Source organism: Comamonas sp. C24C, assembly GCF_053345995.1.
The window spans coordinates 1-55,682 of the sequence record NZ_JBKFBC010000006.1 but is presented as its reverse complement, the minus strand read 5'-3'; the positions used below and the strand labels follow the sequence as shown (position 1 = coordinate 55,682).

General features: G+C 62.0%; 54 protein-coding genes (1 of these 54 running past the window's edge). 28 read left to right on the top strand and 26 right to left on the bottom strand.

Annotated features, from left to right (window positions below):
• The 6 genes in view from ACLBXN_RS12640 to ACLBXN_RS12615 are tightly spaced (at most 32 nt apart) and all read right to left on the bottom strand, a layout consistent with a single transcriptional unit that may run on beyond the window.
• Positions 1-348, bottom strand: the start of a protein-coding gene (locus ACLBXN_RS12640) for a translocation/assembly module TamB domain-containing protein (protein WP_447612351.1). 3,888 nt of this gene lie to the left of the window's left edge; only the first 348 of its 4,236 coding nucleotides appear in the window; its start codon is at positions 346-348; the stop codon falls past the left edge of the window.
• Between the two features lie 2 nt (positions 349-350).
• Positions 351-2,258, bottom strand: coding sequence for an autotransporter assembly complex protein TamA (locus ACLBXN_RS12635; protein ID WP_447612349.1), 1,908 nt, complete (start codon positions 2,256-2,258; stop codon positions 351-353).
• Positions 2,259-2,262: 4 nt separating this feature from the next.
• Positions 2,263-3,450, bottom strand: coding sequence for a vWA domain-containing protein (locus tag ACLBXN_RS12630; RefSeq protein ID WP_003051754.1), 1,188 nt, complete (start codon positions 3,448-3,450; stop codon positions 2,263-2,265).
• A gap of 18 nt (positions 3,451-3,468) precedes the next feature.
• The gene (locus ACLBXN_RS12625) at positions 3,469-4,071 is read right to left on the bottom strand and encodes a GNAT family N-acetyltransferase (protein WP_447612348.1); all 603 of its coding nucleotides are present in this window, start codon (positions 4,069-4,071) and stop codon (positions 3,469-3,471) included.
• An 11-nt stretch (positions 4,072-4,082) separates the two neighbouring features.
• The gene (locus tag ACLBXN_RS12620; protein ID WP_003051758.1) at positions 4,083-4,304 is read right to left on the bottom strand and encodes a hypothetical protein; all 222 of its coding nucleotides are present in this window, start codon (positions 4,302-4,304) and stop codon (positions 4,083-4,085) included.
• Positions 4,305-4,336: 32 nt separating this feature from the next.
• Positions 4,337-5,179, bottom strand: a complete 843-nt coding sequence (locus ACLBXN_RS12615) for an AAA family ATPase (RefSeq protein WP_003051760.1) — start codon at positions 5,177-5,179, stop codon at positions 4,337-4,339.
• Between the two features lie 116 nt (positions 5,180-5,295).
• On the opposite strand from ACLBXN_RS12615, the gene ACLBXN_RS12610 reads away from it, so the two are divergent.
• Positions 5,296-5,958, top strand: coding sequence for a c-type cytochrome (locus tag ACLBXN_RS12610; RefSeq protein WP_447612347.1), 663 nt, complete (start codon positions 5,296-5,298; stop codon positions 5,956-5,958).
• A 60-nt stretch (positions 5,959-6,018) separates the two neighbouring features.
• On the opposite strand, the gene ACLBXN_RS12605 is transcribed toward ACLBXN_RS12610, so the two are convergent.
• Together ACLBXN_RS12605 and kefC are read right to left on the bottom strand one after the other, a co-directional pair.
• Positions 6,019-6,471 (bottom strand): DUF1841 family protein, encoded by a 453-nt coding sequence (locus ACLBXN_RS12605; protein ID WP_447612346.1) that lies wholly within the window; start codon positions 6,469-6,471, stop codon positions 6,019-6,021.
• 16 nt (positions 6,472-6,487) lie between these two features.
• The gene (kefC, locus tag ACLBXN_RS12600) at positions 6,488-8,380 is read right to left on the bottom strand and encodes a glutathione-regulated potassium-efflux system protein KefC (protein ID WP_447612345.1); all 1,893 of its coding nucleotides are present in this window, start codon (positions 8,378-8,380) and stop codon (positions 6,488-6,490) included.
• 205 nt (positions 8,381-8,585) lie between these two features.
• Here kefC and ACLBXN_RS12595 point away from each other — a divergent pair, with 205 nt between their 5' ends.
• Positions 8,586-9,218, top strand: a complete 633-nt coding sequence (locus ACLBXN_RS12595; protein WP_043003361.1) for a LysE family transporter — start codon at positions 8,586-8,588, stop codon at positions 9,216-9,218.
• Between the two features lie 132 nt (positions 9,219-9,350).
• Positions 9,351-9,815: a MaoC family dehydratase gene (locus tag ACLBXN_RS12590; protein WP_034366233.1), complete on the top strand. Its 465-nt coding sequence runs from the start codon at positions 9,351-9,353 to the stop codon at positions 9,813-9,815.
• 102 nt (positions 9,816-9,917) lie between these two features.
• Here ACLBXN_RS12590 and ACLBXN_RS12585 read toward each other — a convergent pair whose 3' ends face one another.
• The 3 genes from ACLBXN_RS12585 to ACLBXN_RS12575 all read right to left on the bottom strand — a co-directional run bounded on the left by ACLBXN_RS12585 (position 9,918) and on the right by ACLBXN_RS12575 (position 11,684).
• Positions 9,918-10,226: a DUF4148 domain-containing protein gene (locus ACLBXN_RS12585; protein WP_003051774.1), complete on the bottom strand. Its 309-nt coding sequence runs from the start codon at positions 10,224-10,226 to the stop codon at positions 9,918-9,920.
• A gap of 152 nt (positions 10,227-10,378) precedes the next feature.
• Positions 10,379-10,873: a tRNA (uridine(34)/cytosine(34)/5-carboxymethylaminomethyluridine(34)-2'-O)-methyltransferase TrmL gene (gene trmL / locus ACLBXN_RS12580; protein WP_211456907.1), complete on the bottom strand. Its 495-nt coding sequence runs from the start codon at positions 10,871-10,873 to the stop codon at positions 10,379-10,381.
• Positions 10,874-10,943: 70 nt separating this feature from the next.
• Positions 10,944-11,684 (bottom strand): ComF family protein, encoded by a 741-nt coding sequence (locus ACLBXN_RS12575; RefSeq protein ID WP_447612344.1) that lies wholly within the window; start codon positions 11,682-11,684, stop codon positions 10,944-10,946.
• A gap of 90 nt (positions 11,685-11,774) precedes the next feature.
• On the opposite strand from ACLBXN_RS12575, the gene ACLBXN_RS12570 reads away from it, so the two are divergent.
• From ACLBXN_RS12570 to ACLBXN_RS12540, 7 genes are all read left to right on the top strand, one after another.
• On the top strand, positions 11,775-12,683 hold the full coding sequence (locus ACLBXN_RS12570) for a class I SAM-dependent methyltransferase (RefSeq protein WP_043003364.1): 909 nt from the start codon (positions 11,775-11,777) through the stop codon (positions 12,681-12,683).
• Between the two features lie 579 nt (positions 12,684-13,262).
• Positions 13,263-14,837 (top strand): cytochrome c oxidase subunit II, encoded by a 1,575-nt coding sequence (gene coxB, locus ACLBXN_RS12565; RefSeq protein WP_043003365.1) that lies wholly within the window; start codon positions 13,263-13,265, stop codon positions 14,835-14,837.
• 34 nt (positions 14,838-14,871) lie between these two features.
• Entirely contained in the window at positions 14,872-16,515 is a 1,644-nt protein-coding gene (gene ctaD / locus ACLBXN_RS12560) for a cytochrome c oxidase subunit I (RefSeq protein ID WP_003051784.1), read from the top strand.
• Between the two features lie 10 nt (positions 16,516-16,525).
• A complete protein-coding gene (locus ACLBXN_RS12555; RefSeq protein ID WP_003075487.1) occupies positions 16,526-16,636 on the top strand; it encodes a cytochrome oxidase small assembly protein in 111 nt (36 codons plus the stop codon).
• A 35-nt stretch (positions 16,637-16,671) separates the two neighbouring features.
• Entirely contained in the window at positions 16,672-17,286 is a 615-nt protein-coding gene (locus ACLBXN_RS12550; RefSeq protein ID WP_003075489.1) for a cytochrome c oxidase assembly protein, read from the top strand.
• Positions 17,283-17,480: a DUF2970 domain-containing protein gene (locus ACLBXN_RS12545; RefSeq protein ID WP_003051791.1), complete on the top strand. Its 198-nt coding sequence runs from the start codon at positions 17,283-17,285 to the stop codon at positions 17,478-17,480. The genes ACLBXN_RS12550 and ACLBXN_RS12545 overlap by 4 nt, the downstream gene beginning before the upstream one ends.
• Before the next feature lie 88 nt (positions 17,481-17,568).
• Positions 17,569-18,450: a cytochrome c oxidase subunit 3 gene (locus ACLBXN_RS12540; RefSeq protein ID WP_003051795.1), complete on the top strand. Its 882-nt coding sequence runs from the start codon at positions 17,569-17,571 to the stop codon at positions 18,448-18,450.
• 131 nt (positions 18,451-18,581) lie between these two features.
• On the opposite strand, the gene ACLBXN_RS12535 is transcribed toward ACLBXN_RS12540, so the two are convergent.
• Positions 18,582-18,824, bottom strand: a complete 243-nt coding sequence (locus ACLBXN_RS12535; RefSeq protein ID WP_003051797.1) for a twin transmembrane helix small protein — start codon at positions 18,822-18,824, stop codon at positions 18,582-18,584.
• Between the two features lie 14 nt (positions 18,825-18,838).
• Between ACLBXN_RS12535 and ACLBXN_RS12530 the strand changes: the two genes are divergently transcribed.
• The 5 genes from ACLBXN_RS12530 (at position 18,839) to ACLBXN_RS12510 (ending at position 23,952) form a co-directional block, all read left to right on the top strand.
• Positions 18,839-19,651, top strand: coding sequence for an SURF1 family protein (locus ACLBXN_RS12530; RefSeq protein ID WP_447612343.1), 813 nt, complete (start codon positions 18,839-18,841; stop codon positions 19,649-19,651).
• Positions 19,587-20,333: a hypothetical protein gene (locus ACLBXN_RS12525; RefSeq protein ID WP_447612342.1), complete on the top strand. Its 747-nt coding sequence runs from the start codon at positions 19,587-19,589 to the stop codon at positions 20,331-20,333. The genes ACLBXN_RS12530 and ACLBXN_RS12525 overlap by 65 nt, the downstream gene beginning before the upstream one ends.
• 74 nt (positions 20,334-20,407) lie before the next feature.
• A complete protein-coding gene (gene cyoE, locus ACLBXN_RS12520) occupies positions 20,408-21,331 on the top strand; it encodes a heme o synthase (RefSeq protein WP_447612341.1) in 924 nt (307 codons plus the stop codon).
• A gap of 6 nt (positions 21,332-21,337) precedes the next feature.
• Positions 21,338-21,943, top strand: a complete 606-nt coding sequence (locus tag ACLBXN_RS12515) for an SCO family protein (RefSeq protein WP_019044193.1) — start codon at positions 21,338-21,340, stop codon at positions 21,941-21,943.
• 236 nt (positions 21,944-22,179) lie between these two features.
• Positions 22,180-23,952 (top strand): putative bifunctional diguanylate cyclase/phosphodiesterase, encoded by a 1,773-nt coding sequence (locus tag ACLBXN_RS12510; protein ID WP_447612340.1) that lies wholly within the window; start codon positions 22,180-22,182, stop codon positions 23,950-23,952.
• Positions 23,953-23,966: 14 nt separating this feature from the next.
• On the opposite strand, the gene ACLBXN_RS12505 is transcribed toward ACLBXN_RS12510, so the two are convergent.
• From ACLBXN_RS12505 to ACLBXN_RS12455, 11 genes are all read right to left on the bottom strand, one after another.
• Positions 23,967-25,121, bottom strand: coding sequence for a hypothetical protein (locus ACLBXN_RS12505; RefSeq protein WP_447612339.1), 1,155 nt, complete (start codon positions 25,119-25,121; stop codon positions 23,967-23,969).
• Positions 25,122-25,150: 29 nt separating this feature from the next.
• The gene (locus ACLBXN_RS12500; RefSeq protein WP_447612338.1) at positions 25,151-25,741 is read right to left on the bottom strand and encodes an immunity 22 family protein; all 591 of its coding nucleotides are present in this window, start codon (positions 25,739-25,741) and stop codon (positions 25,151-25,153) included.
• On the bottom strand, positions 25,738-26,379 hold the full coding sequence (locus ACLBXN_RS12495) for a DMP19 family protein (RefSeq protein WP_447612337.1): 642 nt from the start codon (positions 26,377-26,379) through the stop codon (positions 25,738-25,740). Before ACLBXN_RS12495 ends, ACLBXN_RS12500 begins: the two co-directional genes overlap by 4 nt.
• Before the next feature lie 3 nt (positions 26,380-26,382).
• On the bottom strand, positions 26,383-27,321 hold the full coding sequence (locus tag ACLBXN_RS12490) for a DUF6999 family protein (protein ID WP_447612336.1): 939 nt from the start codon (positions 27,319-27,321) through the stop codon (positions 26,383-26,385).
• Positions 27,322-27,352: 31 nt separating this feature from the next.
• On the bottom strand, positions 27,353-29,287 hold the full coding sequence (locus tag ACLBXN_RS12485; RefSeq protein WP_447612335.1) for an iron-containing redox enzyme family protein: 1,935 nt from the start codon (positions 29,285-29,287) through the stop codon (positions 27,353-27,355).
• 18 nt (positions 29,288-29,305) lie between these two features.
• The gene (locus ACLBXN_RS12480; protein ID WP_447612334.1) at positions 29,306-30,226 is read right to left on the bottom strand and encodes a fatty acid desaturase; all 921 of its coding nucleotides are present in this window, start codon (positions 30,224-30,226) and stop codon (positions 29,306-29,308) included.
• Positions 30,227-30,970 (bottom strand): sterol desaturase family protein, encoded by a 744-nt coding sequence (locus ACLBXN_RS12475; RefSeq protein WP_447612333.1) that lies wholly within the window; start codon positions 30,968-30,970, stop codon positions 30,227-30,229.
• A gap of 248 nt (positions 30,971-31,218) precedes the next feature.
• Positions 31,219-32,217, bottom strand: coding sequence for a Bug family tripartite tricarboxylate transporter substrate binding protein (locus ACLBXN_RS12470; protein ID WP_211456894.1), 999 nt, complete (start codon positions 32,215-32,217; stop codon positions 31,219-31,221).
• A gap of 142 nt (positions 32,218-32,359) precedes the next feature.
• The gene (gene rpoH, locus ACLBXN_RS12465; RefSeq protein ID WP_034404796.1) at positions 32,360-33,304 is read right to left on the bottom strand and encodes an RNA polymerase sigma factor RpoH; all 945 of its coding nucleotides are present in this window, start codon (positions 33,302-33,304) and stop codon (positions 32,360-32,362) included.
• A gap of 177 nt (positions 33,305-33,481) precedes the next feature.
• A complete protein-coding gene (locus tag ACLBXN_RS12460; RefSeq protein ID WP_447612332.1) occupies positions 33,482-34,402 on the bottom strand; it encodes a LysR family transcriptional regulator in 921 nt (306 codons plus the stop codon).
• A gap of 50 nt (positions 34,403-34,452) precedes the next feature.
• Entirely contained in the window at positions 34,453-35,466 is a 1,014-nt protein-coding gene (locus tag ACLBXN_RS12455; RefSeq protein ID WP_447612331.1) for a tripartite tricarboxylate transporter substrate binding protein, read from the bottom strand.
• A gap of 110 nt (positions 35,467-35,576) precedes the next feature.
• Here ACLBXN_RS12455 and ACLBXN_RS12450 point away from each other — a divergent pair, with 110 nt between their 5' ends.
• Together ACLBXN_RS12450 and ACLBXN_RS12445 are read left to right on the top strand one after the other, a co-directional pair.
• On the top strand, positions 35,577-37,334 hold the full coding sequence (locus ACLBXN_RS12450; protein ID WP_447612330.1) for an IlvD/Edd family dehydratase: 1,758 nt from the start codon (positions 35,577-35,579) through the stop codon (positions 37,332-37,334).
• 6 nt (positions 37,335-37,340) lie between these two features.
• Positions 37,341-38,027 (top strand): GntR family transcriptional regulator, encoded by a 687-nt coding sequence (locus tag ACLBXN_RS12445; protein ID WP_447612329.1) that lies wholly within the window; start codon positions 37,341-37,343, stop codon positions 38,025-38,027.
• A gap of 8 nt (positions 38,028-38,035) precedes the next feature.
• On the opposite strand, the gene ACLBXN_RS12440 is transcribed toward ACLBXN_RS12445, so the two are convergent.
• Both ACLBXN_RS12440 and ACLBXN_RS12435 read right to left on the bottom strand, forming a co-directional pair.
• The gene (locus ACLBXN_RS12440; RefSeq protein ID WP_447612328.1) at positions 38,036-38,851 is read right to left on the bottom strand and encodes a 3-keto-5-aminohexanoate cleavage protein; all 816 of its coding nucleotides are present in this window, start codon (positions 38,849-38,851) and stop codon (positions 38,036-38,038) included.
• The gene (locus ACLBXN_RS12435; RefSeq protein ID WP_447612493.1) at positions 38,851-39,768 is read right to left on the bottom strand and encodes a 3-hydroxyacyl-CoA dehydrogenase family protein; all 918 of its coding nucleotides are present in this window, start codon (positions 39,766-39,768) and stop codon (positions 38,851-38,853) included. The genes ACLBXN_RS12440 and ACLBXN_RS12435 overlap by 1 nt, the downstream gene beginning before the upstream one ends.
• A gap of 442 nt (positions 39,769-40,210) precedes the next feature.
• Between ACLBXN_RS12435 and ACLBXN_RS12430 the strand changes: the two genes are divergently transcribed.
• The 6 genes from ACLBXN_RS12430 to ACLBXN_RS12405 all read left to right on the top strand — a co-directional run bounded on the left by ACLBXN_RS12430 (position 40,211) and on the right by ACLBXN_RS12405 (position 49,487).
• A complete protein-coding gene (locus tag ACLBXN_RS12430; protein WP_343678382.1) occupies positions 40,211-40,732 on the top strand; it encodes an RNA polymerase sigma factor in 522 nt (173 codons plus the stop codon).
• A gap of 119 nt (positions 40,733-40,851) precedes the next feature.
• Entirely contained in the window at positions 40,852-41,874 is a 1,023-nt protein-coding gene (locus tag ACLBXN_RS12425; RefSeq protein WP_447612327.1) for a FecR family protein, read from the top strand.
• Between the two features lie 136 nt (positions 41,875-42,010).
• On the top strand, positions 42,011-44,863 hold the full coding sequence (locus ACLBXN_RS12420) for a TonB-dependent receptor domain-containing protein (protein ID WP_447612326.1): 2,853 nt from the start codon (positions 42,011-42,013) through the stop codon (positions 44,861-44,863).
• A gap of 83 nt (positions 44,864-44,946) precedes the next feature.
• Complete coding sequence (locus tag ACLBXN_RS12415; RefSeq protein ID WP_447612325.1) at positions 44,947-47,460, top strand: PKD domain-containing protein; 2,514 nt, start codon at positions 44,947-44,949, stop codon at positions 47,458-47,460.
• 70 nt (positions 47,461-47,530) lie between these two features.
• Complete coding sequence (locus tag ACLBXN_RS12410; protein WP_447612324.1) at positions 47,531-48,136, top strand: biliverdin-producing heme oxygenase; 606 nt, start codon at positions 47,531-47,533, stop codon at positions 48,134-48,136.
• Positions 48,129-49,487, top strand: a complete 1,359-nt coding sequence (locus tag ACLBXN_RS12405; RefSeq protein WP_447612323.1) for a tetratricopeptide repeat protein — start codon at positions 48,129-48,131, stop codon at positions 49,485-49,487. The genes ACLBXN_RS12410 and ACLBXN_RS12405 overlap by 8 nt, the downstream gene beginning before the upstream one ends.
• Positions 49,488-49,531: 44 nt before the next feature.
• Here the strand turns inward: ACLBXN_RS12405 and ACLBXN_RS12400 are convergent, their stop codons facing one another.
• Positions 49,532-50,476, bottom strand: a complete 945-nt coding sequence (locus ACLBXN_RS12400) for a LysR family transcriptional regulator (RefSeq protein WP_043008695.1) — start codon at positions 50,474-50,476, stop codon at positions 49,532-49,534.
• Between the two features lie 115 nt (positions 50,477-50,591).
• Between ACLBXN_RS12400 and ACLBXN_RS12395 the strand changes: the two genes are divergently transcribed.
• From ACLBXN_RS12395 to ACLBXN_RS12375, 5 genes are all read left to right on the top strand, one after another.
• A complete protein-coding gene (locus ACLBXN_RS12395; protein ID WP_447612321.1) occupies positions 50,592-51,569 on the top strand; it encodes a Bug family tripartite tricarboxylate transporter substrate binding protein in 978 nt (325 codons plus the stop codon).
• 2 nt (positions 51,570-51,571) lie between these two features.
• Complete coding sequence (locus ACLBXN_RS12390) at positions 51,572-52,621, top strand: 4-hydroxythreonine-4-phosphate dehydrogenase PdxA (protein ID WP_447612320.1); 1,050 nt, start codon at positions 51,572-51,574, stop codon at positions 52,619-52,621.
• Between the two features lie 60 nt (positions 52,622-52,681).
• The gene (locus tag ACLBXN_RS12385; RefSeq protein WP_294258336.1) at positions 52,682-53,854 is read left to right on the top strand and encodes an L-rhamnonate dehydratase; all 1,173 of its coding nucleotides are present in this window, start codon (positions 52,682-52,684) and stop codon (positions 53,852-53,854) included.
• 11 nt (positions 53,855-53,865) lie between these two features.
• A complete protein-coding gene (locus tag ACLBXN_RS12380; RefSeq protein ID WP_447612319.1) occupies positions 53,866-54,795 on the top strand; it encodes a dihydrodipicolinate synthase family protein in 930 nt (309 codons plus the stop codon).
• Positions 54,796-54,909: 114 nt separating this feature from the next.
• Positions 54,910-55,682 (top strand): aldehyde dehydrogenase family protein (locus tag ACLBXN_RS12375; RefSeq protein WP_447612318.1); only part of this gene is annotated, 773 nt, incomplete at its 3' end.

Sequence of the window (55,682 nt, the reverse complement as noted above, 5' to 3'; positions counted from 1 at the left end):
GCGCGACAGCAGTAAAGGCCTGAACTGCCAGCCGATCTGTGCTTCATTGACCTCGACCTGCATGGTCGGGCTTTGCCATTTCAGCCAGCCGATACGGCCGCCGTTCTTGACGCTGCCCGTGACCTCCTTGGCCACCAGGCTCTGGTCTGCGGGCAGCCAGCCCGCCACGCGCTGCAGCGTCTGGTTGAGCGAGTCATCCCTGCCAATCCACCACAGCAGGCTGCCAAGTGCCAGCGCCAGGGCGAGCAGGGCCGCTGCAATAGTCCAGCCCAGCGCGCGCAGCCAGCGGCGGCGTCTGGGGGCTGGGGAGGAGGCCTTGGCGCTAGGGGTTGTGTCTTTTTCTGCCATGCTTAAAACGTGAAGCCCAGGCGCAGGTGCAGGCGCAGTTGCTGCTCCTGAGCGCCCCAGGCGAGATCTGCTTGAATCGGGCCGACCGGGCTTTTCCAGCGTATGCCGGTGCCAAAGCCGACGCGGGTGTAGAGCCGGTTGATATCGTCGCCGACCGTACCTGCATCGATAAAGACGGCGTGCTCGAAGTCCTGCGTATTGCCTTTGATGGTGATGGGCCGCTGCCACTCCACGCTGCCCATGGCCAGATAGCGGCCGGCAATCACGCGGCCGTTGTCGGTGCGTGCGCCAATCGATTGGTAGCCGTAGCCGCGCACCGTGTTGTCGCCACCGGTCAGAAACATGATGGTGGTGGGCAGATCCACATCTTTCTTGGCCATGACGGCGCCGACTCCGGCCTTGATCTGCAGACGACTACGGCGTCTGGTTTCCTCGTCACGCTCGCCCAGCGGTATCAGGCTCAGCCAGCGGCCCGTGAGGCGCCCGAACGGCGAGCGCTGCGGCGTCAGCGTGGTGCCTGCACCGGCTTCCAGGGCCAGACCAAAGCCCGAGGTGGGAAGCAGATTGTTGTCGAAATAGCGGGCCGTCCAGCCGTAGTTCGCCAGCAACGAGGAGGCACCGGGCGGAGCACCTGCACCCTGGGTCTTGGCATAGTCGTACTGCAGGTACATATTGCGTTCTATGCGGTCTTCGGCCTTGGAGCGGCCGAAGCGCATTTGCGCACTGTTGGTGTAGAAGTCGCCCGCAGGTGCGCGCTCTAGCTTGCCGCTGGCAAACCAGCGCCAGAGATCCTCGCCGGGAAGGCCGACCAGCTGGGTGGAGATCAGCGGGTTCTTCCTGTCCAACTGCAGCTTGCTGACGGCACGCCAGTTCAGACCGGGCACCTTGTTGTAAGTGTGATCGATGGACAGGCGCGGTCCGGTGTCCGTGCTCAGGCCCACACCGAACACCCATTTCTGCAGCTTGGCTTCGCGCACCTTGGCAATCACGGGCGAGGTGATGGCTGCGCCCTGGCTCTTGCGCTGCTCGTCACGTTCAGCCTCGGTGGCGGTCTGTTGTGGGGAGTCGGCCAGAGAAAGAAATACCGAGTCGTAATAGCCGCTGCTGACCAGACGCTGCTGCGCATCGAGCATGCTTTGCAGATCGTATTCTTGGCCCTCGGGCAGGCGCGCGATACGGGCCGTGCGCACCGGGTCGTAGCGCTCGGCGCCATCAATCTGCAGCGGACCGAAGGTATAGGCAGGGCCGGGGGCATAGCTCACGCTGACCTGTGCCTTGTTGGTATCGGCATCCACATCGGCCAGGCTGGTATCTATGCGTGCCAGTGGGTAGCGGCGTTTTTGCAGTTCCTTGAGACCGCCGCTCTTGGCGCTGCTCCAGGCCGATTGCGAGAATTGCTCGCCAGCCTGCAGCGGCCAGGTTTCCTCGATCTGCAGGCGCTGCGAGGTTCCCAGCTCATCGTTGGCATTGATGCCGGTAAAGCGCACATCGGATTTTTCAATGATGGTGGGCGGGCCTGGATCGACCTTGACCACCACTTTGCGTGGTGTTTCCTCATCAGGGGTATCGGTCAGCTCGACAGTCACCGTGGGACTGAAATAGCCCAGGGTGCCTATCAACTCGCGCACGTTGGCATCGGTCGCACCCAGCAGGCGTGTCAGCTCGCGGCGCTGCAGATCGGGCTGGTGGCGAAAGCGCTTGAGTTCCAGATGCTGCTCCAGCAGCGCACGGATTTGCTTGGGGGCATCGACTTCCAGCGTGAAGGCCGGCGGGCCGCTGGTGTCGATGCCCATGGCTTCGGCTTCTTTGTCTTTGGGGGAAAGCAGGCTGCAGCCGCTGAGGAGCAAGGCGGCTCCCAAAAGCAAAGCCGGCCTCAAGGCCGGCTTTTTCAAGGGCAAGGTCTGGGGCATGGCCCTATTTTGACAGCATGCGCATGGCGTCTTCCAAGCCTTTGAGCGACAAAGGGTACATGCGGTCACCCATCAACTGCTGGATGATGCTGATGCTCTGGCGATACTGCCATACGCCCTGGGGCTCCGGATTGATCCAGGCAAAGTGCGGGAAGGCATTCGTCAGGCGCTGCAGCCATTCGGCACCGGGCTCCTCGTTCATGTACTCGACCGAGCCGCCGGGCTGCAGGATCTCGTAGGGGCTCATGGTCGCATCGCCGACAAAGATCAGCTTGTAGTCCTTGTTGTACTTGCGAATGATGTCCCAGGTCGGAAACTTCTCGGCAAATCGGCGGCGGTTGTTCTTCCACATGAAGTCGTAGACACAGTTGTGGAAGTAATAGAACTCCAGGTGCTTGAGTTCGCTCTTCACGGCCGAGAAAAGCTCCTCCACACGCTGGATATGCTCGTCCATGGTGCCGCCCACGTCCATGAGCAGCAGCACTTTCACATTGTTGTGCCGCTCGGGAATCATCTTGATGTCGAGATAGCCCGCATTGGCTGCCGTGGAACGGATGGTGTCCGGCAGATCCAGCTCCAGCTCGCTGCCCTGGCGCGCAAACTTGCGCAGGCGGCGCAGCGCGACCTTGATATTGCGCGTGCCCAGTTCCTGGGTGTCGTCATAGTCGCGGTAGGCGCGCTGCTCCCAGACCTTGACGGCACTCTTGTTGCGGCCCGGCCCGCCAATGCGGATGCCTGCCGGGTTGTAGCCGCCGTGGCCGAAGGGGCTGGTGCCGCCTGTCCCGATCCATTTGTTGCCGCCCTCGTGGCGCTCCTTCTGCTCCTCCAGGCGTTTCTTGAGCGTTTCCATCAGCTCGTCCCAGCCCATGGCTTCGATCTTGGCCTTGTCCTCGGGGCTGAGTTCGCGCTCCAGCAGCTTTTGCAACCAGTCCTGCGGAATTTCCTTGGTCAGGTCGGCCAGCATCTCCACGCCCTTGAAATAGGCGGAAAAAGCGCGGTCGTACTTGTCGTAGTGCTTCTCGTCCTTGACCAGAATGGTTCGGCCCAGGTGGTAGAAGTCGTCCAGGCTCCAGCGATCCTCGCTCTTGGGGCCGATCAGGCCTGCGTCCAGCGCTTCCAGCAGGGCCAGAAACTCCTTGACCGACACAGGCAGCTTGGCAGCACGCAGGGTATAGAAAAAATCGATCAGCATGAAAAATGCCTCCAGCGCTTATGCAGCGGGTGCATGTTGCTCCAGAAGATAGAGCAGTTGTGCACGGGCTTCAGGCCATTCGCCACTGCGCATGCTGTACATCACGGTGTCGCGAATCGTGCCGTCGCGGCGCAGCGCATGGCCGCGGATCACACCATCTTTCTTGGCACCCAGGCGCTCGATGGCGCGCTGGCTGGCGAAGTTGAAGTTGTCCGTGCGCCAGCCCACCACATGGCAGCCCAGCGTACCGAAAGCATGGGCCAGCAGCAGCAGCTTGGCCGAGGTGTTCACATGGGTGCGCTGCACGCTTTTGGCATACCAGGTGTAGCCAATCTCCACGCGGCGAATGGCCGGCACGATGTCGTGATAGCTGGTCGTGCCCAGCACTTTGCCACTGGCATCGTCAAGAACGGCGAATGCAAAGCGGTGGCCCTGGTCACGGCCCAGCAACGCGGCCTCGATATAGCTGCGCACCTCGGCAGGCTCGGGCACGGAAGTCACGCGAATCTTCCACAGCTCGCCATCGGCAGCGGCTGCGGCCAGACCTGCCTCATGGCTCAGGGCCAGCGGCTCCAGTCGCACGCCGCGATCGCGCAGGGTTACGGTTTCTACAAAAGTCATGGCTTGCTCACTCAAAGAGATTTGCGCTTGCTGCGCCAGAATCGGGCCAGCTTGAGACCCAGACCTCCACCCAGGCCCACCATGGCGATGGCAGCAATGCTGCCGGCGCCATAACCCTGGGCGAACAGATCCAGGCCCAGTACATGGGATAGGCCCCAGCCCAGCAGGGCGCCGCCCACAAAGCCGACGGCGTCGGAGCCGCCTTCCAGCAGCAGTTGTTGTGCGGTGCTCATGGGCTGTGTCTCCTCGGTTTTTTGATGTCGGCTCAGCGATTGCGCTGGTTCATGAAGACCAGCTTTTCAAACAGGCTCATATCCTGTTCGTTCTTCAGCAATGCGCCAACCAGGGGGGGCACGCTGACCTTGCCTTCCTCGGATTGCAGGGCCGATGCGGGAATCTCCTCGGCGACCAGCAGTTTGAGCCAGTCGATCAGCTCGCTGGTCGAAGGCTTTTTCTTGAGGCCGGGCAGATTGCGCACGTCGTAGAAGACCTTCATCGCGGCGCTCAGCAGCTCGCCCTGCAGCTTGGGGAAATGCACGGCCACGATCTGGCGCATGGTGTCGGCATCGGGGAACTTGATGTAGTGGAAAAAGCAGCGGCGCAAGAACGCGTCGGGCAGTTCCTTTTCGTTGTTCGAGGTGATAAAGACCAGCGGGCGGTGCTTGGCGCGGATCATCTCGTGGGTCTCGTAGCAATAGAACTCCATGCGATCGATTTCGCGCAGCAAGTCGTTGGGGAACTCGATGTCGGCCTTGTCGATCTCGTCGATCAGCAGGGCCACGGGGCGCTCCGCCGTGAACGCCTGCCAGAGCACGCCCTTGACGATGTAGTTGTGAATGTCCTTGACGCGCTCGTCACCCAGTTGCGAATCGCGCAGGCGGCTCACGGCGTCGTACTCATACAGGCCTTGCTGGGCCTTGGTGGTGGACTTGATGTGCCACTGCAGCAGCGGCATGTCCAGCGCCTGCGCGACCTCCTCGGCCAGCATGGTCTTGCCCGTGCCGGGCTCGCCCTTGATGAGCAGAGGGCGCTGCAGGGTAGCGGCAGCGTTGACGGCCAGCATCAGATCTTGCGTGGCCACGTATTTGTCGGAACCTTGAAACTTCATGGGCGGTATCAGCGTAAGTATTGATAAGCGTGCGAAATTCTCACTGCCATAATCGTTTGCACTGCAGCAAGGCATTTGAGCACCCGTCTGAACTCTTGAAGGATTGTGCGCGCAAAATGATAAAAACTTGGACCACGGTATTGGCAGTAGTTGTCGCATCAGTGACCGGCGCGGCGAACGCCCAGGCTGTCAAGGGCGATGCAAAGGCTGGCGCAGGCAAGATCGCCATGTGCATAGGCTGTCATGGCATCACCGGTTATCAGGCCAGCTTCCCTGAGGTATACAAGGTACCCATGATCGGTGGGCAGAACGAGGCCTATATCGTCTCGGCCCTGAACGCCTACAAGAAAGGTGAACGCAAACACCCCACCATGCGCGGCATTGCCGACTCGCTGAGCGAGCAGGACATGGCCGATGTGGCGGCCTACTATGCGGGGCATGCCAAGGCCAAGGACGGCAAGCCCAAGGAAGCCAACCCAGCCGTCACGGCCCTGTTGCAAAAGGGCGCCTGCTTCTCCTGCCATGGCGAAGGCTTTTCCAAGCCCATCGATCCGTCCTATCCCAAGGTGGCAGGGCAGTATTCGGACTATGTGTTCCGGGCTTTGCAGGCCTACAGGACCGAGGGCAATCCAATCATCGGGCGCAGCAATGGTGTGATGGCCGGCATTGCCAAACAGTTCAAGAACGAAGAGTTGCAGCAGCTGGCCCGATACATAGGCAGTCTGGACAGCGAGATGCAGGTGGTGGCGCAACCGCATTTCCGTCTGGGCCAGAAATAAATCGAGCTTCGGCAAACACAAAGCCCGCCAAGGCGGGCTTTGTGTTTTTCAGAGGGCACCTCAGAGGCTGCTTTTGAAACTGCCGTCGGTGGTCGCCAGGCGCTGCACTCCGGCAACATAGGCCTCGCCATCGGGCGGGCGTTCCGAGCGCTGGCTTTCCCAGAGCATCTGGCCCAGGCATTCCATGGCGGCGTGATGGGCGTCATGCAGGTCACGCTTTCTGGTCAGCAGTTCCACGGCCTGGCGTATGCCGCGTGGCGAGTCCACGCTGCACTGCTCGCTGATGGACAGATGCATGGACAGGTGTAGAAACGGGTTGGTGCGCTCGGTCTCCGCATCGTAGTTGCGCGCCACTGCGGCATCCACGTCGGAGAGCTCGTCGAAATACTCGGGGTGCTCGTCTATCCACAGGCTGGCCAGCGTCTCGATGGCCTCCATGGGCGCGCCGCTGATCATCTTGGCGCGCACACCGCAAAAAAATCGCCGTACGTCGGCTTGACTGGGGTTGAACATGATGGCGCGCAGCGTATCACGGCTGCCGGGCGTCGGCTGGACTATGGTCTTGCTCGCTGGCCAGGGGCGTATCGGGTACATCTGCGTTGTCGGCCAGCAGATCGGCACGCTCCTTGGCCATCTGCTCCACCAGTTGCTGGCGGCCCTGCTTGGCCACTGCAATCAGCTGGTTCTTGTCCTTGTAGTGCGGGTACATGCGCTCGGCCAGCGCCAGATTGTGCTCCCTGAATCGTGCCGTGATGCGTTTGGCTTCGGCCGGACTCTGACCCAGCAGTTCCAGCACTGACTGGGCCGAGATCAGGCTGGATTCGAAGACTTCGCGCTGGGCATGCTCGACTCCGAGATCGCGCAGGCGGAACCAGTGATCCAGGTCTCGGGTACGGGCCACGATCTCGAGGTTGGGGAAATGCTTGCGCACCTGACTGGCTATCTTGAGGGACTGCTCGGTGGTGTCGACGGCAATCACCAGCACATGGGCCTGGGCCGCGCCTGCGATGCGCAGCAGGTCCATGCGTGTGGCATCGCCGTAGAACACGCGGTGGCCGTAGATCTGCGCGGCCTCCAGCATTTCCACGCTATGGTCCAGGATGGTCGGGCGTATGCCCTGGGCCAGCAACACGCGAGCCACGATCTGGCCGTAGCGGCCGAAGCCGGCAATGATGATGGGCGAGTCCTGAGGCTCGGAGATTTCTTGGGCCTTTTCCATGCCGCATTCCTCGTCACTGATGGTGGAGAAGCGGCGCAGCAGCAGTTTGTCCAGCAGCACCAGCAGCAGCGGGCCCAGCAGCATGGACAGGGCCACGGCCGCGACCAGCATGGACGAGACGCTGTGGCGAAACACCTTGTACTGCGCCGCCGTCTGAAACACCACAAAGGCGAATTCCCCGCCTTGCGCCAGCATCAGCGTGAACACCGGGCGCTCGCGCCAGGGAATCTGCATGAATCTGGCCAGACCAAAGATCATCACTGCCTTCAGCGCAATAAAGCCCGTCACCATGGCGGCCATGGTCCAGGGGGACTGGAGGATGACGCCAAAGTCGATGCTCATGCCCACGGCCATGAAAAACAGGCCCAGCAGCAGGCCTTTGAACGGCTCGATATTGGTTTCCAGCTCGCTGCGGTATTCGCTGTCGGCCAGCAGCACGCCGGCCAGGAAGGCGCCCAGCGCCATGGACAGGCCCACCTGTGTCATCAGCATGGCAATGCCCACGACCAGCAGCAGAGAGGTGGCGGTGAAGATCTCGGGGGTCTTGCTGCGCGCAATCCAGCGCAGCAGCGGCTGCAGCAGCAATCGGCCGCCGATGATGACGGCGCCAATCGTGCCCACGGTCTTCAGAATGGCCAGCCAGACATGGCTGTCGCCGTGGCTGGCATGGGCGGCCTTGTAGGCGCCCAGAATCGGAATCAGCGCCAGGATGGGGATGGCCGCCACGTCCTGGAACAGCAGGATGGAAAAGGCGGCCTGTCCGCTGGGAGTGCGCATCAGATTGCGTTCGGCCATGATCTGCAGGCAGACGGCAGTGGATGACAGTGCCAGGCCCATGCCTGCGATCAGGCTGACGCGCCAGGACAGACCGAAGGCCCAGGCGGCCAGGAACAGAATGCCGGTGCAGACCACCATCTGGGCCATGCCCCAGCCGAAGATGGGGCGCCGCAGCTCCCAAAGGCGCTTGGGCTGCAGCTCAAGTCCGATCACGAACAGCATCAGCACCACGCCAAACTCGGCAAAGTGCAGGATGTCGTCCACATTGCGGACCAGGCCAAAGCCCCAGGGGCCCATGGCAATGCCGGCACCCAGGTAGCCAATGATGGCTCCCAGGCCCAGGGCTCTGGCGATGGGGACGGCCAGAACTGCTGCCGTAAGATAAATGAAGCCGTAAGTCAGCCAGATGGGAGAGCCGTGTTCCATGGGAATGTTATGTGGTGTTAACCCTAGAGAGATTCCATTTTGGCACCCGCAGCCAAGCGTCAGATTTTTGACAGAAAGAAAAAAGCAGATGAATGTTTACCTGATGCTTATAGCGCCTGGTCAACCATGCGTCTGCAAGTTGACAGCGCAACTTTTAAGATAAGCGCTTTGTGACTGGCGCTTTAGATCGGCGTTTGGAGTGAGTATGGACCTGCACACCTGGTTTGCTTTTTTTGTGGCCTCCTGGATCATCGCGGTCTCGCCGGGGTCGGGGGCTGTGCTGTCCATGAGTCATGGCCTGTCTTATGGCGTGCGCAAGACCAGCGCCACCATCATGGGTCTGCAGCTCGGGCTGCTGCTCATCTTGTTGATAGCAGGTGCCGGCGTGGGCTCGCTGCTCATGGCGTCCGAGTGGGCCTTCAATGCCGTCAAGATCGTGGGCGCCGGCTATCTCATCTATCTGGGCATCAGCCAGTGGCGTTCGGGCGGCTCGCCGCTGGCAGCGCAAGAGGCCGCGCCCGAGGCCAGTCTCAAAAAGCGCGTGCTGACGGGCTTTCTGACCAATGCCACCAATCCCAAGGGCATCATCTTCATGGTTGCCGTGCTGCCCCAGTTCATGACCACCAGCCGTCCCCTGGCTCCGCAGTTGGCGATTCTGGCCGTGACCATGCTGGCCGTGGACACCACGGTGATGCACAGCTACGCAGCAGGTGCCAGCGCCTTGCGCGGCCTGATGCGCAGCGCACGCGCCATGCGCAATCAGAACCGCGTGTTCGGCGGCCTGCTGATGGCCGTGGGTACAGGCCTGTTCTTTGTTCAGCGCTCCAGTGAAGCCTGATATGCTTCAAAAAGCATAGCTTTTAACGCTTGAATATATTGGGTTTTCGGCATATTTGATTAAATAATCTAGGGTAAGCCCCTTGTCCCGCGTCAGACATGACATGGGGCAGGGGGCTTCTACATTGGGGGCATGAAAACCTTTCGCTCCTACTCCGAAGTGCTGGCCTCGATTGGGCAGGAAGTCGCCGTCAGCGACTGGATCACCATCACCCAGGCCCAGATTCAAATGTTTGCCGACGCCACGGGCGATCAGCAGTGGATTCATACCGATCCCGAGCGAGCTGCCCAGGGGCCGTTCGGCGCGCCGATTGCCCATGGCTTTCTCACGCTGTCCCTGCTGCCGAAGTTCTTCGAAGGCACTTTCAAGATCGAAGGAGCCAAGATGGGGGTGAACTATGGGCTCAACCGTGTGCGCTTCATGGCTCCCGTACCTGTCAACAGCCGCTTGCGGGCGCGCATGACCTTGCAGGCGGCGGAACGCATCGAGCCTGAGGGCATTCAGATGACCTGGCTGGTGACGGTGGAGCGCGAAGGCAGCGACAAGCCTGTGTGCGTGGCCGAGTCGCTGGCGCGCAGCTTTGGTGCGGCGGCCTGATTCGCGGCGTAATTTCAAGCCATGAAAAAAGCCCCTTGGCTTGTGCCTTGGGGCTTTGTTATTGAGCCGCACCTCGCAAAGCAGGGTGCTGCGCAGAGTCCGTCATTCGCCATAGTTGTCCAGCAAACCGGCCTTGCCTGCGGCAATGGTCTCCTGGCGCACTTGCTCACGGCTGAGGTTGCTGGATTGCTGTTGCTGGGACAGGGGCAGATAGGCATCGCCAACGAGTTGCAGTTGGCCCTTGGCCATGGCGTCCTGCACCTGGGCATTGACCTGAGCACGGGTCAGGGTGGATTGACCTGCAACTTCGGGAGGGTAGTGATCGCCGGTGAAGTCAAAGCTTGCAGCCTGTGCAGCGGCGGCGGACATGGCCAGGGCGGCAACGATGGCAAAGCGGTTGGCGTATTTCATGATTCGTCCTTTGGTACGTCGGGCCTGCAGTCCTGGCGGATATCGTCGGTCGGCTGCAAGTCCATGAGTCGTACTTTAGGACGATCTAATCAGGAGAAAAACCCCCTGTTGCGCAACTTATTGTTCCGAAATTAGAGACAATAAGCGGGAACTTAAAGCGCAGTCTTGGGCTCTGCAAGGGCAGCACCTGCGAAACCCTGCTGGCGCCAGGCTTCAAACACCGTCACGGCCACGGCATTGGACAGGTTCAGGCTGCGTTGAGAGGCCAGCATGGGCAGGCGCAGTCGCTGCTCGTTGGGGAACTGGGCGCGCACCTCGGGCGGCAGGCCCTTGCTTTCAGAGCCAAAGACCAGCCAGTCGCCCGCCTTGAATTCCATGGCATGGGCCGGACTGCTGCTGTGCGTGGTCATGGCAAACATGCGCTCGCGCTGGGGCTGGCAGCTTGCGAGGAAGGCTTCCCAGCTGGCGTGGCGGGCCACATTGGCGTACTCGTGATAGTCCAGTCCGGCACGGCGCATATGCCGGTCTTCCATGGAAAAACCCAGTGGCTCGATCAGATGCAGGCTGCAACCCGTGTTGGCGGCCAGACGGATGACATTGCCCGTGTTGGGGGGAATCTCGGGCGCCACAAGAACGATATGAAACATGGGGCGCTATTGTGCCGCCCGGCTTTTACCTGCGCTGCGGGCCCCGCAGTTCCAGACTGGCAGATATGGGTCAAGGCGTGCGCGTCAGCACGACGGCACTGACCGAGGCGGCGCCCGCCGAAAGCAGGCAGCGGGCTAGTGCATCCAGCGTGGCGCCGGTCGTCATCACGTCGTCCAGCAGCAAAATCGCTTGCCCTTCGATGAGGGCCTTCCGGGCAGGGTCGAGGCTGAAGACATTGCGCAGCTGGCGCAGCCGTTGCTCACGGCTGGAGGCGTGCTGGGGCAGCTCCAGATGTCTGCGCCGCACCACCCCGCTCAGCAAGGGCAAGCAGGTGTCGTACTGCGCGCAGAGGGCGCGTGCCAGCAGCAGGCAGTGATCGAAGCCGCGCTCGCGCACGCGCTCATCGGAGGCAGGCATGGGCAGCAAGGCAGCGCAGGCCCTCAACTGCTCTCTGACTTCGGGATGGCCGGCCATCAGCCTGCCCAGACTGCGCGCCAACCCCAGATCGGCCTGAAATTTGTAGCGCGTGATGAGGTCCTGCCAGGGATAGGCATAGTCCAGCACGGAGGTGCAGCGTTTTAGCCGGGGCGGCTGCTTGAGGCAGCTGCCGCAGAGGCTGACCAGGGAGGGCAGCGGCAGGGCGCAGCTTTGGCAGCGGTGCTTTTGCCGAGCCCAGCGCGTCTGGCAGTCGTGGCAGATGCGTGGTCCGGGCCAGCGTCCGCAGACTGCGCACTGGCTGGGCAGAGCATCCAGCCAGCGCTGCTGCTGGCGTTGCAGGTGCGAAAGCCATGTCGCATGAAGGTCGGGCATGGAATCAATATACTCGCGCCGCATTGATCTTCTTTCCGGCAGTTGGTGAGCTGAACGCTTATTCGGCCAGCTGCCCGTTTCTGTCTGCCCATGTCCCACGCCCTGCCACCCACCATTGATTCCATCGCTGCAAACCATTGGCAAATGGCCGCTCCGGCCGAATCCCCCTGGTTGCACGAGGAGGTGGCCAGCCGCATGCAGCAGCGCCTGGACTGGATCGTGAAGCCGCCCGAGACCTGGTGCCACTGGGAGCCGGTGCGAGGTGGCATGCAGGCACACCAACTGCTGCGCGAGCGCTATCCGCAGGCCGAATGCACGATCCATGAACCCGTGGCCCGCCGCGAGGCAGTGGCGCAGGACAAGCTCGGCAGCCGCTGGTGGCAGCTCTCGCGCTGGAAGGGGGCGGCTGTACACATGGCCGAGCCTGCGGACGGCAGCATGGACATGCTCTGGGCCAATATGCTGCTGCATACGGCGGCCGACCCGCAGACCCTGATCGAGCGCTGGCACAAGGCGCTCAAGGTCGATGGCTATGTCATGTTCTCCTGTCTCGGTCCGGATACCGTGCAGCAGCTGCACAGGCTCTACGCCGAACTCGGCTGGGGGCCGGCAGGTCATACGTTTACCGATATGCATGACTGGGGCGACATGCTGGTGCATTCCGGCTTTGCCGAACCCGTGATGGACATGGAGCGCATCACCCTGACCTTTGCCACGCCGCAGCGTCTGCTGCAGGAGCTGCGCGAACTGGGCCGCAATTTCCACCCCGGGCGTTTTGCCGGCCTGCGCGGTCGCGGCTGGAAGGCCGGGCTGCTGCAGAAAATTGAGGAGCGCTGGGCCGACAAGCAGCCCGATGGCCAGCTCTCGCTGACCTTCGAGATCGTCTATGGCCACGCCTACAAACCGCAGCCCAAGCTGCGTCTGGAGGCCAATAGCGCCGTGTCGCTGGAAGACATGAAGGCCATGCTCAAGCAGCCGCGCAACACGGGTTTGCGATAGCACATCTGTCGTTTTCCGGTCATTGATTCGACACAAAGCTGCCTACAATTTCCCCTAGTCACTTCATGGATAGCAGCAATCCTTCGGGCTTCTCTCCTGCCTGAAGGACAACAGACAGTGCGGCCCAAGCCGCCAGGGGAGATATCGGGTGTTTCGCTTTGCCAAGGGGACTGGCCAGCGGGTTCGACAGCGGCCGGTTTTCGCATTTCATCATCACCACAAGCCAGCCTCTTGCTGCGCTGACGCATCCCTGTGCCCGGCGGTGACCGCGGTACAGCAGCGTCCCATCTCCCCGCTTTCTGTTCTGGCTGCCAGGCCAGTTCCAGCCATGTCCGGCGTTTGCCGTGAGATGCGCTTGCCAGTACGAGTTTCAAGTCCGGCGAGGCTTGCCTGCGCAAGCCCGGTTGGCATGGGTTTCCGGTACATGCATTAGTGAATGCGCGCAGACAGTGCTATCAAATTCTGGGGCATGCTGCGTTGAAGTTCGCGAGGTAGTGTGAGTGTCACAGCCTTCTGGCCAGCAGCGGCGGAAGCGGTGTGAGCGAGTGGACAACTGAGGCTTTGAGGTAAGTGAAAACGATGAAAAACATTTCCACCAAGCTGGTTCCCTGGAGTTTGGCCTTGGCGGCGTGGGGCAGTTCCATGGCCTATGCGGCGCAGGATCTGCCGGGAGGTCCTGCCGTCAACCAACTCAATCTGCATCCGCCTGTGACACGCATTGCCGTGGAGCAGCACTGGCTGCACTGGATGATGCTCATCATCTGCACGGTGATCTTCATCGCGGTGTTCGGGGTGATGTTCTATTCCATCTGGAAGCACCGCAAATCTCAGGGAGCCAAGGCCGCGAACTTCCACGAATCGGTCAAGGTGGAAGTGGCCTGGACGGTGGCTCCCTTCATCATCGTGATTCTGATGGCACTGCCTGCCACCAAGGTGCTGGTGGCACAGAAAGACACGACCAATGCCGACCTCACGATCAAGGCCACCGGCTACCAGTGGAAATGGGGCTATGACTATCTGAGCGGCGAGGGCGAAGGCCTGGGCTTTGTGTCCACGCTGGATAACGCACAGCGCCAGATGTCCAACAGCGGCGATGTGAGCAACGCGCCCAGCGACTATCTGCTGAGAGTCGACAACCCGCTGGTCGTGCCCGTGGGCAAGAAGGTGCGCATCATCACCACGGCCAACGATGTGATCCACTCCTTCATGGTGCCGGCCTTTGGCATCAAGCAGGACGCGATTCCCGGCTTTGTGCGCGACACCTGGTTCAAGGCCGAGAAGACCGGCGACTACTACGGTCAGTGTGCCGAGCTGTGCGGCAAGGAGCATGCCTACATGCCCATCCACGTGAAGGTGCTGTCTGCGGAGGCTTACAGCGCCTGGGTGGCCGAGGAAAAGAAGAAGCTGGCCGCCAAGGCCGATGATCCGAACAAGGTCTGGGTGCTGGCCGATCTGGTGGCACGTGGCGAAAAAGTCTATGCCGCCAACTGCGCTGCCTGCCACCAGGCCAATGGCAAGGGCGCCGGTCCCATCAAGCCGCTGGACGGCAGTCCCGTGGTGCTGGGTCCCACGGCCGACATGATGCATGCCGTGCTCGAAGGCCGCGCCAACGGTGCCATGCCGGCCTGGAAGCAGCTGAGCGACACCGAGCTGGCTGCGGTGGTGACCTTTGCCAAGAACCACTGGAGCAACCAGACCGGCCAGCTGGTGCAGCCCGCCCAGTTTGTGGCTGCGCGCGGCGGCAAGTTTCCTGAAGGCGGCGGCAGTGCGGCACCCGCAGCTCCGGCTGCCGACTCAGCCGCTCCTGCGCAAGGTGCAGCCGCTGCCGCCAGCGACGCCGGCCCTTATCAGGTCTTTTTCGAGACCGGCAAGAGCGCGCTGGACGATCAGGCTCAGGCTGCGGTGAAGAAGGCGGCCGAGTATTGGAAGGCACACAAGGACGGCAAGATTGCCCTGTCGGGCTTTGTGGACTCCACCGGCAACGCCGACAAGAACGCGGAACTGGCCAAGGAGCGAGCCAAGGCCGTGGCCAAGCTGCTGGAGGACAGCGGCATTGCGGGTGACCGCATCGAGCTGCGCAAGCCCGAGACCATCACGGCTGCAGCAGGCGCGGACCAGCAGGCACGCCGTGTTGACATCACGGCCGCGAAGTAAGCCCCGGGTATAGAGACCGATTGGAGAAAAGAATATGAGCGCCGTAGTTCCTCCCGTCCACACCCATGAGGGCCATGGTCACGACCATGGGCATGACGACCATCACCACGCCATGCCCTCGGGCTGGCGTCGCTGGCTGTTTGCCACCAATCACAAGGACATCGGCACGATGTACCTGCTGTTCTCCTTCACCATGCTGATGGTGGGAGGCATTCTGGCCATGCTGATCCGTGCCGAGCTGTTCGAGCCCGGCCTGCAGATCGTCAACCCCGAGCTGTTCAACCAGCTGACCACCATGCACGGCCTGATCATGGTGTTCGGCGCCATCATGCCGGCCTTCGTGGGCTTCGCGAACTGGATGCTGCCGCTGCAGATCGGTGCTTCAGACATGGCGTTTGCGCGCATGAACAACTTCAGCTTCTGGCTGCTGATTCCTGCTGGCATCATGCTGGTGGGCTCGTTCTTCATGCCCGGTGGTGCGCCTGCTGCCGGCTGGACGCTATATGCGCCGCTGACGCTGCAGATGGGGCCGTCCATGGACACCAGCATCTTTGCCATGCACATCATGGGCGCCAGCTCCATCATGGGCGCGATCAACATCATCGTTACCATCCTGAACATGCGCGCGCCCGGCATGACGCTGATGAAGATGCCGCTGTTTGCCTGGACCTGGCTGATCACCGCCTATCTGCTGATCGCCGTGATGCCGGTGCTGGCCGGCGCCATCACCATGACGCTGACCGACCGTCACTTCGGCACCAGCTTCTTCAATCCTGCGGGCGGCGGCGATCCGGTGATGTACCAGCACATCTTCTGGTTCTTCGGCCACCCCGAGGTCTACATCATGATCTTGCCGGCCTTCGGCATCGTCAGCCAGATCGTGCCTGCCTTCAGCCGCAAGAGGCTGTTCGGCTACACCTCCATGGTCTATGCCGTGGCGGCGATTGCCATCCTGTCCTTCATCGTCTGGGCGCACCACATGTTCACCACGGGCATGCCGGTCACGGGTCAGCTGTTCTTCATGTACGCGACCATGCTGATCTCCGTGCCCACGGCCGTGAAGGTGTTCAACTGGACGGCCACCATGTGGCGCGGCTCCATGAGCTTTGAAACCCCGATGCTGTTCGCAGTGGGCTTCATCTTCGTGTTCACCATGGGCGGCTTCACGGGACTGATCCTGTCCATGGCGCCCATCGACATCCAGCTGCAGGACACCTATTACGTGGTGGCCCACTTCCACTATGTGCTGGTGGCCGGTTCGCTGTTCTCCATGTTCGCCGGCTATTACTACTGGTCGCCCAAGTGGACGGGCGTGATGTATTCCGAGACGCGCGGCCGCATCCACTTCTGGGGCTCGCTGATCTTCTTCAACATCACCTTCTTCCCCATGCACTTCCTGGGTCTGGCCGGCATGCCGCGTCGCTATGCCGACTACCCCATGCAGTTCGCCGACTTCAACATGATTGCCTCCCTGGGCGGCTTTGGCTTCGGTCTGATGCAGGTGTATTTCTTCCTGTTCGTCGTCTGGCCCGCGATGCGCGGCCATGGAGAAAAGGCGCCGCAAAAGCCCTGGGAAGCGGCAGAAGGACTGGAATGGGAAGTGCCTTCTCCGGCTCCGTTCCACACCTTCGAGACGCCTCCCAAGCTCGATGAAACCGCCACCAAGGTGATCGGTTGAGGAGGCGCACATGACGACACAGGAGCAACGCAAGGCGAACCGGAGGCTGGGGCTGATCCTGGCCTCAACGGCTGCCGTGTTCTTTATCGGCTTTGTGGTGAAGATGGCCTGGCTGCATTGAGGCAGGCCGATGGCAACCGAGTGAAGGAGCTTGAGGTGAGCATAGCCAAGGAAAACGCGAAGATGGTGGGCAAGCTGGCGATCGTTGCCCTGGGCATGTTTGCGTTCGGCTATGTGCTCATTCCCATCTACAAGCATATCTGCGAGCTGACGGGCATCAACATCCTGTCGCTGTCCGAAAAGCAGGTACCCGGTGCCGGCGTGGCGGGCCGCGACGTGAAGCTTCCTCCCAACAGCCAGATCGACACCAGCCGCACCATCACCGTGGAGTTCGATGCCAATGCACGCGGGCCCTGGGACTTCAAGCCGGCCAAGCGTTCGGTGCAGGTCCACCCCGGCGAGCTGGCCACGGTGATGTATGAATTCCAGAACGTGCAGAACCGGCGCATGGCCGCTCAGGCCATCCCCAGCTATGCGCCGCGCCAGGCCACGGCCTTCTTCAACAAGATGGAGTGCTTCTGCTTTTCGCAGTACACGCTGGAGCCCGGCGAGAAGCGTGAGTGGCCGGTGGCCTTTGTCATCGATCCGCGCATCTCCAAGGATGTGAAGACGATCACGCTGTCCTACACCTTCTTCGAGGTGGGCGGCAAGACCCCTGCAGCGCCCGAAGGCAGCACGGCTGCAGTCGTCACGCCCGGAGGCAGCTCATGACGCAGGATGCCAAGAAGACAGGCTTCTGGCGCAGCATCGTGGCCGTCGCCTGGGCCATGCTGGGCGTGCGCAAGGGCAAGGAGTACGAGAAGGATTTCGCCAGCATCACGCCGCTGCATGTGATTGCCGTGGGGCTGGTGGCGATTTTTGCCTTGGTATTAGCGTTGATATGGATCGTCAACCTGGTCGTTTAGCCTCTGGCTGAGGGCAGGTGGCGAATGCAGTGCCAGTGATAGTGGAGCGTCGGTCAAAACAACGATCAACAGAGTCAGGAGCCGAGTGATGAGTGCAATCCCGCAGGGCGCAACCCCTTACTACTATGTGCCAGCCGAATCCAGCCACCCCGTGATGGCGGCCATCGGCCTGTTCTTCGTGATCCTGGGTGCCGGCACCTGGATCAACGGCCACGAATGGGGAATGTATTCCCTGTTCTTCGGCCTGGTCTGGTGGCTGGCCGTGCTGTTCGTCTGGTTCCGCGATGCGGCGCGCGAGAGCGAGGCCGGGCTCAACAGCCGCAAGATCGACCTGTCCTACCGCTGGAGCATGAGCTGGTTCATCTTCTCGGAGGTGATGTTCTTCGGCGCCTTCTTCACCGCGCTGTGGTGGGCACGCGCGCACTCGGTGCCGGCGCTGGGCAGCCTGGCCAACGAGCTGCTGTGGCCCAACTTCCAGGCCGTGTGGCCCAGCGTGGCTCCCGGTGCCACGGCGTCGCCCGCGAATATCGTCGAGCCGTTCAAGACCGTGGGGCCGTTCTGGCTGCCCACCATCAACACGGCGCTGCTGCTGACCTCGGGCGTGACGCTGACCATCGCCCACCATGCGCTGCAGGTCAACAACCGCGCGCGCTGCATCAGCTTCATGTGGATGACGGTGATTCTGGGCTTCGTCTTCCTCTGCGTGCAGGGCTACGAATACCACCATCTCTACAACGACTACAACCTCAAGCTCAACTCGGGCGTTTTCGGCTCCACCTTCTACATGCTGACGGGCTTTCACGGCTTCCACGTGCTGGTCGGCATGCTGATGCTGTTCTTCATCACCATCCGCCTGATGAAGGGCGACTTTACTGACAAGCACCATTTCGGCTTTGAGGGGGCAGCCTGGTACTGGCACTTTGTGGACGTGGTCTGGGTCTTCCTCTACATCCTCGTGTACTGGATGTAAGACACTCAAAAATAGAAGCGCCTTGCGCAAGTCCAGCATGGATTTCAGTATCAAATAGCACTGAAATCATTGAATGGAAAGCGCAAGGTGCTTTTATTTTGGTAGTGCCAAAAAACGCTGCGTGCAACCGGCTATTGCCCGGGCTGCCAGCCCGTGGGCTGTATCCAGCCCAGCTTGGCTGCCATCAGAACGCAGAGAAACAGCGCAACCGACAACGCCACACGCAGGGCCAGGGCGCGAAACATCTTGCGGCTGCGTTCGGCATCGTCGGCCTCCGAGCTTTCGCCTCCGTCGCCCCTGCGCATCATGAAGAACAGCGCACTGCCAAGGCTCGCCAAGATGGCGAGAAAAGCGAGAATGATCACGAATTTCATGAACGGATTATCTGGTGCGCATTTCCCGATTTCCAGACCTCTGGCGGTTTCTCCTGATCTCCCTGGCGGCCCTGGCCTGCGTGGCCGTCACTGCATCGCTGGGCTTTTGGCAACTGGGCCGGGCAGCGCAGAAACAGGCTGTTTTCGATGCCATCGAGCGCCAGCAGGCGCTGGAGCCCTGGCACAACGCAGAGCTGGCCGCCGAAGTGGCTTTGGCAACCGAATCCACCGGCGAGGCACAGAAGGCGACGCTGCTGCATAGGCCCGTGCAACTGCAGGGCCAGTGGTTGGTCGAGCAGACCCTCTTTCTGGACAACCGGCAGATGCAGGGCCGGGCCGGCTTCTATGTGCTCACACCGTTCAGGCTGAGTGCGCCTCACGAGAACAAGGTTGTCGTCGTGCAGCGCGGCTGGGCACCGCGCAACTTCATGGACCGCTCGGTCCTGCCAGAGGTGCAAACGCCTGCAGGCACGGTCAGCATCGAGGGCCGGCTGGAGGCGCCACCGTCCAGGCTGATGGAGCTGGAACGGGCGCATGGCGGGGCAGACCCTGATGAGCAAAAGTCGCGCATCCGACAGAATGCAGACATTGCCCTGTGGGCGCAGCAAGGCGGCTTGCCGCTGCTGGCCCTGAGCGTGGTGCAAAGCGGCAGTGCCAGCGAAGGCCTGCTGCGCGACTGGCCGCAGATCAATGCCGGTGTGCAAAAGCACTACGGCTATGCTTTTCAGTGGTTCGGACTCAGTGTCTTGGTGGTGTTGCTCTATGTCTGGTTTCAACTCGTCCGACGCTTTTACCCCCGCCGCCGCGCAGCGCAGCCCGAGGGATGAACCGCTGAGCTTTGCGGTCCACAGCCTGCCCGATCCCGCGCAGAGCCAGGCACGGCAGATGCAGGCGCGCAGCGGTCGCTTGAAGATGCTGGCCGTGCTGCTGGTCTGTGCGGCGCCAGTGCTGGCCTCCTATTTCACCTACTACGTGTTGCGTCCCTCGCAGCAGCGCAGCTATGGCGAGCTGATTGCCGAGCAGCCCGGACTGCCCGATGTGCAGGCGCAGACCCTTGACGGACGCAGCGTGAATCTGGGCAGCCTCAAGGGCCAGTGGCTGCTGATCAGCACCAGTGCCGGGGACTGTGGGCAACGCTGTCAGGATCATCTCTATCTGCAGCGCCAGCTGCGTGAAACCCTGGGCCGTGAAAAAGACCGGCTGGACTGGGTCTGGCTCATCGATGACCAGCATCCGGTGCCCGAGGCCATCCTGCCCGCGGCCGAACAGGCGACAACGCTGCGCGTGCCGGCTGCGGTCATCGGCAACTGGCTCAAGCCAGAGGCCGGCCATGCGCTGGACGAGCATCTGTATGTGGTCGATCCCCAGGGCCACTGGATGATGCGCTTTCCTGCCGATATGGGCAAAGCCACAGCCGGCAAGGCCAAGCGCGATCTGGAGCGGCTGCTGCGCGCCTCTGCCTCCTGGGACGAGGCCGGGCGAGCCACGGCAGACACGGCGCAGAAATAGCTGTTGAAACCCGCGATAGCCGGCTCTCGCCAGCGCTATCAGCGATCTGAATCATGGTCAGCGAGGAGGGCCGCATGCAGGCAGACATCTCGGAGTTGAAAGTGGTTGTTCCAGACGCCATGGCGGCTTCCTCGCGCTGGGCGCAGTACCACGCGCTGACCAAGCCCAAGGTGGTGCAGCTCATTGTCTTCTGCGCCTTCATCGGCATGGTGCTGGCTGTGCCTGGCGTTCCCGGCTGGCAGGACTGGGGCCGCATGCTGGCGGCCTGCGCAGGCATCTGGCTGGTGGCCGCGGCGGCAGCGGCGTTCAACTGCCTGGTCGAGCGCAGCATCGATGCGCGGATGAAGCGCACGGCCTGGCGGCCCACGGCGCGCGGCGAGCTTTCGCATTCCCAGGCCTTGCTGTTTTCGGCCTTGCTGTGCGCCGCAGGTTCCGCCATCTTGCTGCTGGCCGTGAACGCGCTCACGCTGTGGCTGACGCTGGCCACCTTCATCGGCTACGCCGTGATCTACACCCTGGTGCTCAAGCCCCTGACGCCGCAGAACATCGTCATCGGCGGGGCATCGGGCGCCATGCCGCCCGTGCTGGGCTGGGCGGCGATGACCGGACAGGTCGGCCATGAGGCCTTGCTGCTGTTTCTCATCATCTTCCTCTGGACGCCGCCGCATTTCTGGGCCCTGGCGCTGTACCGCGTGGAGGACTACCGCCGCGCCGGCCTGCCCATGCTTCCGGTCACGCATGGCAATGCCTTCACGCGGCTGCAGGTGTTTCTCTATACCCTGGTGCTGTTTGCCGGCTGTCTGCTGCCTTTCGTGGTGGGCATGAGCGGCTATCTCTACCTTTTTGCCGCAGTGATTCTGGGGTTGGGCTTTTGCGGTTATGGTTGGGCACTGCTGCGCAACTACTCGGATGCGCTGGCACGCAAGACCTTCCGCTTTTCACTGATCCACCTGAGCCTGCTGTTTGCCGCGCTGCTGGTGGATCACTACCTAGCCTGACCGACCATGGATAAACGAGCTGCGCTGCGCGCTATGGGCGCTGCAACACTGGCCTGCACGGCCGCATTCGCACTGACCGCCTGCAAGGACGATAGCAAGCCCAAATTTCAGGGCGTGGATGTGACGGGCGCAGACTACGCCAAGGACATTCCGCTGACCGATGTCGACGGAAAGAAGCGCAGCCTCAAGGACTTCTCGGGCAAGGTGGTGGCCGTGTTCTTCGGCTACACCCAGTGCCCCGATGTCTGCCCCACCACGCTGCAGGAGCTGCTTGAGGTCAAGCAGGCGCTGGGCGCCGATGGCGACAAGCTGCAGGCCGTGTTTGTCTCGCTGGACCCCGAGCGTGACACGCCGGAGGTGCTCAAGGCCTATCTGGCCAACTTCGACGAGAGCTTTGTGGGGCTGAGCGGTACGGCCGACGAAATTGCAGCCGTGGCCAAGGACTTCAAGATCTTCTTCAAGAAGGTGCCGGGCAAGGTCGAAGGCACCTACACCCTGGACCATTCGGCTGGCACCTATCTTTTCGATCCCCAGGGCCGCTTGCGCGTCTACGAGCGCTATGGCGCAGGACCGCAGCTGCTGACCCAGGACGTCAAGGCACTGCTGGGCTGAAGCAAAGCACCCATGGCCGCATGGGCCACGGGTGCCGAAGTTTTTTGAAATTTGTTGTTACATGTTGGTGTTTGATATAGCGCAAGGGGAGCCCGCGATGCCGCGCGCATAGTGGGCGCCTTCAAACACTTGGCAAGGCTCGATCCGGCTTCCGGAAGCCGGGCATGCAGGCCGTGGATGCGGCATGGGGAGTGGCTGCACGCAGGAACGCCAGAGTGGATGTCTGGAGCTTGCGTATGGCCGAGTGCCCTTTTTCCTCGATGCTCAAACCCGTATCCGAACTGGCGCTGGCGGATTGCCAGCGCCGCTTGGGACTAGCCATGTCGGCTCGGCAGGAGGGGGTGAGTCTTTCCGTCATGTTGAGCCGGCGCGAGCGCCAGGCGCTGGACGCTGCGCCCGACGGCATTTTGCTGGTGGACCGTGACGGGAAGATGGTGACGGCCAACGCCGCCATGCTGGCCATCTCCGGCTATGAGCGCGACGAGCTCGAAGGCCGGATGCTGGACATGCTGCTGCCGCCCGAGTTTCAGGCAGGCCATGGCCAGTATCTGAGCAGCTATTTTGCCCGGCCATCGCGCCGGCCCATGGGTCTGGGCGGCGTGCTGTGGCTGCAGCGCAAGCAGGGCAATGCCGTGCCGGTGGACATTGCTCTGGGCTATTTCGGGGATGACGACAAAGGTCTGGCGATTGCCTTTGTGCGCGATGTGACGGAGCTGCATCAGATGCAGCAGCGCCTGAAGTTCCAGGCCACCAAGGACACCTTGACCGGGCTCAACAATCGCTGGCAGTTCGGCCAGGAACTGCAGGAGCAGCTCAAGCTGGCGCAGGCTGGGGGCGAGGCTCTGGCCCTGCTGCAGCTGGATCTCGACAATTTCAAGGCCATCAACGACGGCTACGGACATGCCGCAGGTGATCAACTGCTGAGAGAGGTCGCCAGGCGGCTGAAGTCCCAGCTACGCAGCGAAGGCACTCTGGCTCGATTGGGGGGCGACGAATTCATGGTGCTGCTGGTGGGCGAGAACGCGACCCGGGCCCGGTTTTGGAGCGAGCAGATTCTGGCGGCGCTCTCCATCCCCTTCAAGCACGACGGGCTGGCACTGGATTTCGGCGCCAGCGTGGGCATTGCCCTCTATCCCGACAATGCGCAGACCGGCGACGACCTGATGCGTTTCGCCGATATGGCCATGTACAGCGCCAAGGCCCAGGGACGCGGCCACGCGGTTTTTTTCGAACCCGGCATGGGCAAGGAAATGGCCGAGCGTGTGCAACTGGCCGAGCGCTTGCGCATGGCGCTCAGCTATGGCGGCCTGCAGCTGCATTACCAGCCCCAGGTCAAGGTCGAGGGTGCCACTGTGGTGGCAGTGGAGGCCTTGCTGCGCTGGCATGATCCCTTGCTCGGCAATGTCAGTCCGGCGCGCTTTATTCCAGTGGCCGAGGCTTCGGGCCAGATCGTGGCTCTGGGCAACTATGTGCTGGACGCCGCCTGCAAGCAGATCGCCCTGTGGCTCAAGGCCGGTACGCCGCTGCGGGTGGCGGTCAATCTCTCTGCCTATCAGCTGCGGCAGGTGAATCTGGTCGAGCAGGTCAGAAGCTGTCTGCAGCGCTATCAGGTGCCGCCGCAATGGCTGGAGCTGGAGGTGACCGAGTCCCAGGCCATGATCAATCCCGATCAGGGGTGTGAGGTGCTGCAGGGGCTGGCGCGGCTGGGGGTGACGATTGCACTGGATGATTTCGGCACCGGCCATTCTTCACTGGCCTATCTGCAGTATTTGCCGCTGCAGCGCGTCAAGCTGGGGCGGGAGTTTCTGTTTCCCTCGCCCAGCCGTGACAGGTTGATGGGTGGCATTGTGCATATGGCCCATGCACTGGATCTGGAGGTGGTGGCCGAAGGCGTCGAAGAGGCCGATCAGCTGCAGTTGCTGCGCGATATCGGCTGCGAGTTTTTCCAGGGTTGGCTGCATTCGCGCGCCATGCCTGCCGAGCAGGTGCGGGACTGGCTGGCAGCCTGACGCAAGGAGTGTGGCTACTGCTTCCAGTCAGGCTCGGGAAAATGCTCGTTGGATGCGGTGACGATCAGGTCCAGCACCGGCTTGCCCTCCTTGTCGAGGCGCACACCGGGGCCCCTGCGTGCCTGCTGCCGCTGGCCCGAAAACCAGAACAGCTTGCGCTCCCAGCTGCCGGGCTTGGGCGGCTTGCGGTTGGCCTGAGTCAGATGCTCTTGGATGCGTTGTAGCCCCGCTGCGAGACGCCATGGTGCCAGTTGCAGAAGCGCCGCTTGCAACTCTTGCACCCAAGGCTCTGGTACGGGCGAGAAGCGCTGGAATGACTGGCTTGCGGCCAGTCTTCGCACGCGTTCGTGCAGCTCGACGCCATACAGTGCGCAGGCCTCGCTGATCCTGCCCTGCGCCATCAGCTTGCGTGCCTTGCGCTCCAGCGCAGAGTCCTTGGGGGCATCTGCTGGCGACCACAGCCAGCGGGCATCGCTCCATTGATGGCGGAAGTTGTAGAGAAATTCGGACGATAGAAGCAATTGCCAGCCGGGCATTTTTGACTGCATCACCGATCGAACCAGCAGGCAGGGCTGGCGCTTGCGGGTGGCGGGGCCATAGGCCGCGAGCACGGCGGTGGTGCGCGCTGCAGGTCGCCCGCGATCATCGCGCGGCCATGATTGAAGCAGGCGCATGAGGTCGACAGCCGACACATCGGTCTTTAGCTGTTCAAGCGCCTGCTGAGAATCCGCGAGCTGGTCCAGCAGGCCGAGGTTCAGGTCCTGACCCATTGACGGGGCACGGGCTTCAGTCTCCGCGGGAGATGGCGTGCAAGCCTTGGCCCGGATGGTGATCTGCGCTGGCGCTGCATCAGGCGCTGTACGCCATTCATGCAGCAGCTGTGCAAAGCGCCCGGGGCTGCAGCTGACCTCATGGTGTATGACTTCACCGGCCGTATCGCGCAGCGTGATCCAGGCATGCAGCCTGTGCTCCACGCCCAACTGCATGGCCTCCTCATACCTGGTGGCCGAGAAAGCGCCGTTGCCACCGTGGTGCACAAAAAATTCGACATCCATGGAGCCGGCTGCTGCGCTGCTGCTGATGCGTGTTCTGGCAGCGTCTTTGTGTTCGGCCCGGCAATCCGGCAGCTGCAGCCATTGCTGCGAAATCTGGGCGATGAAGTCTTGCATGAAGAAGATGAAAAAGCGTCGAAATTGCGTCAGTCGTCAAAAAGACCTATGTAGCTCAGTCCGTTGTAGAGCTTGTCCGGATCGGCGATTGGCTCGGTGGGGTCGGCATAGACAAACATGGCGTTGGCCGTCTGAATGCCCTGGGCCTCGCAGGCCTGCACGATGAGCGCGAGCGATACGTCGGAGTCCAGAGTGCTGTGGCGCACCAAGGCGGCGACAGGAACAGGCTCGGGCAGCCAGATCATCAGCAGCAGGTCTTCGTCGAACAGAAACTTCCTGCCCAGGTCCCGGCAGAAGCCGCAGCCTGTGACATCTTCGCTGCTGCTTTCGATATCTTCGACTTCCAGCTCCCAGTAGCTGTCTGCATAGTCGAAGTAGCGGCCAAACTCCGCCTCGCCCAGCGGCGTATTGCCGATCCAGAAATGCAATGCGGAAAAAGGCGCGGGCGGCGGTGTCGGACCCAGCTCCTCGACCCAGTCGAACAGGGTTCCGGGCTTGAGGTGGTGGCGCTTTTCCAGTTCCGGAAAGCCGCCGCCGGGTGTGCGGTTCAGCGCTTCGTCCACCAGAGCCTTGCGAAACGCCAGCGAATAGGTCTTGCCGGATTTGTTTTCAGATTTCATTGAGCGGGTCCGTAGTGCATGACCACCAGCTTGTTCAGGGGCTCCGGGTAGTCCCAGAAGGCTTCTTCCAGCTCCTGCAACTGTTCATGCTCGGCATCCGTCAGCAGTGCCGGCAGATCGGAGTAGTCCACATTTTCTGGCCCCTCCTCGAAGCGCTTGAGCACCGCAAACATGTCCTGCAGACACTGGCACGTGATGGGCGCGCCTATGGCTTGCAGAGCCTGCAGGGTGAGCTGATGGTTGGCCAGTCCCCAGTTGCCCAGAAACTGCAGAAAGCCGCCGTTGTTGATATCTGCTTCCATGCGCCATAGAGCCACCAGCTCATGCTGGACGGGGGATATCCGGGTGATGTCCCATTGGGCGGCGATCAGCGCGCCCATAGCCTGGTTGTAGAGACTGTCCTGATCCAGGTCCCAGACGCTGACCATGCCTGCAGCAGAGGGCTGCCACAGTGCCGGCCAGTTCAGACCGTGATCCTCATCGGTCAGCACCCATGCCAGGCGTTGCTCGGGTGTGGCTTTTTCGAGGCGGATATGCCGCTTGATGGGCTCGGCCAGTTCACGTCCGTCCGCGAGTGCAAGCCAGATGGTCTGCTCATCGATGCGAACGCCTGTGATGCGGTTGCTTCGTGGGTCCATGGTTCAGCTTTGTGCGGCGGTCTGATCTATCACCGTCTCGGCGGCCCGGTGCATCTTGGCCAGCTCGCGCGCGGGGACAGGGTGCTCGCCGTTGGCCATGCGTGTCAGCAGCGAGTGCAGCATCTCGGTGGAGAGGCCGTGCAGCACCAGACGGTAGGCTGCATACAGGGTGGACAGCGGCACCATGGGGTGCTTGTTGTTGAGCAGCACCAGATGCTCGGGCGAGGCCAGGATCTTGGCGCAGTAGATGGCAACGGTTTCGTCGAGCTGCAGCGAGTTGCTGGCGCGCCAGAAGTCGTTGTCGGTCAGCAGCAACTGGTAGATGGGCGTGTACAGCTCGATGGCGCTTTGCAGATCAATGACGTTGAAGCGCCCGCGCGGCATGTCTTCGAGCCTGAGATCGGGCTCGCGGATCATGGAGAAGTCGGGCTCGGCCACGGGCACCAGTTCCTGTCCGTTCTCGCGCAGTGCCTTGTTCAGGCGGATCACGAAGTTGAAGAGGTTGAGGTCGTGCTTGAGAAACAGCTCGTCCTTTACATCGTCGATTTCCATGGGCATCAAGGGCGCGGTGCTGACCTTGGTCGGGGCATTGGCTGCGACGAAGGCCAGTACCTGGGAGCCCAGGTGAAAGTGGCGCATGATGAGCCAGTTGGCCTCTGGCGAGAGAAATTTCTTCATACCGAAGGCCAGCAGCCTGTGCAGCAGCATGGAGTGCGACCAGCGCTTGGGCAGAAAGATCTTCAGCGCCTGAATGATGATCATGGACAGCCGCGCCAGCGGCCGCATGGCGGGCAGAAAGAACTGGCGCGAGCTGCTGCTGCAGTCGCGCAGCCAGGCGGCCTTGACGTCATCGGGCAAAGGCGTGCTCTGGTCAAGGTAGAGCGCCAGCCAGGGACTGGGGTCGCGCTCGTCCCAGACATGGTCGTTGAATTCGTTCTTCATGGCTCCTCGCGGTGCTTCTTGCTGTTTCTGGTTAGCGCTCGGTCAGCACATGCTGAAACTGCATCAGGTATATGGCTGCGGTGTTGCGTGCGGTCTGCAGTATGGCCTGCTGGGCCGTGCCTTCGCTGTCCAGCTCCAGCGCCATCTGCACGGCCAGCAGCCAGCGCTCCAGATGGTTCTCGTCGTTGGCGCCGTGGTACTCGAGAAAGCGGAAGGCATCGGGCGGCAGTGGCAGGCTCTGGCGCAGCAGGGGCAGCAGGCTGGGAACGATGCGCTGGCCCGTGCCTTCGATGATGTAGATGGCGCCCAGCAGGCCGATCGGGTTGGGCGTGGCAGCCAGGCTGTGCAGATAGGCATTGAGCGCTTCGCCGCCGGGGTTGCGATGCAGACGGCTGATGTCGGTCTCGGTGCCGCCGGCCTTCAGATAGTCGCTGTGCAGAATCTTGAAGTCGTTCTGCTCCTCACCTGCATGCAGGTCGATCAGCGAGGCTAGCGTGGCGTAGTCCCCGGTCAGCGAGGCAGCGCCTTCGCGCATCCACAGACTGCCTTCGCGCACCTGGGGAATCCAGTGGCTCATCCAGCGCAGATAGTCGGTGATCTGCAACTGGCGCGTGCGCATGCGCTGGAGCAGGGGAGTGCGCCACACATTGCTGCGGTAGTCCTGCCAGATGCTGGCCAGCTCGGTCAGCAATGGAGCCAGCTGAGCTGGAGCTGTGGCTGGGTCATGCGGTGCGGCGATGCTCGAAACATCGGGAAGTGCATCATCGGCTAGCGTCGCAGTCTGCACGGATTTTTGAGGAAAATTGGCCTCAATCGATTGCTGGGTATGCGTATCCAGCTCTACTTCCCATAGCATGTAGCCGGCGGTAAAGCGGCCCGACTCGGGGATGAAGCAAAGCACGGTGTCGCCAGCTTTCAGGCTCTGGCCCTGCTTTTGCAGAAACTCCGACATCATGATGAAGATGGAGGCGGCACCCGTGTTGCCGCGCCAGGCCAGATTGCTCCACCAGCGCTCGCGTGGAATGCTGAGCTGGGCCTTGCCCAGCAGCTCGTCGACCACGGGAATGAAGCGCTCCGACGAGTAGTGGCAGAGAAAGTGGTCGATGCCGCGTTCGGGCACCCAGCCCTGGTGGGCCAGGGCTGCATATTCGTGAATGCAGACATCGAACAGATGCGGCAGCAGGCGAATGTCCTGGCGCAGTGCCAGGGCGCCTGCGGCCTCGGCATCGCTCCAGGCAGGGAAGTCCAGATGGCTTTTGCCGCGATCGGCCGTCATGCCCAGCTGCATGCACACGGGGTAGTCGCCGGCAAAGCTGCGCTGGTGCGTCCACTTGAGCTTGAGGCGCAGTCCGTTGGCCTGGGGCAGGGCCTTGGGGCCGCCCAGCAACACGGCGCCAGCGCCGTCGGAGAGCATCCAGCGCAGAAAGTGGGCGTCAAAGTCGGTGTCATAGCCCTGGGCCGCAAAGCGTGAACGCTTGAACAGACGCGAGGGCATTTCGCTGGCCACCGATAGGGCCAGCGCATGGGCGCCGCTTTCCACGGCCAGGGCTGCGGCTTGCATGGCACCCACACTGGCGGCGCAGACGCCATGCACGGACAGCGTTTCCATGGGCGGGGCGGCCATCTCGCCCTGAATCATGCTGGCAAAGCCGGGCATCAGCGCATCGCCCCCCGAGGAGCCACTGGACAGAAAGCCGATGTCGGATAGCTTTTTGCCAGCCAGGGCCAGGGTCTCCTCGATCGCGCCCGCCGCCATGCGGGCGTTGCTGAAGACGGTCTGGCCTTCACCATCAATGGCGTAGTGGCGGGTCTGGATGCCGTTCTCGGCCAGGATGCGGCGCTTGATGCGCTCGGAGATGCGGTTCAGCGGTGCGACAAACGCATCCATGCCAGCGTTGTCCACCGGGGCGCCAGGCAGAAACATGCCGGCAGATTGCAGATAGACCTTGGAATAGGCAACAGGCATAGATCCTCAACAGGTTTTTTACTTCACAGCGTCGGGCGGCATCTGCGGCTCGGTTCTTGCCGCGGGCCAGACCAGACCCAATACAAACACGCGTCCCATATAAGGCAGCAGGCCACCTTCGTTCAATGCGGGAGTGACCCGTTGGCGGTAAACGCGCTCATGCAGTCCGCTGAGTTCGGACCAGTGGGCATGCGGGCATTCATGGTGCGCGGTGTGCAGGCCAATATTAAAAAGCAGTGGGTTGACCAGGCCTTCAAAGTTGCGTGCGTAGTTCAGCTCGATACCTGGAGTATTGCGCTGTGCTCTGGTCAGTGGCCTTCCATCGGCATGGGCATGTTGAAGATAGTTGGTGGCCAGCAGCCAGTGCAGGCCGTGCAACTGGGGAACGATGATGAAAATCAGGGCCTTTTGCCAGTCCAGCCAGAGAAAAAAACCCCAGCTGCCCAGCCACAGCAGGTATTGCCCCATGCAGTAGCGAAACGCTCCGGGCCAGTGACGACGGAGATTGTTCAGCCAGCGAAAGAACAGCGGGTACAGCACGAAAGCCGCCTGCACCGGGTGAATCAGGTAGCCCCAAAGATGGTTGGTATCGCCACCCCATTCGGGCCGGTAGGTGCGCGCCAGATCGCACGGTCCGTGGCGAAAGCGGTGGTGGTTGGCCACATGAGCAGGCCAGAACACAAAGGTGGGATGGCCTTGAAGCAGGGTCAGCCAGTAATCGGTCAGGCGGTTGGTCCAGCGCCCCCGCCACATGCGCGCATGGGTGTGGTTGTGGTGGATCACGCCCACACCCAGGGTCAGAAACAGCTCGACGCCGTAGAGAATGAAGCTGAAGCCCTGCGTCCATTGCCACCATACCAGCAGCGGCAGCAGCAGCATGTAGAAGACGGATTGCCAGTCGCGCCAATGACGCAGGGCGGGATAGCGGTGCCTGCTCATTCAGCGACGAGGGCTTTGGGGAACGCTGTCCGTGACCCGCGTTCGCATGATCTGGTCCATGAAGGCCAGTGCAAAGCCATAGTTGCCAGCGGGGCGCGCGTGGTGCAGATGGTGGCGGCGGCTGGCAGCCAGTGGGTGCGTGTCGGAGACCTTGGGGAAAAAATCGTAGTTGGAATGGCCGATCAGATTGAGGATCAGGCTCAGCACCGGTACCGAGGCCAGCGACCAGAAGTAGAAGTCATGCACCAGCATGGGCAGCAAGATGATGTTGCCCAGCATCAGCGCTTCGATGGGGTGAAAGCTGTAGGTGGACCAGGGCGTGGTCACCACGGAGCGATGATGGTCGCCGTGATAGCGCACCAGGCGGCGGGTGTGCAGCAGGCGATGGTTGATCCAGAAGTGCACATCGTTCCAGATCAGCAGCGTAAAGATCTCAAGAGCAATGCGTCCGGCGCTGGCCGTGGGCGAGAGCTGCGCCCAGCCCAGCTGCAGCAAGCCCCAGGGGACGATCATGCCGATGCCGAAGATCAGAATGGAATGAAAGGACTGGCGCCATTCGCGCTGCAATTGATCGGGCTTGAGCGGGCGCGTATCCAGTGGTCTGCCGATGCCCGCTCGGGCGAGAAATGCTGTCAGAGCGCCCATGAGCAGGCCGCCCAGCAGATAAATACCCCCGAAAAAAACCAGACCCAAAGCCATGACTTGCCAGGCATTGAGCTGTGTGAACCAGGTACCAGCGTCCATGAAGGCTCCAAAAGCGGTGGCGCAGCCCCAGAAACGACAATGCGCCCGACGGCATAGCGTAAACCCATGCCTGTCGGGCGCATGATAAAGGACGCCGCGGTAGCTCTCGTTGATACCCGGAGTAGCTTCAGCGTGTGGGATGGAGGAGAACTGGCGCCCCTCATCTGCGTGACAGCGAGCAAGCGCCGCCGCGCAGCGAGGCTGCGGTCCCCCTCGTGGGAAGCCGCAAAGCGGCTCAGGGGGCGTGTTTACTGCGCCGTGATGCCCTGCTCGCGAATGATGGTGCCCAGCGCCTTTACGTCCTGCTGGATGCGGTTGCTCAGGCCTTCAGGCGAACTGCCCACGGCTTGCCAGCCTTGCATGGACAGCTTCTGGCGCATTTCTGGTGTGCGCACGATCTCGCTGACGGCCGCCGCCAGCTTGTCCACATGGGCCTTGGGCATAGACTTGGGCGCTGCCACGGCGTTCCAGATTTCCAGGTCGAAGTTGTTGACGCCGAGTTCCTTGAGGCTGGGCAGGCCGGGAGCCAGCGGACTGCGTGCGGCAGAGGTCACGCCAATGCCATGCAGCTTGCCGGCCTGAATCTGCGCCATGGCCAGTGCCGGAGGCAGCATGGACAGCTTCAAATCGCCACCCTGAATGCCGTTGAACACCTGTGGGTAGCCGGTATAGGGCACATGCACGGCCTTGATGGCCGAGCGGCTCTTGAGCAATTCCATGCCCAGATGGCCCACGGTACCGACGCCGGGAGAACCATAGCTCCATTTGTCGCCAGCCTTGGCGGCCGCTTCCATGAAGGCCTTGCCTTGAGGGGCCGACGAGGGGGCCACCAGTACCAGCGGCGCCACACCGATCAGGCTCACGGGCTGCAGATCCTTGATGGGGTCATAGCGCACAGCGGGGTTGAGCATCTTGGCAATGGTCATATTGCCGTTGATCATCACGCTGAAGGTATAGCCGTCGGCCTTGGCCACGTATTCACCGGCGATATTGCCGCCTGCACCCACACGGTTTTCCACGATGATGGTCTGGCCCAGCTTTTTTTCCAGAGGCTCGGCCAGTGCGCGCGCGCTCAGATCGGGCGAGGAGCCAGCAGGGAAGCCCACGATCAGGTGCAGGGGCTTGTCGGGCCAGTTGTCAGCCGCCACGGCGGCCGGAGCCATGGCAGTCGCCATCATGGCGACGCCTGCAGCAATCAGGCTGCGGCGGGACAGACTCTTCAGAATTTGCGAAGTGCGAATAGGCATGGCAGGTCTCTTTTGAATTTTTGATGGGTGATCGGTGTGCATGAAAACATGCATCGATTCCGAAAAATAAAAAACCCGGAAATTATCCGGGTTTGAGGTTCAGCATTTCAGCCTTTTAATGACTTGGTGCGCAAGTTGGCGTTTACGCAAACTCGGCCAGCGCTTTTTTCATCTTTTTCATGGCGGCTACTTCAATCTGGCGAATGCGCTCGGCGCTCACGCCATATTCGGCAGCCAGCTCATGCAGTGTCATGCCGCCGGAGCCGTCGTCATTGACCTTGAGCCAGCGTTCTTCAACGATGCGGCGGCTACGGTCATCCAGGCCCTCTAGGGCCATGACCAGACCATCGGTCGCCAGATGATCGCGCTGACGCGATTCCAGCATGGCGGTAGGCTCGTGGCTGGCATCGGCCAGGTAGGCGATGGGGCCGAAGGCCTGCTCTCCGTCGTCGCTGGGAGAAGGATCCAGCAGCACATCGCCGCCGGCCAGACGGGTTTCCATCTCGATGACTTCCTCGCGCTTGACGTTGAGCTTGGCAGCGACAGCGTCAATTTCGTTCGAAGTCAGGGTTTCGCGCAGGGCCAGTTCATCGTCGGCCATGGCGGCGTCGGACTTCAGGTCATGCTTCATCGAGCGCAGATTGAAGAACAGCTTGCGCTGGGCCTTGGTCGTGGCGACCTTGACCATGCGCCAGTTCTTCAGAATGTATTCGTGGATTTCCGCCTTGATCCAGTGCATGGCGTAGCTGACCAGACGCACACCCTGATCGGGGTCGAAGCGTTTGACAGCCTTCATCAGTCCCACATTGCCTTCCTGAATCAGGTCGCCGTGAGGCAGGCCATAACCCAGGTACTGGCGCGAGATGGAGACGACCAGACGCAGGTGAGACATCACCAGACGCCCGGCGGCGTCCAGATCATTGTGTTCTTTGAGCTTGCGAGCGTAGTCCTGCTCTTCCTCAAGGGTGAGCATTGGCATACGATTGACCGCCGAGATATAGGCATCCAGGTTGCCCAGCGGAGGTACCAGCGCCCAGGGGTTCGCGGGCGCCAAGGCAGTAGCAATGGAGCCGGAGGCAGTTTTCATTGCAGGTTTCCTTTCTTCCATGATCTTCATATTAGCACTCCGTTAGAGAGAGTGCTAAAGACAAAGTTCCCACAGCTTTTGTTGGTTTTCTAATGGCGCAGGCGGCCAGTAGCGATTCATGGAGAATTCTTTGCATTCCCTTCGACGCCGGCCTTTTTCGGCATCTGGAGCAGTGCTCTAGCTGGAATGAGAGGCCAGGTTGTGCAGGTTCGCTCTGATTAATGTCTCTAATTTCCTAGCCGCCGAGCTTCGAGGTGCGTGGCGGCGCATCACCATGCCCAAGGGACGTTGAATTCCAGGAGCCGACAAAGGAATCTGCGCGAGGCGGTCGGCCTGTAGCAGCGATATGGCAGTTTCGGGTAATGCACTGATCCCCAGGCCCGCGCTGACCAGAGCTCCTATGGTTGCAATATGGTCAACTTCAAAGACAGGAGCAAAGTAAAGCCCTTTTGAGAGCAGATTCGCATCAATGTACTGGCGGACGCTGGCAGAGCTGGGCATGGAGACATGCGGATAGTCCAGAGTGGTCTCGATCGGGACGGGGCCTGCCTGCTTTGAAAGAGGATGGTCATCGGGACAGATGAGAAAGAACTGGTCCTCCATCAGTTGCTCATAGGCGAGGTCTTCCTGTTTGGGATCGGCTGCCGTGAGCGCAAAGTCGACCTTGCCATCACGAACGAGATCAAACGCCGGGCCCGACAAGGTATCAAGCAAGGCAAGGCGCACCCCGGGGTGAATCCGCGTGAATTCGGCAAAGACCTTTGGCAGCAGCGAGGCGGCCAGAGAGGGAAGTGCGGCAACGGTCACCGAACCTGTTCTGAGCTGTACGGTGTCCGTCACGGCGCGCAAGGCACGCTGCGTGTCGCGCAAGATCTCCTGGGCATGGGCGATAAAGACATGGCCCGCATCGGTCAGCTCGACGGCGCGAGTGGTGCGCTCAAACAGTCTTGCCCCGATCTGGGCTTCTACACGCGCAATCAGGGCCGACAGCGCAGACTGCGAAAGGTGAACCTGGAGGGCGGCTTGGCCAAAGCTCTTGGTCTGGCTCAGAGCGACCACCGCCCTCAGGTCTTTGGTTGATAGATTGGCTTCCACCACCGCAGTATAGGTAGCGGAGCTGCAGCTTTTTGCAGCTCCGCCATCTGGGCTTATTCAGCCTTGATGTCGCTATCTTTGATCAATTTGGCCCACTTGGCGTACTCGGCATTGATGATCTTGGCCGACTCTTCAGGCGTGGTGTAGGTGGCAATGGCGCCCTGGGCGAGCATGGAGTCCTTGACATCCTGCTTGGACAGAATCACTTTCAGCGCCGAATTGACCTTCTGAATGACTGCAACTGGCGTTCCTGCGGGAGCCGAGAGTGCAAACATGGAGCTGACCTGCATGTCTGGAAATCCGGCTTCCACCACAGTAGCGATATCTGGAACCGAGGCGACGCGTTCTTTGGTTGTGGTGGCCAAGGCCCGGAGCTTGCCTGCCTTGATCTGGCTTTGTGCGGCAGGAACGGTGTCAATCATGGCATTGATCTGACCGCCGAGCAGGTCGGAAAGAGCGGGGCCGCTGCCTTTGTAGGGCACATGAACGACTTCCACCTGCGTCTGGCGTTTGAACATCTCGATCGAGAGATGCTGGGGCGAGCCATTGCCTGCGGAAGCGAAGGTGACGCTGCCAGGGCTGGCCTTGGCAAGGGCCACCAGTTCCTTGACGGATTTCGCCTGAACATTGGGATTGACCACAAATACCAGCGGAACGCTGCCAACCACCGAGATGTGAGCGAAGCTCTTGTGGATGTCAAAAGGAGTCACCGCAGGCGTTAGCGCTGCATTGATGGTGTGGCTCGTGAAGGCGCCCATCAGCAAGGTGTAGCCGTCGGCAGGTGATTTGGCGACTTGACCCGCCCCCAGACTGCCACCAGCTCCGGCACGGTTATCGACGACGAACTGCTGCCCGAGCGCATCTGAAAGCTGCTTGGCAAGAACGCGGCCGATGACATCGGTCGCTCCGCCCGGTGCATAGGGAACCACCAGCCTCACGGGTTTGTTGGGGTAGTCGGTCTGCGCAATGGCTGCTCCCGATGCGCCGGCTGCGACGAGGGCGGTTGCAAGCAGGTTAACGAGCTTGCGGTGGCGCATGCCCGGATTGACGGGTTCTGTGGGTTTCATGAAGTCTCCTTAGGGTTTTCAGGTATGCGCTTTCTTGTTCGAGCGCTCGATTTTTCTTTTAATCAATAATATTATTAATAATCAATGCATCAACAATGGTTAACCCTTCCATGACGAACAAGCCAGACCTGCAAGCCACGATTCATCCGGAAGCCGCATCGAGCGGCATCTCCAAAGGACTCACCAACTACGGTGATCGCGGCTTCTCTCTTTTTTTGCGCAAGGCCTTCATCAAAGGAGCGGGCTATACCGACAAGGCGCTGGACAGGCCTGTGATCGGTATCACGAACACCGGCAGTTCCTACAACCCTTGTCACGGAAACATGCCGCAACTGATTGAGGCGGTGAAGCGCGGCATCCTGATGGCCGGTGGGCTTCCCATGGACTTCCCGACCATCTCCTTGCACGAGAGCTTTTCCCAGCCGACCAGCATGTATCTGCGCAACCTCATGTCCATGGACACTGAGGAGATGCTGCGAGCGCAGCCCATGGATGCGGTCGTGCTGATTGGGGGGTGCGACAAAACAGTGCCGGCTCAGCTGATGGGCGCGGCTTCGGTCGGACTGCCGGCGGTTCAGCTGGTGACCGGCTCCATGCTCACCGGATCGCATCGAAGCGAAAGAGTGGGAGCCTGCACCGATTGCCGACGCTACTGGGGTAAATTCCGTGCCGAAGAAATTGATGCGGAGGAAATCTCCGACGTCAACAATCAGCTCGTCGCCAGTGTGGGCACCTGCTCGGTGGCGGGCACTGCCAGCACGATGGCCTGTATCGCAGAGGCTCTGGGAATTGGCCTTCCAGGCAGTGCGACGCCTCCCGCGGTCACTGCCGACCGCATCCGGATTGCTGAACGATCCGGTGAGGTGGCCGTGCACATGGCGCGTACAGGATTGAGCATTGACAAGATTCTCACGCCAGCTGCTTTCGAGAACGCCATGCGCGTGCTGCTGGCCATGGGAGGCTCGACCAATGCCATCGTGCATATGGCCGCGATCGCAGGTCGTTTGGGATACGAGCTGGATCTCAAGGCCTTGGACGTCATGAGCCGCAATACTCCTGTGTTGCTCGACCTCAAGCCGTCCGGCGACCACTACATGGAGGACTTTCATGCCGCGGGCGGCATGCATACCCTGCTTCGAGAGCTCAAGCCCCTGCTGCATCTGGATGCTTTGACCGTGACGGGGCGTACCCTGGGCGAGGAACTGGAGGCGGCAGGTCCCGGCTTCAAGCAGCATGTGGTGAAGACTCTGGATGCCCCTTTGTATCCACAGGGCGGCATTGCCGTGCTGCACGGCAATCTTGCTCCAGGAGGAGCCATCATCAAGCAGTCCGCGGCCAACCCCGAGCTGATGGAGCATGAGGGCCGTGCCGTCGTCTTCGAGAATGCGGAGGATTTGGCCGCCCGTATCGACTCGCCCGAGCTGGATGTTCGGGCCGAGGATGTTCTGGTGCTCAAGAATATCGGTCCCAAAGCAGCGGCGATGCCTGAAGCGGGTTACCTGCCCATTCCCAAGAAACTCGCTGCTCAAGGCGTTAAAGACATGGTGCGTGTCTCCGATGGCCGTATGAGTGGCACTGCTTTCGGCACCATCGTCCTGCATGTGACGCCCGAGGCGGCGATTGGCGGTCCCCTGGCCTGGGTGCAAACCGGGGACAGAATTCGCCTGTCGGTGCGCGAGCGCTGTATTGAATGGATGGTCAGTGAGGAAGAGCTGGCTATGCGTCAGAATGCCAAGCCTGTTCAAGTTCCTGCGGCAGAGCGTGGTTACGCGCATCTGTTCAAGAAAACTGTTTTGCAGGCTGATCGTGGCGCAGACTTTGATTTCTTGACTGCGACGCAGCGCAAGGGTTCGATTCCAAGGAGTTAAGTTCATATGCCGACGGGCGCTTTTGCCAAGGAGCGCCGTCCATCCGAGGACGGTGCATCCATGATTGCCGCGACATTGGAGGAAGATATTGTTCTGGGCCTCTTGGCTCCCAGAGTGCGTCTTGTTGAAGACGAGCTGATGGAAAGGTTCGCAGCCAAACGCCATGTGGTGCGAGACGCGCTGGCTCAGCTCGAAAGCGCTGGCCTGCTTGAGCGCAGACGCAATATTGGCTCCATGGTGAAGGCTTTCAGCAGAGATGAAGTCATTCATCTCTATGAAATGAGAGAGCTGCTCGAGCTGGAGGCGATGCGCAGAATTGCGCTGCCTCTGGACCGTGATGCCCTGGAGCAACTCAGGCGCATTCAGGCCGGGCACGACGCAGCGATCCAGCAACAGGATCCGCGCGGCATTTTTCGAACCAACCAGGAGTTTCATCGGCTTTTGTTTGCTCAATGCGGCAATGTTTTCTTGTCGCAATCCATCGAAGACTTCGCCCGCCAAACGCATGCGATTCGATTTGGAACGCTGATGTCCAGAGACCGTCAGCTGCAATCCCAACAGGAGCATCACGAGTTGCTGGCGGTACTGGCGCAGGGGGAGGGGTCGAGGGAGCGCCTGATCCGTCTGACGGCAGAGCATCTTGTGCCTCCAAGAGATCACTACTTGAAGACACAAGAGGCGCTGCTGCCTTGAAGTGCTGCTCAGTTCAGGAACAGGCTGCGAATATCGTGAGCCGTGGCCAGAGGGCGGCCCAGCGCTGCGGCCCCCTGGCAAACCTGTGCGACCAAGGCGGCATTGCTTGCCGCCGGCTCACCACTCTTCAGGAACAGGTTGTTCTCGAAGCCGACGCGTGCATGCCCTCCAAGGCTTGCTGCAGCCATCGCGCATGCATTTTCCTGAGGGCCGAAGGCGCACATCGCCCATGGATAGACATCGTCATGGGCATTCAGGAACGGCAGCAGATCGATGGGCGAAGAGGTCTGACCGGCGGAGTAGCGGCCCAGTACAAAAAGCAGAAACCATTTGTTTTCCGGGATGATTCCGCCTGCACGCAGGCGTTGCCAGGCCTGCACGTCCGCCACGTCATACAGGATGATCTGGGTCATCACATTGCTCTGCTTGAGCCATGTGAAGAAAGAGCGGATATCCGCTTCGGGAACTTCAGGTTTGAGTATCTCGCGCAAGCCGACGGAGATCGCTTCCGGCGCCGTTTCTCGTGCGACCCGCATCTGCTCGTATGGCTGGTAGACCTGAGCCGCTTCAGTGGTGACCTGAACCACCAGTTCCTGGCCCACCGCTTTGCGCACTGCGGCAGTGGCTTCAAGGTAGGCGTGGGCATCGAGCAAATGCTTGCCGTCAGGCTTGCGCACATGCATATGAATCATGGACGCACCGGAGTCCAGGCATTCCTTGGCGGTCTGTGCCAGATCGGCGGCAGTCAATGGAACCTCAGGGTGCTGTTCCCTGGTCTTGTAGGCTCCGTTGGGAGCAACGGTGATGATCAGCGGTGTATTCATCATGCGCTCTCTTCTTGCTCTGCGGCATCGCCCACGGCAGGCAACTCGCTTTTGAGAAGTTCGAGACCTGCCAGCAGTGTCCTCTGGTAGCGCTGTTTCTCTTGGGCGATGCTCTCTGGAGTCCACTTGAAAAAACCTTCACCGGACTTCATGCCGAACTTGCCTTCAGCCACTCTTTGCGACAGGCATGGGCTAGGCTCCTTGTCGGCCGCCAGAGACGGATACATCGTCGCTCCAGCGGCGCAGTGGACTTCCAGACCCGCATGGTCTCGCTGAAGCACGGGACCTGCTGCGAGAAAGCGGAATCCGAAGCCAAAGCGCACGGCTGAATCTACGTCTTCGGCTGAAGCAATGCCCGCTTCAATCAGTGCAAACGCCTCGCGAGCCAGCGCGTGCTGAAGACGGTTTGCCAAAAAGCCCGGCAAGTCCTTCTTGACCAGCACCGGCACCATGCCGCACTGGCGCATGAAGGCATGAAGGTTCTCTGCGCATTCCATGCGGGACGCCTCACCGCACACCACTTCAACGAGAGGCGTCAGGTGCGCAGGCATGAAGAAATGCAGACCCAGCATGCGTTCCTGTGTTTGCAGGCCTTGTGCAATTGCGGTAATGGGAAAGCTCGAGCTGTTGCTGGCCAGCAATGCATCCTTGCGGGCGCGCTGCTCGAGTTGCCTGAAAAGCGCTTGCTTGATGTCCAAACGCTCCGGGATGCATTCGATCACCAGGTCCACAGAGTTCCAGTCAAGCTCGTCCAATGACGATACGACGGACAGCCGAGCAAGGTGCTGAGCCGCGCCCAGCTGGATCAATCCCTCACGGACTCGCTCAGGGACTTTGGCGGCCCGGTCGGCATCGGGTTCGATCACCGTCGTGCTGCAAGCTCCGCGGCAAAGAACGACCGCGACATCGGCTCCCATTGTTCCGCCGCCAATAACCACAGCGTGTGAACGCGAGGGGCGGAAAAAATGCCCAGGCGCTCTGAAAATCGTTTGCTTCAACGGGTGTCTCCAAGTTCTAAAAATCCTGGAGGCAGTCTGGATGCTGGCAATAAATTTGTTAAGCAAATTTATTGGGATGACTATCCTGTTTCGTAAATATATGAATGTGCCCCTGCCGAGCGCAAATCAGCGATGGAGAGCCGGGCAGGACGCAGGCGCGGCGGCTTCGCGTCAACCTATCAAGAGCGTTGCCGGTAGATCCGGTTTTCCGGCAGGAATATGTTTGCCAGAACCTGCCTGCACCGATCTTCGAGAGATGCATCGCAGCGTTGGCCGCTCTCCGGAAAACGGATTGATTCAGTTGCCAAGAAATCATGAAGGCATATATTTCATTCGAGATGAATGAGATTCATTCGCAATGATGGCTACAATCCACGCCTTCATCATGCCCAGCGATCCTCAAAGCACTTTCATTGCCCACCGCCGGGAATTGCTGGCCTGGCTCATTCACCGCGTGCACGACATGCATGTGGCTCAGGACATGCTGCAGGAGATCTTCCTGCGCTTCATCGAGGTCACGGCGGCAGCACCTGTGCAGGACGCCCGGGCCTATCTGTTCCAGATGGCGCGCAACATGCTCGTCGACATGGCCCGACAGCAGGAGGCGCGCAAGACGGCAGCGGTTGCGCCAGAGGAGCTGGTGCACATCGAGGACACCGCTCCAGGACCGGATCAGTCATTGGCCGGCCGTCAGCGTCTGCTGCAATTGGCCGAGGCGCTGCAGGAGTTGCCGCCACTGACGCAAGACATCTTCATGCGTGTGCGGGTGCATGAACAAAGCTATCAGCAGGTGGCCGATGCGCTGGATATATCCACCAGCTCGGTACAGAAGCATCTGGCGCGAGCCCTGGCTCATGCCATGGCGCGCTTGCCGCTCCACTGAAGTTCTGCAGTATTTCAGAGCGCCGGATATACACCCTGGATGAAAATTACTGGTTTGCCAATGCTTGAACGTCTTCCCATCATGCTCTCCCATCGTTTGTATTCAGACGGCAGCTTTTTGTGAATCTTCCATCTCAACCCACACCTGTGCCCGATGCGTCTGACGACATCCGCCTGCAGGCAGCTGCCTGGCTGGTGCGCCGTGCGGACGAGGACTGGCTGCCGGAGGATGAGCAGTCCTTGCAGCGTTGGCTGAATGCGGATGCTGCCAACCGGCAGGCTTATGCCCATGCCCAGCGCATCTGGGCCGAACTGGGGACGCTGGGGCAGTCGGGGCTGCTGCCGGAGAAAGGCGCGGATGCCGTTTTGAAGAGCAAGCCTTTGCGGCAAGGATTGGTGCGGCGACGCCTGCTGTGCCAGGGCGCCGGGGCTGCGATCCTGGCGGCAGGTGCCTTGTGGATGGGCGCAGGCAGCCAGATCATGCTGGCTTTTGAGGCGGACCATCGCACCGGAGTGGGGGAGCGGCGCGAAGTGGCGCTGCCCGATGGCAGCCGCGTACATCTGGGCGGCGACAGCGCCGTGGCCGTGCGTTACGACACAAGGCAGAGACAGGTGACTCTGCTGCGAGGCGAAGCCTTGTTTGACGCAAAGCCCGTGAATGCGTCCGGTGGGCCTGATGCGGAGCGGCGGCCTTTTGTGGTTGCTGCAGCCGACGGGCGTACCCATGCGCTGGGCACCCGCTTCATCGTCGAGCGACTGGACACAAGAACGCAGGTGACCGGTGTGTTCCACCAGGTGGAGGTGTCGCTGGACCATGTGCCGCAGGATGCGGTGGTGATATCGCCGGGTCAACGCGTCAGCTACGACAGGCAGGGCATGACTGCCTTGCAGGTCCTAGGCGAGGATGCCGGCCAGTCCTGGCAGCGCGGGCTGCTGGTCTTCGAGCGCGTGATGCTCGCCGATGTGGTGGGGCGCCTCAACCGCTATCACACCAGCCGTATCGTGGTGCGAGACCAGGCGCTGGCGCAGCGGCGCGTCAGCGGTGTCTTTCTGCAGTCCGATGCTCACGGTGCCGTGCAGGCCATCGCTCAGGAACTGGGCGCGCGCCTGCTGCAGCTGCCAGGGCTGGTGATACTGATCTAAATAATTGAAAATAATTTTGATTCGTATTTACTGAATCTCACACGTCAACCGTCTCCTTTGAAGAGAGGCATCGCGGAGCGCACTTGGGAATTGGGTGTCGCGTCTGCCTTGCGGTCACAGAACTTCAGAGGACGCCATGAACCGATGGGCAACAGGAGCCGACAGTGCTCTGCCGCAGACATACAGTCGCCAAGTCAACGAGCACGCCAAGGGAAGTCGCACAGCCATCGCCATGGCGATAGGCATGGCCTTGCTGGGGCAGGCCTGGGCCGCCGAGAATCCGGCCCGGCCTGCTGCAGCGGCACAGGCCGATGCAGCTCAGGAGCGTGTCGAGTTCGATCTGCCCAGAGGAGATCTGGGTCAGGCTCTGGTGGCTCTCGGTGCGGCGGCCGGACTGCGCCTGGTCTTCGATCCGCAGAAGTTGCAGGGCCTGTCCGCTCCTGCTGTGCGGGGTGCGATGACGCCGGGCGAGGCATTGACCCGGCTTTTGCACGGCAGCGGCTTCGCGCATGTATTCACGGGCAATGGCGTGGTGCGTTTGAAGCCCGTGTCCGGACCCTCGGCAGAGGCCGCTTCAGCCGCAGAGACACAGGAGGATGAGCCGCCAAGCCGCATCATGTCAACCGTGCTGGTCCTGGCCGATGCCGAGCGGGATGAAAAAGACCGACAGTACCGCACGGCAGGCTCCAGCAATGTGCTCAAGCGCGAAGACATCGAACGGTTTCGCGGCACCTCGGTGGGAGATATCTTTCAGGGCACGCCCGGCGTGCTGATTGGCGAGAACCGCAACAGCGGCGGGCTGGATGTGAACATACGCGGCATGCAGGGCCAGGGGCGCGTGCCCGTGCTCGTCGATGGCGCACGCCAGGAAACCACGGTCTACCGCGGCTATGCGGGCGTGGCTTCGCGTTCCTATATCGACCCCGATCTGATCGGCGGAATACAGATCGAAAAAGGCCCGGTCATGGGGGCGCAGGGAACCGGTGCGGTGGGGGGGCTCGTCAGCGCCCGCACCCTGAATGCCGATGACATCGTGCGCCCGGGTCAGACCTTTGGCATTCGTCTGCGCGGCAGCCTGATCGGTAACAACAGCGGCTCGGCACCTGCGCCGGGGACCAAGGCAGGCTTCAATACCGGAGGCAGTTCCAGCAACGGAACGGGAGGCGTCTATCGCACCAACTGCGTGATTGCCAGCCTGTGCGAGGGGCCCTTCGACATCGCCAATGTGGTGCCGCCTTCGGAGAGCATGAACCGGCCCGGTCTGATGCAGCCCAAGAGCTGGGCGGGAAGCATCGCGCTGGCCAAGCGTTTCGAGAAGGCCGATATCGTCGCGGCCTACGCACGCCGCAGCCAGGGTAACTATTACGCGGGTACCAAGGGGCCGGTGCCAGCGCTGGACCTCTCGGAAACCTATAACCGCGGCTTCTATACCGAGGTCGTTCCCAAGGTGGTGGGGGCCACGCGTTTCCGCGGTGGCGAGCGCATTGTCAACACCAATCACGAGAACGAGTCGGTCCTGCTCAAGACGCGCCTGTACCTGCCCAATGACCAGGAGCTGGAAGCCGGCTATATGCGCTACACCAGCACCTATGGCGAGCTGATGCCGTCCCAGCTGCTGTGGCTGGGTCAGGTGGCCCAGACCTCCAACAGCAAGGTGACCGCAGACACCTATACCCTGCGTCACCGCTGGAACCCCGAGAACAATGACTGGCTGAACCTGACCAGCAATCTCTGGCACACCAACACGGACAGCCTGAATCAGAACTACTCGGAGGAAACCGTCAACGAAATGTTCGGCGCCGGTTCCGAAAACTACAAGCGCTGGGGCTTCGACGTCAGCAACAGCATGCGCTTTGCCAGCGCCGGCGGTATCAAGCTGGACTACGGACTTGCCGCGCAGCTGGAGAAAGTCAACGGCGTTGCCACCGGCAACATGCTTAGCTCCGGGGGGCGTCTGGGGCGGCGCACCGAATGGAGCCTGTTCACCGATCTTCAGTGGAAGCCTCTGCCCAGCGTGACCCTGGGGGCCGGGCTGCGCCATACCCGCTTCGAGTCGCGCGATGACAAGCCCATGCTGGTCAGCCCCGACAGCGCCTACTGTGTGGACAGCAAGGGCACGGGCAGCTGTGATCCGCTGATGATGAACAGCCGCAACAACGGCACCTCGCCCATGTTCAGCGCGCTATGGGATGTCACGCCCAGCGTGCAGCTTTACGCACGCCATGCACGTGCCATGCGCATGCCCAGCCTGTTCGAGACCACGGCGGGCTACTCCGTCTCTCCCTCGCAGGACATCCACCTCAGGCCGGAGCGCACGCTCAATCGCGAGATCGGCATCAACTTCCTCAAGGATGGGGTCTGGCGCAGCAGCGACAAGCTGCGCGCCAAGCTCGCCTACTTCAGCAACACCACCAAGGACTATCTCACCCGTACCTTCCCCAACACCTGGGAAGAAGGCTCCGGCCGCCAGTTCTTCACCCTGCGCAATATCGAAAGCGTGAGCTTCGACGGTTTCGAGGTTTCAGGCTCCTACGACATGGGGCCGGTCTTCATGGAGGCCAGCGGCACGCGCTATACCTTCATCGAGACCTGCCACTTTGGCAGTTTCCGGCGCTACACCTGCACCGACTACGGCATCGCCAACAGCTATGTCAACAACATGATTCCGCCCAAATGGCACGCCAGTGCCCTGCTGGGAGCGCGTCTGCTCGAGCGCAAGCTCACCGTCGGAGTACGCGGCACCTTCATGGGCAAGCGCAATCCGACCCCGGAGTTCAACAACGAAACCGCCCAGGGCTTCAACCAGGTCGTGCCGTGGCACTCGTATGTGCTCTGGGATGTCTTTGCCAGCTACAAGCTCAGCGACCGCGTGAACGTGGACTTCAACGTGGACAACGTGACGGATCGCTATTACCTGGATGCCCTGAGCCTGGGCATGGTTCCGGCGCCCGGGCGCACGGCACGCCTGAGCGTGACCCTGCAGTTCTGAGCGTGCATGGCACGCCTGCCTGCGTGCCTGCCTTCGATTCTTTCGCAGCATCAGCCTGCTTTATTGCAAAGGAAATTTCAGCCATGAAATTCTTGTCTCGCCATGTCCTTTGGGGTCTTGGCCTTTCCATGCTCCTGGCCGCCTGTGGCGGCGGAGGAGGCGGAGGTGATGATGGTGGCGGCACGGGCAGCCTCAACCGCCCCACGGCCCGTATCACGGCCTCCGCTGCCACGGCGAGCGCAGGCGACACCGTCACTTTCGACGGCTCTGCGAGCACGCCTGCCAATGGCAGCACACTGACCTATCAATGGAAAGTCACGGAGCGTCCTGCTGGCAGCACGGCCGCGCTGGCGACACCGACTGCAGCGACCTCCAGTTTCGCGCCCGATCTGCCCGGCAGCTACAGCATCAGCCTCGGTGTGAGCGATGCCGTGACCTCGAGCAACGAGGTCAGCGTCAAGCTGGAAGTCCGCAATCCCAATCCGGTGGCCGTGACGTTGCCCGAGCTCGCGCAGCTGGTCAACACCACGGTGCAGCTGGACGGCACGGCCAGCCAGCCGCCCGCAGGAGGCAGCGCCGCCGACCTGCGCTTCAACTGGACGCTGGTGGAAAAGCCGGATGGCAGCAAGGCCGAGCTGGACAACCCTCATCTTTCCCAGCCGCGCTTTTTGCCCGATGTGGTGGGCCTTTATCGCGCCACGCTGGTGGTCACGCATGGCAGCAAGAGCAGCCAGCCGGTGACGGTCAGGATCAACGCCAACCAGATGCATACGGCTCCGGTGGCCATGGCCGGCTCGAATATCGACAATGCGGTGCGCGGTCAGCGCGTGCAGCTCGACGGCTCGGCCAGCACGCATGCGCAAGGTAGCAGCCTGCAATACCGCTGGTTCTTCGCGCCGGCCGGTCGGCCCTGGGGTTCTCAGGCCGTGATCGAGGGCAGCAATACGGCCAGGCCGACCCTGGTTCCGGACTTTGCCGGCACCTATCGCTTGACGCTGGTGGTGTACGACGGAACGACCACGGCATTCAGCGGAATTCAGATCAAGGTCAAGAAGCCGGACGGCGCGCCCAACACCAAGCCGGTGGCCGTCATCTCCCGTCCTTTCGGCAAGTCTTTCGAAGCGGAACTGGGCACCTCCATCGTCCCCATCGGCGCCTATTCGCAGGACAAGGACGAGGACACGCTGACGCGTGAATGGACACTGGTGTCCGCGCCTGCCGGCTTTGATGCCGCAAGCAAATTCAACCCCACCTGGGGCAATTTCACGGGCACGCATTACGGCAACTACGTGGTGCAGCTGCGCGTGAATGACGGCAAGGAGTGGAGCGAGCCGGTGACGCAGAGCTTTACCGTGCTCAACGGTGCCAACCGTCCGCCGGTGGCCAAGGCCGCAGTCATGGGTGGCGCGACTGCCATTGGCGTGGGCACCACGGTCACATTGACGGGCGAGGCCAGCACCGACCCCGACAACAACCGCATGAGCTATGCCTGGACCCTGCTGGACAAGCCCGATGGCAGCACCGCCAAGCTCAGCAATGCGGCAGCCATGAACCCCAGCTTCGTAGCCGACAAACCGGGTCCTTACTCCTTCTCGCTGATCGTGACCGACGAGCATGGAACGCCCAGCTCCGACGGCGTCTCCACCCTGGACACCCAGCTCAGCCTGAACGTCAAGACCAAGAACAACACGCCCATCGCGCGTCTTGCAGCGGATGTGCTCTACACCCAGGAGCAACCCCTGGTCATCGGGAAAACCGGCAGGGAGCTGCGCTTTGGCGATTCGCCGGATGCTGCGGAGATCTGGAACAGCTTCCTGTTCAACGGCAACGGCTATGACCCGGATGGCGACATGCTGACCTATCTGTGGACCCTGTCGCGTGAACCCGCAGGCAGCAAGCTCCAGGTGCCAGAAAACATCTATATGTGTGGCAACACCGGCAGCAACCAGTGGCCTGGTGCGACGGTCTCCACGTTTGCGAACTGGATTCAGAAGAGCCTGGCCCTGCGCCAATGGACCTGCCCCGACCGTATCGGCATTGCGCCTACGGTGGCCGGTGCCTATGAGCTGCAGCTGGCAATCAGCGACGGCATGGCATTTGCCGGTCCTTTTGCCATGACGCTACACGCCGTGGAGCGCCAGAACTACCCCAGCCTGCTGCTGGAATACCTGGGGGCACCCACGATCTCGGGCACGCTGGGCGAGCAATCGCATCCCAACCGCCTGCCACAGCAACTGTTCCCCTATGCTTCCGTGCAGAGCCCCTCATTCCCCATCTGGCAGCATGAGCTGACAGGCGGTGTGCCGATGGCGGTGCAGCGCTATCGCCTGACGGCCTATGGCGGTGACTACACCATCGCTGATCTGGCCGCCACTTCGGTGCTGAGCGGTTATGCACTGAGCTTCCAGGGGCTGAGCAACGGTCAGGTGATTCGCAAGGGTGAGACGGTGGAGTTCAGCCTGCGGATGCAGGTGCCGTCTCCCGTGCCAGCGGCTGCCGATCTGAACAAGGCCAGCGAGGGCATGCAGTGGTCCTTCCGCATTGCCGAGAAGAGCGGCTGGACCTTCAGCCACAAGCCCTTCATCTTCCCCTATTGATGACAGCGCAGGCGGGCACCGGATCCAGAGGACTCGGTGCCCGCCTTCTGGATGGAAAGCGGAATTTCCGATGGATATATCGACGATAGAAGCCCAGGGGCTGAGCGCCTTGCTGCGCTCGACCTCCCAGGCCAGCCATGGCGCGCTGGATCAACGCATCATGGCCGCCAAACCGTTTGCCAGTCGCGAGAGCTATGCGCAATTTCTGAGGGTGCAGTATCTCTTTCAGCGCGATGTGGCGGCCCTGTTTGAGCAGCCGGAACTCAATCGACTGCTGCCTGGTCTGGCCGGGCGCCAGCGTTTGAGTGCGGTCACCCGCGACCTGGGCGATCTGGGCCAGGCCCTGCCGCAGGATCTGCACGCACCGGTGTTCGCGCCGGGTGCTGCCGTGGACCTTGCCACGGCCCTGGGCTGGCTGTATGTGGAGCAGGGCTCCAACCTGGGAGCGGCCTTTCTGCTCAAGGCAGCCGCAGCACTGGAGCTGAATGCCGAATTCGGCGCGCGTCATCTGGCACCGCACGCGCAGGGACGAGCCCCGAGCTGGAGGGCCTTCAGCGCCCAGCTCGATGCCGTGCCGCTGGACGCTGTGGCCAGGGAGCGTGCGGCTGCAGCCGCGCGAGCTGCGTTTCTGACGGTACATGGCTATGTGCAAACGCATTGCGAGATTCATGTCTAGGCCGACCCGGCTTCCGTCCTGGGCCGTGCTGCTGTCTCTGGTGCCGCTGGCGCTGCTGATCAGTGTGGCTGCCAGCCCGCCATTGCTGGCTCAGACTGCGCAGTGGCAGAGCCTTTACGACAAGGCCTTGCGCCAGCAGGACGAACAGGCATATGGGCCAGCCGAGCAGAGCGCACGTCAGGCACTGGAGCTGGCCGAGCAGCAGCGCCAGGGCCAGCGCCCCTATGTGGCCAGCAGCCTGAATCTTCTGGGGCTGATCCAGCAGGCCCGAGGCCTTAAGGCCGAAGCCGAGCAGTCTCTGCTCAAGGCGCTGGAGCTGAATCAGGCCAGCCTGGGCACGCATGCCAATACCGCATCCGTGGCCTGGAATCTGGGCAATGTGCAAAAGTCCATGCAGCAGCCGCGCGAGGCAGTGCAGAGCTATCGGCGGGCTCTCGAAGTGGCGCAGGCCCTGCCGGCCGATGCGGTCTCGCTGGCGCTGCGCGAAAAAGTGCTGCAGGCCCTGGGCGATCTGCACGCAAGTCTGGGCGAGCATGACCAGGCGCAAACCTATCTGCAGCAACTGTCGACCTTGCCGGTCGATGTCGCGGCCCAGGCCGATGTGGCGACCCGCGTGCAAGCCCTGTTGGCCCTGGCACATAGCCAGGAGCAGCAGGGCCGCTTGCAGCCAGCGCAGCAGGCCTTGGACCAGGCAATGGCGCTGCAGCAGCAGGCAGGTGAGGGCAGCAGGAATCTGGTGCCGGTTTTGCTGGCCCGGGCCAGGCTGCACCACCGAGAAGGTGACGATGCGAAGGCCGCCTCGCAGTACGAGCGCGCCAGGGAGGTGCTGATGCAGCAGGATCCGCAAGCCCTGGTTCTGGCCCAGGTGCTGAACGAGCTGGGCCTGTGGCGGGCGCAGAGCAAAGACTATGCGCAAGCCCATGCATTGTTCGAGCAGGCGCAGGCCATTGCCGACCGGCATGCACCCGATGTGCGGTGGCAGGCGCATCTTCTGGCCAGCCGTGCGCGCATGGCCGAAGCCCTTCGCCACGAGGAGCAGGCGCAGACGCTATATGCCCAATCGCTGGTGCTGTACCGGCAGCAGGAAGATTCCGAGGCCCGGGTGGGCGAGGCTGGCGTGCTCAACGGCCTTGCCGGTCTGGCCTACCGCAAGCGTCGTTTCCAGGAGGCGCAGCCCATGTTCATCGAGGCCTTGGGTTTGATGGAGCAGGCGCTGGGTGGCAGCGATGCACGCCTGCTGCCGCTGCTGGATAATCTTGCCGCCTTGCACCGCAGTCTGGGCCGGCCCGGCGAGTCGGAGCATGCGCGCCGGGCGGCGGCATTGCGCCGGGAGCTGGACCTGGACGGCTAGTGCTGTCTCGGGCCTGGACACGGGGCGCCGATGACGACCCTTGTTCAGGCTGCTGCGTCGTGACGGTGCAGCAGATCCAGGAACATCTGTGCCGAGCGGCTGATGGGCCTATCCTTGCGAACCAGGCTGCCGTAGGCCTCCAGACTGTGCTTGGTCCGATACGGCAGGATATGCAGCATGCCGTGCGCGGCATGAAGGTCCGCCACCGTGCGCGGAATCACGCCCACCATATTCGAGCTTCGCACCAGATTGATGGTGGTGAGTATGGAGCCGGTTTCGATCAGGCCGCGCGGCAGCGGCAGACTGTGCTCGCGGAACTCCTGCTCTATCAAGCTGCGCATGGGGCTGCCAGGCGGCTGCATCACCCAGCCATGTCCCTGCAAGGCCTGCAGACCGGGCCGCTGCAGCGACAGCAGAGGGTGCTCCTTGCGCACGATGAAGGCCAGTTGCTCGTCGTCGATCGGGCAAAAGCGGCAATCGCTGCCCGCTTCATTCGTCATGCGCCCGACGACCACCTCCAGCACTCCCTCACGCAGCTGCGCCAGCAAGCGATCGCTGGTGTCCACGGCCACTTCCAGCTCCAGCAGGGGCAGCTGCTGTTTCAGCTCCAGCAAGGCCTGGGTGAGCCGCCCGGGCGATGCGGCCATGATGCTGCCTACGGCCAGCCGCCCCGAGCTTCCCTGGCGCAGCTCTCCCAGTTCGCGATTCAGGGCCTCGATATTGCCGCGCAGCGAACGGAAATATTCCAGCACCCGCTCTCCGGCCGCATTGCGCTGCAGCCGACGGCCCACGCGCTCGAACAGCGGCTGGCCCAGGGCGTCTTCGAGTTCCTGCAGCATCTTGGTGGCTGCCGGCTGGGTCAGACCTAGTTCGGCCGCTGCAGCACGCAAGGTCTGGCGCTCGTCGATGGCCAGTATCAAGGCCACCTGACGCATGCGCAGCCGGTTCAGCAGCTGTGGCGTGTTGTCGCGTTTGTCTATCGATCCCATGGCATGGCTTCTTATTGCTTCAGGTTATCGATTAATCAATAACTTTCAGTTTACGCATATCAGCGGCTTCCCTAGGATCGGGCTGCGATGAAATAAAAAAGCCAAGGAGACAAATGTGCAAAGACGTCATCTACTTTCCATAGCCGCTGTGTGCGGCGCCGCCGCGCTGCCCTGGCAGGCCCAGGCACAGGACTCGGCTAACTGGCCCGTCAAGCCCGTGCGCATGCTGGTGGGTTCTGCGCCCGGAGGCGGCACCGATGCCATGGCCCGCGCCGTGGCCGACAGGCTGGGGCCGCTGCTCAAGCAGCCGGTGATCGTGGAGAACCGGCCCGGCGTCTCCAACACGCTGGCGGTGGACATGACGGCCAAGGCCACGGATGGGCACACCATGGTCATGGGCGTGGTCACGGCCCATGCCATCGCGCCGCATCTGCTCAAGCTCGGCTATGACAACAACCGGGATCTGGTTCCCGTGGCCTTTGTCGGCTCGGTGCCCAATGTGCTGGTGGTGGGCAACTCCGTTGCCGCCAACACGGTGGCGGAGCTGGTGGCCATGGCCAGGAAGAATCCCAACCAGATCAATTTCGCCAGTAGCGGCACGGGCAGCACCCAGCATATCGCTGCCGAGGTGTTCAAGGATGCCGCAGGCATCCAGATCACCCACGTGCCCTACAAGGGCAGCGCCGCGGCCCTGGTCGATCTGGTCAGCGGCCAGGTGCAGATGAGCTTCGACACCATGCCCTCGGTCATAGGCCAGATCAAGGCTGGCAAGCTGCGCGCCCTGGCGGTCACTTCGCCCCAGCGCAACCCTCAGCTGCCTCAGGTGCCGACCATGGCCGAAGCGGGTCTGCGCAATGTGGAAATCAGCGCCTGGTACGGCATCTACATGCCGGCCTCCACGCCCAAGGCGGTTCAGCAAAAAGTGCATGACGAGGTCAACAAGGTCATCGCCATGCCCGAGACCAAGACCCGTCTCGAAGCCGTGGGTGCCGAGCTGCGGCCCATGGCTCAGGCCGACTTTGGCAGTTTTCACCTCGCCGAGTACAAGCGCTTCGGCGACATCATTCGCAAGAACAACATCAAGCTGGACTGAGCATGAGCAAGGCTTCTCTTCCCGTTGTCGCCCTGACCCTGGGCGATCCTTCCGGCATCGGCGCCGAACTGATTGCGCGTTTGCTCGCCAGGCCGCAAGCCACCGAGCAGGCGAACCTGGTGTTGATAGGCGATCCATGGCTCTGGGAGCAGGGCCAGCGCATCGCAGGCCTGCAGGTGGCAACCGTGGCGCTGGCCGATCTGTCGGCTGCGCGCGAGCGTGCTGATACGCGGCTGCCGGCCTTTGTGGCCGTGGACACCGTCGCCCAGGCCGATGTGGTGCAGGGACAGGTGGGGGCGGCAGGCGGCCGTTCGGTGCTGCAGGTGCTCGACCAATGCATGGATGCGGCCCTGGCCGGCGATATCGACGCCATCTGCTTTGCGCCCTTGAACAAGCAGGCCATGAAGCTGGGCGGTCTGCGCCACGAGGACGAGCTGCACCACTTTGCCGAGTACCTGGGCGTGACCGGCTACTTCTGCGAGTTCAACACGCTGGGCGATCTCTGGACCTCGCGTATTTCCTCCCACGTGCCGCTCAAGGATGTGGCCGGCTATCTGAGCCAGGAGCGCATCAGCCAGGCGGCCGAGCTGATCTACAACGCCCTGCGCGCCAGCGGCCTTGCTGCTCCCAAGGTGGCGATTGCCGGCTTCAACCCGCACAATGGCGATGGCGGAACCTGCGGCCGCGAGGAAATCGACATCATCGCGCCCGCCGTCCAGGCCCTGCAGGCGCGCGACTGGCCCAGCGATGCGCCGTTCCACGGCCCGTTCCCGGCCGACACGATCTTTCTCAAGGCCCAGGCCGGCGAGTACCAGGCCATCGTGACCATGTACCACGACCAGGGCCAGATCGCCATCAAGCTGCTGGGCTTCTCGCGCGGGGTGACGGTGCAGGGCGGCCTGCCGATTCCCATCACCACACCGGCCCACGGCACGGCCTACGACATCGCGGGCCAGGGCAGGGCCAATGTGGAAGCCACCTGGCAGGCGCTGCAGATTGCCGCACGCATGGGGGCCGCGCACCGTGACCGCCAGGCTGCCCCAGCCGTCTGAGCCTACTTTCCGGGCGGCTTGGGCCGCCTGTCTTACTCACTCTTTTCTTCCGAGGTCTGTATGAAGATCAAGTCCGTCCGCGCCCGTGTCTTTGAATGGAAGGGCAAGACCGTTCCGCCCCAGGGCAACTTCTGCTCCAACGCCATGGATCTGGTGTACTCCAACACCGAGTCCATGAGCACCTTCCGCTTCCATTCGTGGACCGTGGTCGAGATCGAAACCGATGACGGCATCATCGGCCTGGGCAACGTGGCCCTGGCGCCCAAGGTCGCCAAGGCCATCATCGACGAGTACCTGGCGCCCCTGGTCATCGGCCAGGACCCCTGGGACTACGAATACCTGTGGCAGCGCATGTACCGCGCCACCCATGCCTGGGGCCGCAAGGGCGTGACCATGGCCGCCATCTCTGCCGTGGACCTGGCCATCTGGGACATCCTGGGCAAGAGCGTGAACAAGCCCGTGTTCAAGCTGCTGGGCGGGCGCACCAAGGAAAAGATTCCCTGCTACTACAGCAAGCTCTACCGCACCGACCTGAAAGAGATGCAGGACGAAGCACAGAAATTCCTGGATCAGGGCTTCAAGGCCTTCAAGATGCGCTTCGGCTACGGGCCCGCCCATCTGCAGGACGGTGTGCGCGAGAACCTCAAGTCGGTGGAGGCCATCCGTGAAGTGATCGGCTACGACACCGACCTGATGCTGGAGTGCTACATGGGCTGGAACCTGGAGTACGCCAAGCGCATGCTGCCCAAGCTGGCCAGGTTCGAGCCGCGCTGGCTGGAAGAGCCCGTGATCGCCGACGACATCGACGGCTATGCCGAGCTCAACGCCATGAACATCATCCCCATCTCGGGCGGCGAGCACGAGTTTTCGCTCTACGGCTTCAAACAGCTGCTGGACAAGAAGGCCGTCTCCGTCGTGCAGTACGACACCAACCGCGTGGGCGGCATCACGGCGGCGCACAAGATCAATGCCCTGTGCGAAGCCTATTCCGTGCCCGTGATCCCGCATGCCGGCCAGATGCACAACTACCACCTGACCATGAGCACGCTGGCCTCGCCCATGGCCGAGTACTTCCCCATTTTCGACGTGGAAGTCGGCAACGAGCTGTTCTGGTACATCTTCGACGGCGAACCGGTTGCCGACAACGGCTTCCTGCAGCTGCGCGACGACGTACCGGGCCTGGGCCTCACGCTCAAGACCGAGTACCTCGACCAGTTCCACATCATCGAGTAAGGAGCCGCAGCATGCCCGGACTCTTCAATCCCCGTTACCGGGGCATCTTCCCCGTCGTGCCCACCACCTTCCACGAGGACGGCACGCTGGACCTGGCCAGCCAGAAGCGCTGCCTGGACTTCATGATCGACTCGGGCGTGGACGGCCTGTGCATCCTGGCCAACTTCTCCGAGCAGTTCCTGGTCTCGGACGAGGAGCGCGAAATCCTCACGCGCACGGCCCTGGAGCATGTGGCCGGCCGTGTGCCCGTGATCGTGACCACCACGCATACCAGTACCAGAATCTGCGCCGAGCGCAGCCGCCGCGCCCAGGACATGGGCGCCGCCATGGTCATGGTCATGCCGCCCTACCACGGTGCCACCTTCCGCTTCGGCGAAGCCCAGGTGCAGGCCTTCTACCAGGGCGTGTCCGACGCCATCGACATCCCCATCATGGTCCAGGACGCGCCGGCCGCGGGCACGCCGCTGTCGCCGGCCTTTCTGGCCCGCATGGCCAGGGAGATAGCGCAGGTCAGCTACTTCAAGATGGAAACCGCGGGCGCGGCGAACAAGCTGCGCGAGCTGATCGCGCTGGGCGGCGAAGCGATAGAAGGCCCCTGGGACGGCGAGGAAGCCATCACCCTGCTGGCCGATCTGGAGGCCGGCGCCACGGGCGCCATGACCGGCGGCGGTTTTGCCGACGGCATTCGCCCCATCATCGAGGCGCACCGTGCAGGCGACAAGGACAAGGCCTTCGAGCAGTACCAGCGCTGGCTGCCGCTGATCAACCACGAAAACCGCCAGGCCGGTTTCCTCGCCGCCAAGGCGCTGATGAAGGAGGGCGGCGTGATCGCCTGCGATGCGCCGCGCTCGCCCTGGCCGCCCATGCATCCCGAGGTGCGACGCCAGTTGCTGGACATTGCACGCCGGCTGGATCCGCTGGTGCTGCGCTGGGCCCGTTGAGACCACTATGAATACAGGAGCTAGTTGCGCTTGTTTATTAAAGAATTCAGATACTTTTCATACTGAATTCTATGAATAAATTGCGCAGCAAGCTCCTCTATCAAGAGCATATCCATGACCCAACACCACAACCTGATCAACGGCCAGTGGACGGCTGCTGACAGCTACTCCCCCAACACCAACCCCAGCGATCTGTCCGATGTGATCGGCGAGTACGCCCAGGGCGGTGCTGAGGACGTGCAGGCCGCCGTGGCCGCCGCTGCTGCCGCGTTCCCGGCCTGGTCCACCTCGGGCATCCAGGCGCGCTCCGACGCCCTGGACAAGATCGGCACGGAGATCCTGGCGCGCAAGGCGGAGCTCGGCGAGCTGCTGGTCCGCGAAGAAGGCAAGACCCTGCCCGAAGCCATTGGCGAAGTCGGCCGCGCCGGCCAGATCTTCAAGTTCTTTGCCGGTGAATGCCTGCGCCTCACTGGCGAGACCGTGCCTTCGGTGCGTCCCGGCATCGGCGTGGAAATCACGCGCGAACCCATCGGTGTGGTCGGGCTGATCACGCCCTGGAACTTCCCCATCGCCATCCCTGCCTGGAAGATCGCCCCGGCCCTGGCCTTTGGCAACTGCGTGGTGCTCAAGCCCGCCGACCTGGTGCCCGGCAGCGCCTGGGCTCTGGCCGACATCATCCATCGCAGTGGCATCCCCGCCGGCGTCTTCAACCTGGTCATGGGCCGCGGCCGCGTGATCGGTGAGGCCCTGGTCAACCATGCCGACGTGGCGGCCATCAGCTTCACGGGCTCGACGGGCGTGGGCCGCGGCATTGCCGAAGCCTGCGTCAAAAGCGGCAAGAAGGTGCAGCTGGAAATGGGCGGCAAGAACCCCCAGATCGTGCTGGA

Excerpts from the sequence above, each read along its gene's own strand:
- ACLBXN_RS12635 (WP_447612349.1), bottom strand. The coding sequence starts at position 2,258 with ATGCCCCAGACCTTGCCCTTGAAAAAGCCGGCCTTGAGGCCGGCTTTG.
- ACLBXN_RS12630 (WP_003051754.1), bottom strand. The coding sequence starts at position 3,450 with ATGCTGATCGATTTTTTCTATACCCTGCGTGCTGCCAAGCTGCCTGTG.
- ACLBXN_RS12625 (WP_447612348.1), bottom strand. The coding sequence starts at position 4,071 with ATGACTTTTGTAGAAACCGTAACCCTGCGCGATCGCGGCGTGCGACTG.
- ACLBXN_RS12620 (WP_003051758.1), bottom strand. The coding sequence starts at position 4,304 with ATGAGCACCGCACAACAACTGCTGCTGGAAGGCGGCTCCGACGCCGTC.
- ACLBXN_RS12615 (WP_003051760.1), bottom strand. The coding sequence starts at position 5,179 with ATGAAGTTTCAAGGTTCCGACAAATACGTGGCCACGCAAGATCTGATG.
- ACLBXN_RS12610 (WP_447612347.1), top strand. The coding sequence starts at position 5,296 with ATGATAAAAACTTGGACCACGGTATTGGCAGTAGTTGTCGCATCAGTG.
- ACLBXN_RS12605 (WP_447612346.1), bottom strand. The coding sequence starts at position 6,471 with ATGTTCAACCCCAGTCAAGCCGACGTACGGCGATTTTTTTGCGGTGTG.
- kefC (WP_447612345.1), bottom strand. The coding sequence starts at position 8,380 with ATGGAACACGGCTCTCCCATCTGGCTGACTTACGGCTTCATTTATCTT.
- ACLBXN_RS12595 (WP_043003361.1), top strand. The coding sequence starts at position 8,586 with ATGGACCTGCACACCTGGTTTGCTTTTTTTGTGGCCTCCTGGATCATC.
- ACLBXN_RS12590 (WP_034366233.1), top strand. The coding sequence starts at position 9,351 with ATGAAAACCTTTCGCTCCTACTCCGAAGTGCTGGCCTCGATTGGGCAG.
- ACLBXN_RS12585 (WP_003051774.1), bottom strand. The coding sequence starts at position 10,226 with ATGAAATACGCCAACCGCTTTGCCATCGTTGCCGCCCTGGCCATGTCC.
- trmL (WP_211456907.1), bottom strand. The coding sequence starts at position 10,873 with ATGTTTCATATCGTTCTTGTGGCGCCCGAGATTCCCCCCAACACGGGC.
- ACLBXN_RS12575 (WP_447612344.1), bottom strand. The coding sequence starts at position 11,684 with ATGCCCGACCTTCATGCGACATGGCTTTCGCACCTGCAACGCCAGCAG.
- ACLBXN_RS12570 (WP_043003364.1), top strand. The coding sequence starts at position 11,775 with ATGTCCCACGCCCTGCCACCCACCATTGATTCCATCGCTGCAAACCAT.
- coxB (WP_043003365.1), top strand. The coding sequence starts at position 13,263 with ATGAAAAACATTTCCACCAAGCTGGTTCCCTGGAGTTTGGCCTTGGCG.
- ctaD (WP_003051784.1), top strand. The coding sequence starts at position 14,872 with ATGAGCGCCGTAGTTCCTCCCGTCCACACCCATGAGGGCCATGGTCAC.
- ACLBXN_RS12555 (WP_003075487.1), top strand. The coding sequence starts at position 16,526 with ATGACGACACAGGAGCAACGCAAGGCGAACCGGAGGCTGGGGCTGATC.
- ACLBXN_RS12545 (WP_003051791.1), top strand. The coding sequence starts at position 17,283 with ATGACGCAGGATGCCAAGAAGACAGGCTTCTGGCGCAGCATCGTGGCC.
- ACLBXN_RS12540 (WP_003051795.1), top strand. The coding sequence starts at position 17,569 with ATGAGTGCAATCCCGCAGGGCGCAACCCCTTACTACTATGTGCCAGCC.
- ACLBXN_RS12535 (WP_003051797.1), bottom strand. The coding sequence starts at position 18,824 with ATGAAATTCGTGATCATTCTCGCTTTTCTCGCCATCTTGGCGAGCCTT.
- ACLBXN_RS12525 (WP_447612342.1), top strand. The coding sequence starts at position 19,587 with ATGTCTGGTTTCAACTCGTCCGACGCTTTTACCCCCGCCGCCGCGCAG.
- cyoE (WP_447612341.1), top strand. The coding sequence starts at position 20,408 with ATGCAGGCAGACATCTCGGAGTTGAAAGTGGTTGTTCCAGACGCCATG.
- ACLBXN_RS12515 (WP_019044193.1), top strand. The coding sequence starts at position 21,338 with ATGGATAAACGAGCTGCGCTGCGCGCTATGGGCGCTGCAACACTGGCC.
- ACLBXN_RS12510 (WP_447612340.1), top strand. The coding sequence starts at position 22,180 with ATGGCCGAGTGCCCTTTTTCCTCGATGCTCAAACCCGTATCCGAACTG.
- ACLBXN_RS12505 (WP_447612339.1), bottom strand. The coding sequence starts at position 25,121 with ATGCAAGACTTCATCGCCCAGATTTCGCAGCAATGGCTGCAGCTGCCG.
- ACLBXN_RS12500 (WP_447612338.1), bottom strand. The coding sequence starts at position 25,741 with ATGAAATCTGAAAACAAATCCGGCAAGACCTATTCGCTGGCGTTTCGC.
- ACLBXN_RS12495 (WP_447612337.1), bottom strand. The coding sequence starts at position 26,379 with ATGGACCCACGAAGCAACCGCATCACAGGCGTTCGCATCGATGAGCAG.
- ACLBXN_RS12490 (WP_447612336.1), bottom strand. The coding sequence starts at position 27,321 with ATGAAGAACGAATTCAACGACCATGTCTGGGACGAGCGCGACCCCAGT.
- ACLBXN_RS12485 (WP_447612335.1), bottom strand. The coding sequence starts at position 29,287 with ATGCCTGTTGCCTATTCCAAGGTCTATCTGCAATCTGCCGGCATGTTT.
- ACLBXN_RS12480 (WP_447612334.1), bottom strand. The coding sequence starts at position 30,226 with ATGAGCAGGCACCGCTATCCCGCCCTGCGTCATTGGCGCGACTGGCAA.
- ACLBXN_RS12475 (WP_447612333.1), bottom strand. The coding sequence starts at position 30,970 with ATGGACGCTGGTACCTGGTTCACACAGCTCAATGCCTGGCAAGTCATG.
- ACLBXN_RS12470 (WP_211456894.1), bottom strand. The coding sequence starts at position 32,217 with ATGCCTATTCGCACTTCGCAAATTCTGAAGAGTCTGTCCCGCCGCAGC.
- rpoH (WP_034404796.1), bottom strand. The coding sequence starts at position 33,304 with ATGAAAACTGCCTCCGGCTCCATTGCTACTGCCTTGGCGCCCGCGAAC.
- ACLBXN_RS12455 (WP_447612331.1), bottom strand. The coding sequence starts at position 35,466 with ATGAAACCCACAGAACCCGTCAATCCGGGCATGCGCCACCGCAAGCTC.
- ACLBXN_RS12450 (WP_447612330.1), top strand. The coding sequence starts at position 35,577 with ATGACGAACAAGCCAGACCTGCAAGCCACGATTCATCCGGAAGCCGCA.
- ACLBXN_RS12445 (WP_447612329.1), top strand. The coding sequence starts at position 37,341 with ATGCCGACGGGCGCTTTTGCCAAGGAGCGCCGTCCATCCGAGGACGGT.
- ACLBXN_RS12440 (WP_447612328.1), bottom strand. The coding sequence starts at position 38,851 with ATGAATACACCGCTGATCATCACCGTTGCTCCCAACGGAGCCTACAAG.
- ACLBXN_RS12435 (WP_447612493.1), bottom strand. The coding sequence starts at position 39,768 with ATGGGAGCCGATGTCGCGGTCGTTCTTTGCCGCGGAGCTTGCAGCACG.
- ACLBXN_RS12430 (WP_343678382.1), top strand. The coding sequence starts at position 40,211 with ATGGCTACAATCCACGCCTTCATCATGCCCAGCGATCCTCAAAGCACT.
- ACLBXN_RS12420 (WP_447612326.1), top strand. The coding sequence starts at position 42,011 with ATGAACCGATGGGCAACAGGAGCCGACAGTGCTCTGCCGCAGACATAC.
- ACLBXN_RS12415 (WP_447612325.1), top strand. The coding sequence starts at position 44,947 with ATGAAATTCTTGTCTCGCCATGTCCTTTGGGGTCTTGGCCTTTCCATG.
- ACLBXN_RS12410 (WP_447612324.1), top strand. The coding sequence starts at position 47,531 with ATGGATATATCGACGATAGAAGCCCAGGGGCTGAGCGCCTTGCTGCGC.
- ACLBXN_RS12405 (WP_447612323.1), top strand. The coding sequence starts at position 48,129 with ATGTCTAGGCCGACCCGGCTTCCGTCCTGGGCCGTGCTGCTGTCTCTG.
- ACLBXN_RS12400 (WP_043008695.1), bottom strand. The coding sequence starts at position 50,476 with ATGGGATCGATAGACAAACGCGACAACACGCCACAGCTGCTGAACCGG.
- ACLBXN_RS12390 (WP_447612320.1), top strand. The coding sequence starts at position 51,572 with ATGAGCAAGGCTTCTCTTCCCGTTGTCGCCCTGACCCTGGGCGATCCT.
- ACLBXN_RS12385 (WP_294258336.1), top strand. The coding sequence starts at position 52,682 with ATGAAGATCAAGTCCGTCCGCGCCCGTGTCTTTGAATGGAAGGGCAAG.
- ACLBXN_RS12380 (WP_447612319.1), top strand. The coding sequence starts at position 53,866 with ATGCCCGGACTCTTCAATCCCCGTTACCGGGGCATCTTCCCCGTCGTG.